Here is a 56,827-nt window from a genome sequence, read left to right as displayed (position 1 = left end):
CTCCCGGTTTCGAGCGAAGCGAGACCGAGCATGTTCCGTTCGCGGCCCGGCTCGCGTCCGAGTGGCCGCCGCGTCCGCGACGAAGTCGCCAGCGGCGGTCACTCGGACGCGAGCCATAAAGGGGCCGTGAACACGCAGCGCCGCAGGCGCTGCAAATCAGATAGAGCCGGGCAGATCCAGGACCAAGCGGATTCCGCCGAGCGTGCCTTCATCGAAATACGCTCGGCCACCGTGCAATTGGGCCTGCTGGGCCACCAGCGCCAAGCCCAGGCCCGAGCCGCCCTTGCTCGCCTGGCTGCCGCGGAAGAAACGGTCGAAGACGGCTTCGCGCTCCTCCGGTGGGATGCCGCGGCCGTTGTCGTCGATCGAGATCACGATGTGACCGCCCCGCCCGCGGTGCGCGGAGACCAGGGCCTCGGTGGCTCCGCCGTGTTTGACCGAGTTGGCCAGGGCGTTGTCCACCGCCAGCCGCAGCCCGGCGGGCAGGCCGCGGGTGACCAGTTCGGCGTCGGAATCGATGCGCACGGTGAGGCCGGGGAAGTGTCGCATGGCGTCGTGTGCGGCTTGGTCGCACAGGTCGCCGACGTCGGTGGCGACGTGGTCGCGCTCGTTGGTCAGGTCGCCGGTGGCCAGCCGCTCCAGCGCCGCGAGCGTGGTCTCCACGCGGCCCTGGCTGCGTTGCAGGTCGTCGAGGATCTCGGCCCGCTGCGCCTCGTCCAGGTCGAGGGTGCGCAGCACCTCGAGGTCGGTGCGCATCGCGGTGAGCGGGGTGCGCAGCTCGTGGGCCGACACGGCGGCGAAATCGCGGGCGGTCTCCAGTGCAGCGGCGGTCTGGGCATGCGCCTGATCCACCCGCTGCAACATGGTGTTCACCGCGTCGGCCAGTTGCTCGGCCTCGTGCACGCCCGCGCCCTCCACCCGCGCCTGTGGATCGCGGGGATCGGGATACGCGCTGCGCGCGCCCACCTGCCGGGTGAGCCGCACGATCGGACGCACCGCCGCGCCCGCGAGCAACCAGCCCAGTCCCGCGGCGGCGGCGATGGCCAGCAGAGCGCCGCCGAGCACCCACCGTTGCTGCTCGGCGGTGGCCTCGGCGGCGCCCGCTGCGGGGATGCCGAGCGAGACCACGCGGCCCGCGGGTTGATTCTCGGTGGTGGTCATGATCCGGTACGGGGTGCCGCTCACCGCTACGGTGCGGGAACCGGTCGGCTGCGAGGGCAGTTCGGTGGGTGTGCTCGCGACGACATCGCCGTTGTCCCGGACGGTCACGGCCATGTCGTTGTTCAACCCGGTCAGACTGATGAACCGGACCGCGAGCTGCGGCTCGATCAGCACGATCCGCGCCGCGACGGCGAGCTGCTGGTCGGACTGCTGCACGTTGTTGCGCTCGATGGCGCGAATGCTGATCAGGCTGATCAGGGTCACGATGATGATCGCGCCCGCGGCCGCCGCGCCCGCGACCCGGGTGCGCAGCGAAAACGACCGGCTCCGACGGGTTTCCGGCGATGCGGCGGCGGGCACGGTCATTTCGGTGCTCGGAGCACGAATCCGACGCCGCGGATCGTGTGCAGCAGCCTGGGCGTGCCGTCCACCTCGAGTTTGCGGCGCAGGTAGCCGACGAAGACGTCCACCACGTTCGTGTCGGCGGCGAAGTCGTACCCCCACACCAGTTCCAGCAGACGCTCCCGGCTCAGCACCACGCCGACGTTCCTGGCCAGCGTGGACAACAGCTCGAATTCCCGCTTGGTGAGCTCGATCTCGCGGCCGCGCAGCAGCGCGCGATATCCCGCGACGTCCACCTCGAGCGGGCCGACGGTGACCGCGCCCGGTGTGGTGGGGGCGGGTGCGTCGGACCGTCTGCGCAGCAGCGCCCGGATCCGTACCACCAGCTCCCTCAGCACGAACGGTTTGACCAGGTAATCGTCGGCGCCGGACTCCAGTCCGGAGATGCGGTCGTCCACCGACGCACGGGCGCTCAGTACACAGATCGGCACCTCGTTGCCCATCGCGCGCAAGGCGGTGACCACCCCGGCGCCGTCGAGCACGGGCATGTTCATGTCCAGCACGATGGCGTCGGGCGCGTTCTCGTTCACGCTGCGCAGCGCTTGCGCGCCGTCCCTGGCCACGAGGACTTGGAAGCCGGACAACCGCAGCCCGCGCTCGACCGAGGCGAGCACGTCCTCGTCGTCGTCGACAACGAGGACCGTCGGATTCGGGGTCGAGGTCACGTCATCCATTCTGCTCCCCGCCTCCGGTGAAACTCCGCGTTGTGCGAGTCGGGCACGCGGGATACGGGTTCACGTCCCGCGCGACGACCCGCCGGGGTGCCGGAGCAAACCCGGCGAGTCGTCCATGTCCGCGCGGAATCAGTAGTTGTGGCAGGTCTCGGCCACGACCCGGATCGTGTCGCGCAACTGCGCGGTCCGCGGGTCGTTCTCCGCCTGGCGCACCGCGTCCGGGTTCTCGTCGATGGCCCGCCGCAACTCGGCCCGGCGCTGCTCGACCGGCTGGTCGAACCTGCGCTGCAACTCGGCCTTCTGGCGCGGGTTCGCGTCGAGCACCGCGGCCAGCTGCGGCGCCTTGTCGTGCAGCGCCGCGTCGACCTGGGCGAACGAGCAGTCCGAGGTCAGCAGGGGCTCGGCGTATTCCATCGGGCCCGCGCCTGCGATGGCGGGGCTCAGGAACAACGTGACCGTGGCGAATCCACCTGCGGCGAGAGCGGCGACGGCGGGGCGGCCTACGGAACGTTTCATGATGTGTTGCCTCCAGATCATCGATTCGGTTTCGGGGCGGTCTCGAGGCTATTTCGAGCTGTTGGCACCGATCTGAACATCCTCTGAGGAAACTCTGAGGACGTTGCACCGGCGATATGGAACCTAGGACGGCACAACCGGATCGACGTCGGGCGCCACCACGTCATCGGTGTTCTCGCTGTTGTCGTCGGCCGGGTCCCGCCACTCGGGACGCGCCGCGCGGATCTGCTGCTCCAGCGCCGCGAGCACGCTCGGGTCCTCGATGGTGGAGGGCACTTCGAACGTCTCACCGGAGGTGATCTGCCGGATGGTCTTACGCAGGATCTTGCCCGACCTGGTCTTGGGCAGCGCCGTCACGACGACGGCGTCGTGCAGCGTGGCGATGGCGCCGACCTGGGTGCGTACCCGCTCGATCAGCTCGTCGCGCAGGCGGTCCGGATCGATGTCGACACCGGACTTGAGCACCACGTAGGCCAGCGGCCGGTGCCCTTTGAGTTCGTCGGGCAGCCCGATCACGGCGCATTCGGCGACCGCCTCGTGCCCCGCGATGGCCACCTCGATGCTGCCCGCCGAGAGCCGGTGCCCGGCCATGTTGATCACGTCGTCGCTGCGGCCGAGGACGTAAAGGTAGCCGTCCTCGTCGAAGTAGCCGGAGTCGCCGGTGAGGTAATGACCGGGGTAGGCGGAGAGATAGGAGCGCTCGTAGCGGGCGTCGTCGCGCCAGAGTCCGGTGAGCGTGCCGGGCGGCAGCGGCAGGCCGATGACGATGTTGCCCTCGGTATTCGGCGCCACCGCGTTGCCGGAGGAGTCGAGCACGCGTAGTCGGTAGCCGGGTATCGGTACCGAGGCCGAGCCCGGTTTGATCGGCAGGCGTTGCAGGCCGAGCGGGTTCGCGCAGATCGGCCAGCCGGTCTCGGTCTGCCACCAGTGATCCACGACGGGGCAGTCCGAGCGACCGGCGAGCAGGGTTTCCTCGGCCCAGGTGTAGGTGGCCGGATCCAGGCGTTCGCCCGCGCAGAACAGGGCGCGCAGTGAGGACAGGTCGTGGTGGTGGGCCAGCTCGGCGCGGGGGTCCGCCTTGCGGATGGCGCGCAGCGCCGTCGGGGCGGTGAACAACACCTCGACTTTGTGCTTGTCGACCACCTCCCAGTACGCGCCGGCGTCCGGCGTTCCGACCGGCTTGCCTTCGTACAGCAGCGTGGTGGCTCCGACCAGCAGCGGCGCGTAGACGATGTAGGAGTGACCGACCACCCAGCCCACGTCGGAGGCGGCCCACATCACCTGGCCCGCGTGGATGTCGTAGATGTTGCGCATCGACCAGGCGAGGGCGACCGCGTGCCCGCCGTTGTCCCGGACCACGCCCTTCGGCTTACCGGTGGTGCCGGAGGTGTAGAGGATGTAGAGCGGATCGGTGGCGGCGACCGATACCGGATCGGCCGCGGGCGCGTCGCGCACCGCGTCGTCCCAGTCCAGCCACTGCGCGGCCACGGTCTGCGCCGAACTCGGCAGGTACTCGGTGGCGGGCTGCGGCGCGGGGAAAGGGATCGTGTCGAATTGCGGCCGCTGCTTGACGATCACCGTGCGCGGCGCGGTCGTCTCGGCCAGATCCAGCGCCTGCAACACGATGGGCGGGTATTCGATCTTCTTGCCCGGTTCCAGGCCGCCGGACGCTGTGATGATCAGCACCGGCTCCGCGTCATCGATGCGGGCGGCCAGTTCCGGCGCCGCGAAGCCGCCGAACACCACCGAGTGGACCGCGCCGATGCGAGCGCAGGCCAGCATCGCGATCACCGCCTCGGGGATCATCGGCAGGTAGATCACCACCCGATCGCCCGCCGAGACGCCCAGCCGGGCCATCGCACCGGCGAACCGCGACACCTCGTCGAGCAGCTCGGCGTAGGTGTAGACGACGGTGGCGCCGATCATGGCCGAGTCGTAGATCAGGGCGGGCTGATCGGCGAGATCGGGGGCGCCGGGAGTGGTGGGGTGCACGTGCCGGTCGAGCGCGTTGAAGGAGGTGTTCAGGCGAGCGCCGGAGAACCACCTGGCCACCGGGCGGGCACCGGTATCGACGATCTGCGTCGGAGGCACGTCCCAGTCGATCGCTTCGGCCGCGCCGGCCCAGAACTCGGCGGGATCCACCAAGCTGGTCTGATAGGCCGGTCGATACTCGTGCCGCACGTTCAACCCCGTGACTCCCTAGCCTCGCCTCGATGCCCGCCTCGATAGATCTGGTTGATTGTGGCAGACTTCACGCGACGCCCGGGTGGGTGCCGCTACCTTTGGTTTTGCCTGGAACTGGCAGGTCAATGATCGCGACATCACGCCCAGTCACCCAAGAAGTTATTGATCCGTTAGAATCTGATGTCACTTATTTGGGCCGTCGTAGACGCAATTTCTCGGCCAGCCGCAGCTCTCGGCCAGCTCCACCTGTCGAGCCAAGCACGCGAATGTGGAGGTTCGGTTGATGGCGCGTGGTAGAGGCCAGTTTGGAAAGTGAGTGGGAGATGCGTGACGCCGCTAGGTCCGGCAGCAGCCGCTGGGCTCTGGGCAACTGGGACCTGCGCTGGAAGGTGACGGCGGTGCTCGCCGTGCCTCTGGCGGTCGCGGTCGGGCTCGGCGTGTCCAGGATCTCATCCGAGTTCGCGCAATCGAACCGGCTCGCCGACATCTCGGAGAACGTCGCGGCCATCCCGATGGTGACCGGGCTCAGCGCGCAGACGGCGACCACTGCGAGTTCGCAGATGGTCACGCTGGCGCCCAACGTGTCCATTGTGACCGATCAGAACCTGGCGGATCTGGACAAGGCGATCGCCAACGCGGAGAAGGCGGCCGACCGGCTGAGCACCGTTCCTGGTGCGCGTGCGTCGTTGGAGAGCATGCTCAACCAGGCAAAAGCCGTTCGGGCCCAGGGTAAGAACGCCACCACCGGTCCGGCCTCGGATACCGTCGCGTTGATCGACCGCGTCCGCAACGACAGCGTGCACATCGTCGAAACCACGGTCGGCCAGGTCAGCGACGGCGGGGTCGACGCGGCCAAACTACGGCTGGTCGACTCGCTCAACACCCGTGCCGCGCTGGTCAACGTGGTCGCGTCCTTCCCGGAGGTGCTGCGCAACCAGCAGACCGGCGTGCAAAGCTTCCTCATCGCCTCCAGCACGGAGCGTGCGCTGCTCAACGTGGTCGCGCACCGCTTCCCGGACGGCGATACCTCGATTGCCGATCTGCGGGCAGGCATCGACACCAGGGTCGCGCTGTTGAGCAGCCCGCAGGCGCAGGCGGGCCAGCTCCCGATCGGTGATCTGAAGAAGTCGCTGACCGACAGCCTCGCGGTCTACGAACACGTCGTCGGCAAGTCGACCAAGGACATCGACTCCGCGATGAACTCGCTGGTGACCACCGCCCAACGCGACGCGTGGACCTACACTGCCGTCGTCATCGCGACCATCCTCGCCGCCCTCCTGCTCGCGGTCTTCGTGGCCCGCTCGATGATCGTCCCGCTGCACCGGCTGCGGTTGGCCGCGCTGCGCGTGGCCGAGAGCGACCTGCCGCACGAGGTCGCCCAGCTCCGCAACGGCGCCTCGCCGGAAGAGGTGCCGCTGGAGCCGATGCCGGTGCGCAGCACCGAGGAGATCGGCCAGCTGGCCCGCGCGGTCGACGACATCCACGGCCAGGCGCTGCGCCTGGCGAGTGACCAGGCGAAGATGCGTTCGCAGGTCAACGACATGTTCGAGACCCTGGCGCGGCGCTCGAAGTCGCTCGTCGACCATCAGCTCACCCTCATCGAGGCGATGGAGTACGACGAGAAGGATCCGCGCCTGCTGGAAAACCTCTTCCGGCTCGACCACCTCGCCGCCCGCATGCGCCGCAACGGCGACAACCTGCTGATTCTGGCCGGCACCAGGCAGCGCCGCGCCAAGTCCGCCCCGGTCGAGATCGCGGACGTGCTGCGTGCCGCGATCTCCGAGGTCGAGGACTACGAGCGCGTGAAGCTCGGCGCCACGCCGCGCGGTTCGCTGAAGGAACCCGCCGCCTCCGACCTCGCGCACCTCTTCGCCGAGCTGCTGGACAACGCGCTGCGCGCCTCGCCGCCGGAGACCGACGTCAAGTTCACCTTCGCGCAGGCGCACGATCAGGGCCTGCTCATCGAGGTGGCCGACCGCGGCATCGGTATGCCGCCCGCCGAGATGGCCGACATCAACCACCGCTTGGAGCAGACCGCCGAGCCGGGGCCGGACACGGCCCGCCACATGGGTCTGTTCGTGGTCGGCAGGCTCGCCGAGCGGCACGGTGTCACCGTGCGGCTGCGCCCGACCTTCGACACCGCGCGCGATCCCGGCGTGACGGTGACGGTGCACGTGCCGGTCGGACTGATCGTCGCGGGCAAGCCGAGCGCGGCGCAGGCCGTCACTCCGCAGCCTCAGCCCGTCATCCCGCAGCCCTCGCCGCAGGCCGCCGCGCCGCAGCGTCCGTCGTCCATGCAGATGCGGGCCGTCACCCGGACTCCTGGGGGCAACGTCATGGTCACTGTCGATCCCGGGGTGAGCGGCCCGATTCCGGTCGCCGGCGCCAAGCCAACCGGCACGCCCAGCGGTCCGATCCCCACCGGCCCCGGCGGACTACCGCAGCGGCAGCCGGGTTCGGCGATGTCGTCGAGCGGTATGCGCTCGGAGGCGCAGCAGTCGGCGACCAGCCTGCGGCCCGCGCCCGGACAGCAGGCGCCGAGCGGTCCGCAGCGTGGCAAGCTCGCCGCGGCCAACCTGCCCAAGCGCACTCTCGCCCCTGGCGGTCCGCCGCCGCGCCAGCCCGGTGGTCCCGCGGAGCAGTCCGGTTCGGGCCTGCCGCCGCGTGACCCGAACTCGGGCGAACTGCCCCTGCGTCAGCCGGGTGCCAATGGTGTGCCGCAGCCGGGCACCGGTCTGCCGCAGCGGCAGCCGGGTACCAACGGCGTGCCGCAGCGGGACGCGTCCAGCGGCCTGCCGCAGCGCGAAGCCGCTTCCGGCGGTCTGCCGCAGCGCGACCCGGCGAGCGGTCTGCCGCCGCGCGAGACCGGTTTGGGTGGTCTGCCGCCGCGGGAAAGCGGTTTGGGTGGTCTTCCGCAGCGTGAGCCGGGTTCCGCCGGTCTGCCGTCGCGTGAGCCGGGTCCGACCGGCCTACCTCAGCGGCAGCCGGGTTCGAACGGTGCGCCGCAGCGTGACTCCATTTCCGGTGGCTTGCCGCAGCGTGAGTCGGCTTTGGGTGGCTTGCCGCAGCGTGAGCCAGGTTCCGCCGGTCTGCCGTCGCGTGAGCCGGGTCCGACCGGTTTGCCGTCGCGTGAGCCGGGTTCCACCGGTTTGCCGTCGCGTGAGTCGGCCTTGGGTGGTTTGCCGCAGCGTGAGCCGGGTTCGACTGGTCTGCCGTCGCGTGAGCCGGGTCCGACCGGTTTGCCGTCGCGTGAGCCGGGTTCGACAGGTCTGCCGCAGCGTGGCTCCGCCTCCGGTGGGTTGCCGCAACGTGAGTCGGCCTTAGGCGGCTTGCCGCAGCGTGAGCCGGGTTCGACCGGTCTGCCGTCGCGTGAGCCAGGATCGACCGGTCTGCCGTCGCGTGAGCCGGGTTCGACTGGTCTGCCGTCGCGTGAGTCGGCTTTGGGTGGTCTGCCGCAGCGCGAGCCCGGCTCGACCGGCCTGCCGCCGCGGCATCCGGCGCCCGACCTCCCGCAGCGCGACGCCGCGCCCGGTGGTCTGCCGCAGCGCGAACCCACCGGCGGTCTTCCGCAGCGGGATTCCGGCGCCCATCGCCTTCCGCAACGCGATTCCGTCAACGGCTTGCCGCAGCGTGAGCCGGGCTCCGGCGCGCTGCCCGCTGTCAACGGTCTTCCGCAACGGGATTCGGCTTCGAACGGTCTGCCGCAGCGTGACGCGACGGGTGGTCTGCCGCAGCGCGAGGCGGGTGCGGTGAACGGTCTGCCGCAGCGTCCGCCCGCACCGTCGGGCCCGCCGCAGCGCGAGAGTGGGTTGACCGGTCTGCCGCAACGGCAGCCGGGCGCGCAAGCGCCGCAGCGCCAGCCGGTGCCGCCGGGTATCGCGCTGCCGCAACGTGGCCAGCACGCCGCGAGCGAAGAGCAGCCCGCCACCGCGCCGGGGCGCGATCCAGGCAAGCACAGTTTCCGGTCCAACCCGGCCAAGACGGCCTCGTTCTTCCAGACCAGGTTGCAGCCCGCGGACGAGTCGGGGGCGTCGATGGGCGGAACGCCGATCTTCGCCGAGATGATGTCGGCGTGGCTGTCTGATCCCAACGCGGATCGGTCCCAGGTGGCCGCCTCCTTCGAATCGCCGGGTGACGAAGGTTGGCAAGCGGCTCGGCGCGCCAGTGAGGCGCGGCCCGAGACGAAAACGGCTGCCGGCTTGCCGCAACGCAATCCGGGCGGAAGGCTTGTCCCCGGCGGCGTAAGCGGTGCGGCGGATCGGGCGCCGCGCCGTGACCCAGAAACGATCAGGTCCAGCTTGAGTCGTCACCAGCAGGGCGTCCGGGATGGCCGCGCAATGAGAGCAATGAACCTAACCGGAGATAAAGGAGACCGATGAACCCCGATCTAGGTGGTACGAATCGTCAGCTGGATTGGCTGGTTTCGAACTTTGCCAACGAGGTTCCTGGCGTAGCCCATGCCGTCCTGGTCTCGGCGGACGGCCTACTCATGGCCGCGAGTGCGCAGCTGCCCGTCGACCGCGCCGAACAGCTCTCGGCCGTCACGGCCGGTCTGGCCAGCCTGTCGGTCGGCGTCTCGAATCTGTTCGAGGGCGGCACCGTGCTCCAGTCCGTCGTGGAGATGGAGCACGGCTACCTGCTACTCATGGCTGTCGGCGACGGTTCCTATCTCGCGGTGCTGACCAACACTTCGTGTGACATCGGTCAGGTCGGTTACGAGATGGCTCTGTTGGTCGAGCGTGTTGGCCAGACTGTTCAGGCCACGCCACGCGTCACGATGGGTTCCTGATGGTGGGATGGACATAGAAGATCACCGCGTGGGGAGCGCCGAGCCGAGCCTCGTACGCCCGTACTCGCTGACCGCAGGCCGTACCAGGCCCGCGGTCGAGTTGGCGTTGGAGGCTCTCGTCGCATCGCATCCGGTCGCCCTCGAGCGGCAGTTCGAACTGACCAACATCGAGACGTCAATCGTGGAGTTGTGCAGAGAATCGCCGTCCGTTGCCGAGGTAGCAGCCCGATTGGGCATCCCTATCGGGGTGGCCCGTGTGCTCGTGGCCGATTTGATCGAGGCCGGGCACGTACGCGTATCGGCGACTTTGAAAGACGATTCCAGCGACGATGAGCGTCGCGAGCTGATCGAAAGGGTTCTCAGTGGACTCCGGCGTATTTGATTCGACGGCGCAGGTCGACACCCGTACCAGCAAGCCGACATCGGCGAAGATCGTGGTCGCCGGTGGCTTCGGCGTCGGGAAGACCACGTTGGTCGGTGCTGTGTCGGAGATCGTTCCGCTGCGCACAGAGGCGTTGGTGACCAATGCCAGCGCCGGGATCGACAACCTGACCGGTATTCCGATGAAGTCGACCACCACGGTGGCGATGGACTTCGGCCGGATCAGTCTCGCCGACGATCTGGTGTTGTACCTGTTCGGCACGCCTGGCCAGTATCGGTTCTGGTTCATGTGGGACGACCTGATCCGTGGCGCCATCGGCGCCGTCGTGCTGGTCGACACCCGCAGGTTGGAAGACAGCTTCGCGGCCGTCGACTACTTCGAAGCGCGCGGCCTGCCTTTCCTGGTGGCGCTCAACGAATTCGACGACGCGCCGCGGTACCCGATCGAGGACATCCGGCAGGCACTCGCCGTGCCCGCCGATGTGCCGATCCTGTCCATCGACGCGCGTCGTCGTGAGCCGGCCAAGCAGGCGCTGGTCGCGCTCACCGAGTACGCGCTGCGCAAGGTGATGCAGGGCTACTGAGTGCTCGCGCGGCTCGCCGGAGCACCGGGTAGGGCCGGATAGGCTCGCCCGGTGCGTACTTCGGCGCGAGAGTTACTCGAGCAGCTGCTCGACACGGACTCGTTCGTCAGCTGGGATCGGCCGCCGGTGACGGTGGCCGCTTCCCCGCAGTACCGCGATGCCTTGCGAAAGGCGGTGGTCGCGGCGGGTACCGACGAATCGGTGCTCACCGGTGAAGGGCTGCTGCGCGGTCGCCGCGTGGCCGTGATCGCCTGCGAGTTCGGGTTCCTGGCCGGCTCGATCGGCGTGGCCGCTGCGGAGCGGATCGTCTCGGCGGTCGAGCTTGCCACCGAACTGGGCCTGCCGCTGGTCGCTTCGCCGACCTCCGGTGGGACCAGGATGCAGGAGGGCACCGTCGCCTTCGTGCAGATGGTGAAGATCGCCGGTGCGGTGGCGGCACACAAGTCGGCGGGTCATCCCTACGTGGTCTACCTCCGCAACCCGACGATGGGCGGCGTCTTCGCTTCCTGGGGCTCGTTGGGACACATCACGTTCGCCGAGCCCGGGGCGCTCATCGGGTTTCTCGGTCCTCGGGTCTATAAAGCCTTGTACGGCAGACCTTTTCCGGAAGGCGTGCAGACCGCGGAGAACTTGTATCGCCGCGGCGTCATCGACGGCGTGCTGACGATCCCGGTTTTCCGCCGCATCGCCCATCGCGCATTGAGCGTGTTCAGCGGCATCGAGCTGCCCGATTCAGCTGCGGTACAGTTGAATTCCGAGCGGATCGGCCCGCGGCCGCTGGGCTCGGTCGCGCCGGATCATGCTCAGGATTCTGAAAGCGTTGAAGCAGAACGACTTCGGCTGGAGGATGGGCGGGGTCGCGCCGCGGACGATCGGGTGTGGCAGTCGGTCCTCATCTCCCGCCGTCCAGAGCGTCCCGGCATCCGGGAGCTCTTACGTCATGTGACGCAACGAGTTCCGCTCAGTGGCACCGGTCAGGGCGAGTCCGATCGCACCGCCCTGCTCGCCCTCGGTCGTTTCCGGGGCAGGCCGTGCGTGGTGTTCGGGCACGACCGGCGCGGCCAGCAGGGCGAGAACACCATGGGCCCGGCGGCGCTGCGTGAGGCGCGGCGCAGCATGGCGCTTGCTCGGGAGTTGCGGCTGCCGCTGGTGCTGGTCATCGACACGGTGGGCGCCGCACTGTCGAAGGAGGCGGAGGAGCGCGGACTGGCACCCGAGATCGCCCGCTGCATCGCCGATCTGGTGACGCTGGACACCCCGACCGTCTCGGTGCTGCTCGGCCAGGGCACCGGCGGCGGCGCGCTGGCGCTGCTGCCCGCCGACCGGGTGCTCGCCGCCACGCACGCGTGGCTCGCCCCGCTGCCGCCGGAAGGAGCGAGCGCCATCGTCTTCCGCGACACCGACCATGCCGCGGAATTGGCCGCGACACAACGGATCGGTGCCGCCGACCTGCTGGACGACGGCGTGGTGGACCGGATCGTGCCGGAGTTTCCCGACGCGGCGGACGAACCGGTGGACTTCGCCCGGCGGATGGTCGCCGCGATCGCGCACGAACTGGCGACCTTGCGCGCACGGCCGGAACCGGAGTTGCTCGCGGCCCGCCGAGCGCGGTACCGGCGGCTCGGTCTGCCCGGTATGACGGGCTGAGCGCAGGTTTACCAGCAAATTGCAGGCCAACACACCAGAGCGCGTGATTGACGGTTCGCCGCCACACTTCTACCGTCGGAATGTGACCTTCAAAAGCGAGACCAGCACCGTTCCCTCGATCGTGCTGAACGACGGGAACGTGATCCCGCAGCTCGGCTTCGGCGTGTTCCAGGTACCCGCCGAGGACGTCTTCTCGGTCGTCACCACCGCGCTCGAGGTCGGCTACCGCAGCATCGACACCGCCGCGATCTACGGAAACGAGGAGGGCACCGGCCGGGCGATCCGGGAATACGGCCTGCCCCGCGACGAGATCTACGTCACCACCAAGCTGTGGAACTCCGACCAGGGCTACGACTCGACGCTGCGCGCGTTCGACGCCAGCATGCAGCGGCTCGGCCTCGACTACCTCGACCTCTACCTCATCCACTGGCCGGTGGCCGTGGCCGACCGCTTCGTGGACACCTTCCGCGCCTTCCAGGCGCTGAAGTCACAGGGCCGGGTGCGGTCGATCGGCGTCTCGAACTTCACGGTCGCGCACATCCAGCGGCTCATCGCCGAGACCGGTGAGATCCCGGTGGTGAACCAGATCGAGCTGCACCCCAGCTTGGCGCAGCGTGAACTGCGTGAGTTCCACGCCGCCAACGCGATCGCGACCGAGGCGTGGAGTCCGCTCGGACAGGGCACACTGCTCGACGACGCCACCATCGCCCAGGTGGCCGCCGAGGTCGGTCGCACGCCTGCGCAGGTGATCATCCGCTGGCATCTGCAACTGGGCAACGTCGTCATCCCGAAGTCGGTGACGCCGTCGCGGATCGCGGAGAACTTCGACGTGTTCGGCTTCGAGCTGACCGCGGAGCAGATGGACGCGATCAACGGCCTGGACAGCGGTTCGCGCATCGGCGGGGACCCGGATACGCTCACGCTCGGACTGATCGACTGACGACTCGGGCCGCGCGCACCGTCAGCGCAGTCCGAGATGCCGGGTGAGTTCCAGCGCCGCCGCGCGCCCCGCGCGATTGGCGCCCACGGTGCTGGCCGACGGCCCGTAGCCGATCAGATGGATGCGCGGATCGGCGGCTACCCGGGTGGCCAGCCGTCCCGACATGGTGATGCCGCCGCCGGGCCCGCGCAGCCGCAGCGGCGCGAGGTGGTCGAGGGCGCTGCGGAAGCCGGTGGCCCACAGGATCACGTCCGCCTGCCGAAAGGTTCCGTCGGCCCACCGCACGCCGCCGGGCTCGATGCGCTCGAACATCGGCAGTCGGGTGAGCGCGCCGCGAGCTCGTGCCGCGCGTAACCGGTCGTCGAGCGGCAGCCCGGTGACCGAGACCACCGATCCCGGCGGCAGCCCGCGTCGGACCCGGTCCTCGACCAGCGCGACCGCGGCTCGCCCCGCCGCTTCGGTGAACGGCCCCTCGCGGAAGCGCGGCGGTGTTCTCGTGACCCAGGTCGTCGAGGTGACCTGGGAGATCTCGTCGAGCAGCTGAACGGCCGATATGCCGCCGCCGACCACCACGACGTGCTTGCCCGCGAACTCCACGGCACTGTGGTAGTCGTGGGTGTGCAGCTGGCGACCGGTGAACGTCTGCGCGCCGGGATAGTGCGGAACGAACGGATTCTCCCAGGTGCCGGTGCAGTTGATCAGGCCGCGAACCCGGATGAGGCCGGCCGCGTCGGTCTCCGCGCGGAGCACCGCGCCGCGATCGGCCGGGTCGCCTTCCTCGGTGCGATCACAGACCACGGTGACCGATACCCGGCGGTGAACGCGCAGGTCGAACCGCTTCTCATACAGCTCGTAGTAGTGCGGCACAGCGGATGCCGCGGGCGCGGACGACGAACCCGGCGGCAAGGTCTCGGCGAACGACATGCCGGGCAGGTCGTGCACCCGGTTGACCGTGTCCAAGGTGAGGGAGGGCCAGCGGAACTGCCACGCGCCGCCGGGCCCGGGGGAGCGATCGACGAGCAGGAAGTGCCGTTCGGGCCGCAGCCCGAGGCGCTGGAGGTGGTAACCGGCCGACAGTCCCGCCTGACCAGCGCCGATCACCAATATGTCGAAGTCGGTCGGCACAGCCGGTGATCGTATCGCCCGGCGCGGAATGGGTAGTCCCCTGTGGCAGAGTGAAGAGATCAGACGGACCGTTCAGTCGGGGAGGTCGCATGCTCGGGGTCAGCCGGGACGGTGACGTGGTCACCATCGAACTTCAGCGGGAAGAGCGCCGCAACGCGCTCAACCACGAACTCGTGACGCTGCTGCGCGAGGCCGTGCTCGCCGCTGTCGCCGACCAGGCGCGAGTCATCGTGTTGACCGGGCGAGGTCCGGTCTTCAGTGCCGGCGCCGATCTGTCCGGGGTGTATTCCGGCGATTTCCTGTCCGGGTGGCTGGAAACGCTGCACACCATCGAATCCGTGCCCATCCCGGTGATTTCGGCGATCAACGGCGCCGCGATCGGGGCGGGCGTGCAACTGGCGCTCGCTTCGGACCTGCGGGTGGTCTCGCCGGAGGCGTACATCGCCATTCCCGCGGCGAAACTGGGCATCAGCGTGGATCGGTGGACCGTGCGCAGATTGGTCGCCTTGATCGGCGGCGGTCCGGCGCGCACGGTGCTGCTGGGCGCCGAACAGATATCGGCCGCGGACGCCTATGCCTTCGGATTCGCCAACCGGATCGGTACGGCGTCCGACGCGCAGGCTTGGGGCAAGCAGATCGCGGCATTGGCTCCGTTGTCCCTGCGGCACATGAAGCTGGTGCTCAATGATGACGGAACGCGTGATCCGGAAACCGCGCAGCAGCGCGCCGCGCTGGAGGCCGCGTGGACGAGCGAGGATGCCAAGGAGGGTCGTTTGGCCAGGCAGGAAAAGCGCGCCGCGAAATTCGTGGGGCGATGATGGACATCAGACGCATCGCGGGCGCCGCGGCGGGCACGCTCGGCATCACCTGGGTGGTCCGGGCGATATGGGACATCCCTTCGGCGATGGGCGCTTCGATCTCGGCGATCCAGCCGTACGCGGTGGGCGCGGCGACCTATCGCGACCGCCAGTTCCACAACACCGAGCCCAGTAGCCAGGTGGTCGCGGGTTCGGCTCCCTCGCTGCTGGTCTCGGCATTGACCCAGCGCAACGCGGGCAGGCCGCGGGGTCCCATCCCGCTGCGGACGCCGCAGCAGCCGACCGCGGCGTCCGCGCTCGCCGTCACCTGGTACGGCCACGCCACGACGCTGGTCGAGGTCGACGGGTACCGCATTCTCACCGATCCGGTGTGGAGCGAGCGGGTTTCGCCGTCGGCGCTGGTCGGGCCCGCGCGGCTGCATCCGGTGCCGCAGCCGCTGGCCGACCTGCCCCCGATCGACGCGGTGCTCATCTCGCACGATCATTACGACCACCTGGACAAGTGGACCGTGCGGGAGCTGGTGGCACGCCAGAGCGCGCCGTTCCTTGTTCCGATCGGTATCGGCGCCCACTTGCGGCACTGGGGTGTGCCGGAGGATCGCATCGTCGAATTGGACTGGGGCGGTTCGGTGTCGCTCACCGAACTCGGCCGAGACCGCGACGGCGTGGATCTCGTGCTCACCTGCACGGAGGCACGGCATTTCTCGGGGCGTGGCCTGCTGCGCAACACCACGTTGTGGGCCTCGTGGTCGATCGTCGGGCCGACGCGGCGCGCCTACTTCGGGGGCGACACCGGCTACACCAAGGCGTTCGCCGAGGCGGGCGCGGCGCTCGGTCCGTTCGACCTGACGCTGCTGCCGATCGGCGCCTACGACGAACGCTGGCCGGATGTGCACATGAATCCCGAGGAGGCGGTCCGGGCACACGCCGACCTGTGCGGCGGGAATGCCGGTTACGGATTGCTGGTGCCCATTCACTGGGCCACCTTCAATCTCGCCTTCCACGGCTGGTCCGAGCCGGTCCGGCGCATGGTGGCAGCGGCGCGGGCGGCGGGCACCGAGGTCGCGGTGCCCGTGCCCGGGCAGCGTGTGGACCCGTCGAGTGCCCCACCTGCGGATTCTTGGTGGGAGAATGTGGAGTGAACGACTTCTGCTAGTTGGCGACAGGAAGGATCACGGCGATGAGTTTCGCGGATACGGTCAAGGGCCTGGTCGACAAGGGTAAGGACGCGGCGGCCAAGAACGCCGACAAGATCAATACAGCGGTGGACAAGGCCGGTGACTTCATCGACCAGAAGACGCACGGCAAGTACACCGACAAGATCGCCAAGGGCAAGGAGGCCGCCAAGAAGGTGGTCCCGCCGGACCAGTCCGGACCGCACGCCTGAGCGAGCGGCGGAGGCCACGACCGGGTCTCCGCCGCTACACTTCGGATATGGTGGCCCGCCGCGAGTTCGGTGGTATCGAGGTTGACCTGAGCAACCTCGACAAGGTGTTGTACCCGGCCACCGGAACCACCAAAGGCGAAGTCATCGCCTACTATTCGGCGATCGCGCCTGCCATGCTGCCGCATGTCGCCGGGCGGGCGGTCACCCGCAAGCGCTGGCCCAACGGCGTCGACGAACCGTCCTTCTTCGAGAAGAATCTTCCGTCGCACGCCCCCTCCTGGATGCAGCGGCGCACCCTGCGGCATTCCGATCGCAAGGTCGTCTACCCCCTGATCGATTCCGAAGCCGGGCTGGCCTGGCTCGCGCAGCAGGCCGCGCTGGAAGTGCATGTGCCGCAGTGGTGTTTCGACGGCGACGACATGGGCCCGGCCACCAGGCTGGTCTTCGATCTGGACCCGGGCGAGGGAGTCGGGCTCGCCGAATGCGCCGAGGTGGCGCTCGCGGTGCGCGAGATGGTCGAGGGCATCGGTCTGCGCACGTTCCCGGTGACCAGCGGCAGCAAGGGAATCCACCTCTACGTGCCGCTGGATCGCGAACTGAGTTCGGACGGCGCCTCCACCGTGGCGAAACAGGTGGCCACCAATCTGCAACGGCTGCGCCCGAACCTGGTCACGGCGACGATGGCGAAGGCGGCTCGCGGCGGCAAGGTCTTCCTCGACTGGAGCCAGAACAACGCTGCCAAGACCACCATCGCGCCCTACTCGATGCGTGGGCGGCCGGAGCCGAACGTCGCCGCACCACGCACCTGGAAAGAGATCGAGAACCGGAAGAAGCTGCGGCATCTGCGGTTCGACGAAGTACTCGCCAGATACCGATCGGACGGCGATCTGCTCGCCGACCTGGATGCGCCACCCGCGGGAAACGGCTCGTCCGCAGCGGGAGCGGGCCCGGACGCGTTGACGAAGTACCGATCGATGCGGGATCCGTCCCGCACGCCCGAGCCCGTTCCCGTGCGGCCACCCGCGCCGGGGACGGACAACCGCTACGTCGTGCAGGAGCACCACGCGCGGCGCCTGCACTGGGATGTGCGGCTGGAGCGCGATGGGGTCCTGGTGTCCTGGGCGGTGCCGAAGGGCCCGCCGACCTCTCCCGAGCAGAACCGCCTCGCCGTGCACACCGAGGACCATCCGATGGAGTATCTCGACTTCCACGGAGCCATCCCGAAGGGCGAGTACGGCGCGGGCGAGATGACGATCTGGGACTCCGGCACCTACGAGACCGAGAAGTGGCGCGACGACGAGGTCATCGTGCGGTTCCACGGTAAGCGGCTCACCGGCCGGTACGCGCTGATCCAAACCAACGGCAACCAATGGCTGATGCATCTGATGCGGGAGGGGAACGGAGCCGAACCGCAGGCGCCGCCGCAGCAGTCGTCGGGCCGGATCATTCGTCCCACCGACGGGCCCTCGCCGCTTCCGCGCGGCCTGTCGCCGATGCTCGCGACGCGCGGTGACGTAGCCGATCTCGGCGCGGACGAGTGGTGCTTCGAGACGAAGTGGGACGGCTTCCGGCTGATCGCCGAGATCGACTCCGGCGCGATCACGTTGCACAGCCGGGCGGGCAACGTCGTGACCGACCGCTATCCGCGCATCGCGGCGCTGCGGCGGGAATTGGCCGGGCATCGGGTGGTGCTGGACGGCGAGGCCGTCGTCTTCGATGATCACGGCGTCGCGAACCTCGGCCTGCTGCAAGCCGACGCGGCGCGGGCGGTGTTCGTCGCGTTCGACGTGCTGTACCTGGACGGAACGTCGCTGCTGCGCAAAAGATATTCCGATCGCCGCAGGGTGCTGGAGGCGCTCGCCGCGAACGCGCCGTCGATGGTGGTGCCGCCACGACTGGACGGCTCGGGCGCCGAGGCCTTGCGCTACAGCCAGGAGCACGGGCTGGAGGGCATTGTCGCGAAACGCAAGGATTCGGTGTATCTGCCGGGTAAGCGCGGGCATGCCTGGGTGAAGGAGCGCAACTGGCGCACTCAGCAGGTGCTGATCGGCGGGTGGCGGCGCAGCACGGCGCGAGAGTTCAAATCGCTGCTGGTCGGTATTCCGCACGACGGCAGGCTGGTCTACGTCGGACGGGTCGGCACCGGGTTCGACGACTCGGCCATGCGGGAGCTGGCCGCGCGGCTGCGCAAGCTGGAGCGCAAGACCTCGCCGTTCGACAACGACCTCACCGCCGAGGAACGCAAGGAGGCGGTGTGGGTGACGCCGAAACTCGGTGGCACCGTGCGGTTCATGAACTGGACCGAGACGGGCCGGTTGTGGCATCCGGCTTGGCTGGGCGCTGGGTAGGGTTGTCTCGCGGTTGTTCCCAGCGCGAAACGAGGAGTGCACGGTGGACTTCAAGAACCTGGCGGGTAAGGCGATGGACCTGGCCCAGAAGAACGCGGACAAGCTGGACGCGGTCATCGACAAGGCGGGCGACCTCGTCGACGAGAAGACGGGCGACAAGTTCACGAGCCAGGTCGACGCCGCCCAGGACGCGGCCAAGAAAGCCCTGCGGGAGAAGTGAGCGTCGAACGGGACCCGGTCGTGGCCCGGGTCCCGTTCCGGGTCAGTTGCCGCCCGCGAGCAGCGGGGTGATGGTGGCGATGTCGGTCACCAGCGCGTGGCCCTGGAATTCGAAATCCGCGTAGGCCCGAGCCATGGCCTCCTTGTCCCGGCCGCCGACCGCGTCGCTGATCACCACAGGGACGAATCCGAGATCGGTGGAATGCGCGACCGTGGGCGCGATGCCGATCTCCAGGGCGACGCCCGCGATCGCGTAGGCGCCGATGCGCAGATCGCGCAGGGTAGCGGCCAGCGGAGTCCCTTCGAAGGCCGACATCGACGTCTTGTCGAACACCACCTCGTCCGCGCGCGGCCGCAGCTCGGGAACCAGCTCGAAGGCCGGGGTGTCGCGCTGCAGGATGAAGCGCACCTCGTCCACCGAATCCACCTGCTGCCAGCTCATGGCCATGCGCAGCGCGAATGCTCCGCTCAGCCGCTCCGGCAGGAAGAAATGGCGCAGGAAGATCACGGGGTAGCCACCCGAGCGCGCCGCGTCGACCACCCGAACCACCCGCTCGATGATCTCCGGGCCGTCCGGCAACTGGCTGAGCACGCCGACCTGCATGTCGTAGACGATCACCGCCATCCGGTCGGGCGCGCACACGTCGGCGAGTCCCTCGGGGATGTCCAGTCCGTTGCCATGCCGCATGCTCGGCTACTCCTCTTCGTTGCGCTCGCGCTGTGGGCGGGGTGACGCCGGACAGCTATTCGATTGCGCCAGGGACGTTTTGGCCAACACTGTAACCAGCCCCGCGGACAGCGGCGGCGGTGGGTGTGACCTGCGATCGTCCGTTGCCGAGTCCGCCCGCCCAGCAGTACCGTTGAGGTCTGGAGGCCAGGTGAACCGGCGCCGACCGCACCGGGACACTCACCGCCTCGCCGGGACTGGGGAGGCCCTGATGAAGGATGTGCACGCAGCGCCTGTCACCGCGCAGGCGAGCAACCGCCCGGTGCGCACCGCGATCCTGGGGATCGCGCTGTCCGCGCTGATCGCTCTCGCCGCCGTCCCGGCGGCACACGCCGAGCTACCCCCGCCGGACCACGACCCGTTCTACGCGGCCCCCGCGGACCTCGAGCGCTACCCCAACGGCGCCGTGCTGGAATCCCGCCCGATCGCCTTGTTCGGCCTCTCCCTGCCTGTTTCGGCATGGCAGGTGAAGTATCGCAGCACCGACGCGAGCGACGATCCCGTGGCCGACGTGGCGACCGTGATGGTCCCCATGCTGCCGTGGTTCGGCCCGGGCGCCCGGCCCCTGCTGTCGTATCAGGTGCCCGAGGACAGTCTCGGCACGCGGTGCGCGCCGTCGTTCGCGCTGCGCGGCGGCTGGGACAGCGGCGCGGTGAACACCCTCATCGACACGCCGTTCATGGCGGAGGCACTGCGGCGCGGGTGGGCGGTGGTGGCAGGCGACTACGAGGGTCCGCGTTCGCGGTTCCTGGACGGGGTGAACTCCGGACGCGGCGTGCTGGATGGCATCCGGGCGGCCCGTGATCTTCCGCAGGCCGGGCTCGGGCCCGCGACGCCCATCGGCGCCTGGGGCTATTCGGGCGGCGCGTTCGCAACGCTGTGGGCGGCGCAGATGCAGCCGTGGTACGCGCCGGACGTCCGGTTCGCGGGCATCACCTCGGGTGGCGTTCCGGCGGACTGGCCCGCCATAGCGCGCGAGGCGGACGGCACCATGCAGGCCGGGCTGGCGTTGCTGATCCTGTTCGCCATCGCGCGCAACGATCCTGGCAACGGTGTGCTGGCGTTGCTCAACGATCGGGGGCGCGCGGCGCTGGCCGAGAATGCCACCATGTGCGGGTCCGACCTGGTGCCGAAGTACGTCGGTGCTCGGGTCGACGACTTCGCCGTCGTTCCGGATCTGCTGTCGCATCCGGCTTTCCGCGCCGCGACCGACGCCCAGGAACTCGGCGGCAGTGCGCCGGAGACGCCGATGTACCTGTACCACAGCCGCACCGACGACGTGATCCCCGTGGCGGGCTTCACGGACCTGGTCGGCCGGTACTGCGCGCAGGGAGCGGCGATCACCTCGGTGCACTCGATGCTGCCCACTCACAACCCGGCGGCGATCGGTGAGGCGCCGGGCGCGATGAACTTTCTGGGCGATCGGTTCGCGGGTCTGCCGGTGGCCGCCGGATGCCGGGAGCGGTGAGTGGACGACCGGCAGAAGCGCACCGAATCGCGGTCGATTCGGTGCGCGTAGTGCCCGGGGCACCGGTCAGTTCTGCGAACGCCCGGTGGCGTCCATCCACTTGGTGCTGCCGGGCGCGGCGGCCAGCGTGCTGATCAGATCGATACCGGCGATGATCAGGGCCGGTCCGCCGACGACGATGGTGCCGATGACGCCGCCGATACCCGCGCCGGCGAGCACAGTGGCGATACCGACGGGTCCGCCGATGAGGCCCGTCAGACCGACGAGCGCTCCGATCACCGTGCCGATGAATCCTCCGACCGCGGTGGCGATGCCGAACTGCGACAGGAAGGCGTCCATCGCGCGCTGGTTCTCGAACGGCGACGCGACCGGCGTGGCGGCGCGGCGCGCCTGCGCCGCGTCCTTGACGACGGTCAGTTCCAGCACCCGGCCCGCGTCCCGCACCACGTGGGACATGGGGTATTCGAGCCCGTCCTGCCGGAACGCGAGCGGCAGCGTGACCGCGACCTCACCCGCCGCGTCCTTGATGTCGACGGCGTCGCCGCGCACCTCGAACGTGCCCGCGGTGAGCGTCGTGACGACCTTGTTCCCGATCAGCTCGGCTTGGTAGCCGATGTCCGGAACCGCTGTCGCGCCCGGTTCCGCGTGCGCGACACCGGATCCCACCGTGAGCGCGGCGACCAGTGGCACGACAGCGGCAGTGACTTTCCGCAGAATCATTTCTCGGTTTCCAATCTTCATCAGGCTTCGAGCAATAGAGAACGCGGCGCACGCCGAATTTCCTTCCCCCATCGGCGTGTACATCCGTGATGTGATCCAAAAGACAGTTACTTCCGAGTGATAACTGTACTGTGGCCGAAGGGGTTTGGGACACGAATTCAGAGGGTAATCTTCCGTCTTTGTCCAGTGGCTATGTTATAGCTTTCCGCTATTTATTGATCGAGCAATGCGGGCGTTCGAATGGGGCCGGTCGGGTTTCATCCGGGCGGTGGGGTGCGATCTTCGAATCGAAGCACTGCATCTGAAGCATGCGTACGCGGTTGTACGCCAGGTGTAATCTCCAGTACGGCAGTGTCTTTCGCGAGACTCGGGACGCGTGCGAGGGGAGGGGCGCGGCGTGGCCATGATCCGGGCGGCCGAGTCGTGGCGTGGGCAGGCGGGCGGGCGGCGCTGGACCGGGTCGACGGCTACCGTTCCCGCCGAGGGCGGTACGTGAACTGCCGACAGCGCTTTCCGTGACATCGCCCGGGGTCTATCTCGAGTGAAACCAGTCGGTTTGCAAATGTTCAGCGAATCCGCACCCGGAATTCCGCCCCGCGAACCATTAGGGGCCGCGACCGACCGAGACCCGGTTTCTTCACCCGCTCCCGCTCGGCCCCGTCACTTCTCTCGCGCGTATCAGAGCAGCAAGTGCAGTGCGACGGAGCCGAGACAGACGCCGAAGACGAGCACGAGAGCGAGAGCGTCGCGCAGGCCGGGAGCGTTGGGATGGGCGGTGAGTTGCCCGGTGCCACCGCGTGCGGTGATCGCCTCACCCAGTTCACCGGCCCGCCGGGTGGCCACCGCCATGGCCGCGGTGAGGATGTCGATGAGCGGGTTGTCGACCGCGCGGGCGAGCATGCGGTCCTTGGGGCGGAGGCGACGGGCGGCGCGCAGCACCCGGATCTCCTCCATGAGCAACGGCAGACCGCGGAGGGTGAGCGCGACGACGACAGCCAATTCGTCCACCGGCATCCTGAGCCTGCGCAACGGCGCGCCCAGTTTGGCGAGGGCGGGCGCGACGTCACCCATCGGTGTGGTCCACGCGATGAGGAACGAAGCGGTGACCAGGATCAGGGTGAAGATCGCGATCTGCGCGTAGCGCAGCACCGCCGCACCGCCGACGGGGACCGTGAGCAGGCCGCCGACGACGAACAGCGCCCAGAACCACCAGGGCGGGCGCGGCAGCGTGCCGAGCGGCAGCCGGGCGACGACGCCGACGATCACCAGGAACCCCGTCATCACGGCGAGCACCGGCCAGGACGGCAGGAACATCAGCACCAGGCTGATCAGGAAAACGCCGATGATCTTGGTGCCCGCCCACAGCCGGTGCACCGGACTGGCGACCGGCACTTGACGCAGCAGAACGGTGCTCATCCTCGACCTCCGTGCTCGAACCGCCAGGCCGATTCACCGGGCGCGTGCAGCGCTCCGGAGTCGGCGCGCGCGGCCACGTTGCTCGGCACCGGTGTAGCCACCCACGCGGATTCCGCGCTCAGGATGCGTCCCGATCGCAGGTGCACCGTGCGGTCACACACCGCCGCCATGTCGGCCACGTCGTGCGAGATGACGATCAGCGTCAAACCGGCATCCCGGAGCCGGGCCAGCAGTTCCACGATGTCGGCTCGGCCCTCGGGGTCGAGTCCGGCCAGCGGTTCGTCGAGCACGACCACTTGTGGATGGCTGGCCACGATCGCGGCGAGCACCACCCGTTTGGCCTGGCCGCCGCTGAGTTCCTCGATCGAGCGTGCGGCCAGCGACCGGTCCAGCCCGACCGCGTCCAGCGCGCGCCCGACCGCGCCTGAGCCGGTGGCGCGTCCGCCCCAGTCCGCGATCTCCGCGCCGACGGTCTGCTTCTGCAATTGCAGGCGGGAATGCTGGAACGCGAGCCCGACCCCGCCGATCTGCTTGCCGACCGGCTTCCCGCGCAGTTCGCACCGGCCGGAACTCGGTTCGATCAGGCCGGCCATGATCCAGGCCAGGGTGGACTTGCCCGAGCCGTTCCCGCCGACGACGAGCAGCGCTTCGCCCTGCCGGACGGACAGGTCGACGCCGTGCAGGGCGGGCGCCTCCCACGGCGTCGCGCGGTTGTAGGTGTGCCGGACATCGCGCAGTTCGAGAACCGGTTCACCCATCGGCCTGCGGCGCGCGGCGCGTGCCGGACGGGGCCACGCGGGCAGGTGCGCGACCGTCCGTCCACCGGACAGGTGCACGACCCGGTCCGCCGCCGCGGCATCGGCTTCGTGGTGGGTCACCAGGACCACCGCCATCGGGTGGCGTTTCGGCAGGCCCGCGAGCAGTTCCACCAGTTCCCCGCGTCCGTCCGGATCGATCATGGAGGTCGCCTCGTCGGCGATCAGCAGTGCGGGCCGCCGGGCCAGTGCCGCCGCGACCGCCAGCCGCTGCTGCTGACCACCGGAGAGCGTCGCGGTCTCCTTGCCGCCCATCCCGGCGAGACCGACCTCGCTCAGCAGTCCTTCCACGTCGACCTCGGCGGCCAGGTCCGCGGACAATCCCCACACCACGTCGTCGGCGACGAGCACGCCGAGGGTCTGGCTCTCCGGTCGCTGCAACACCAGCGCCGTGCCGCCCAACCGTCCCAGTCCGGCCGAGCCGGGCCGCCGCACCGACCCCGAGGTGGGCGGCAGACCGGCCAGCAACCGGGTCAGCGTGGACTTGCCCGAGCCGTTGTGCCCCACCACGGCGACGAATTCCCCGACCTCGACGGTGAGGTCGACGTCGTTGAGCGCGTCGCGACGGGCGCCGGGGTAGCGGAACCCGGCGTTTTGCAGCGTGACCGGCAGCGGTGCGACGGGCCGGTCGTCGAGCGGTGCGTCGAGCCGGTCCCGCCCGGGCAGCCAGTCGAGCCGGTCCAGCACCGAGCCCAGGACATACCAGGAGCACACCCCGGTGGCCATCATGCCGAGCGCGACGCCGCCGCCCAGCCACACCCACCACGAGCGCAGCACGGCGTCGGCCAGATCCGCCACGACCCGCCCGAGCGGAGTCACGCCCACCTGGGCGGCGAGATCCTGCAGGCCGCGCGCGCCGTTGCGGATGTTGTCGAAGACCAGCTCGCGCGCGCTCGACAGCACGAGCAGCGAACCGACCGCGAGCGCGGCCCACACCAGCCCGGTGAGCAGCGAGAGTCCCAGCACCGCGACGAGCCCGCCGCCGCGCCGCTTCACGGTGCCGATGATGCCGCCCATGGTGGCCGAGGCGACCAGCACCGTCGCCGACGCCATACCGGCCGCCACGAAGGTGACCAGCGTGGCGGCGATGGTCGCGGTGATCAGGGCGCGCGGCCGGAAGCGATGCGCGATCAGCCCGATCGGGACCGCCGCGACCAACTGCAGCGCGCCGGCGAACGGAATAACCGATCCGATGGTCACCAGCCCGACGGTGGCTCCACCGAGCACGGCGCCGGTGGCCAGCTCGATCGGACGCAGCGGCCCGCGCTGCTCCGATGCGCCCGGACGGGCCAGTTCATTCACAGCACAAGTCTGCCAGCCCGGCGGGCGGTGCCGGGTCGAGTCTCATCCGAGCGGGACCGGCAGCCGTGCGATTCGTCACGAGACCGGGTCGAGGGTGTAGTGGCGGGGATCGAAGCGCCGGGTGCGGCGGCGGTAGCTGTTCTGCGAGCCGGGCCAGTTGTTGGTGATGCGGCCCGCGGAATTGCGGTACCAGCTCGCGCAGAAGTTCCACGGGGTGCGGGCCAGGCGTTGCTGGAGCGCGGCGTTGTAGTCCTCCTCCAGGTCCGCCCGGACGTCGACACAGTGGCCGGGGTGGTCGGCGAGCCACCGCACCGCCTGACGGATGTAGCGGGTCTGCGACTCGATCATGTAGATGATCGAGCCGACGCCGAGGTTGGTGTTCGGCCCGTAGACCAGGAAGAGGTTCGGGAAGTCGGGCACCGCGATGCCGTAGTACGCGTGCGCGCCGTCGGCCCAGGCGTCGGCCAGCCTGCGGCCCCCGCGACCGTAGACCTCCATCGGCCACAGGAACTCCGTGCCCTTGAAGCCGGTGCCGTAGATGATCACGTCCACCTCGTGGGTCGCACCGTCGGCGGTGCGTACGCCCCGCGGGGTGATCTCGCTGATAGCGGTGGTCTCCACCCGCGCGTTCGGCTGGGTGAGCGCGGGATAGTAGTCGTTGGAGAACAGCGCGCGTTTGCACCCGATCGGGTAGTCCGGGGTGAGTTTCGCGCGCAGCTGTGGATCCTCGACCTGCTCGGCCAGGTGCCGGGAGGCGATGCGGGCCACCCACCGGGCGATGGCGGGGACCTCGACCAGTCCTAGCGAGACGAACTCCGCGATCGACCACCACCCGAATCGTTCGGCCAGCAGCGCGCCGGGCATCCGCGCGAACAGGTTGTGCTGGATCGGCGAGTAGTCGGTGTCGAACTTGGGGATCACCCAGGCCGGTGTGCGCTGGAAAAGCGTGAGATGGGCGACCTCGGGCTGGATCTCGGGGATGTACTGGACAGCGCTCGCTCCGGTGCCGACGCAGGCGACGCGTTTGCCGCGGAGGTCGACGTCGTGGTCCCACTCGGCCGAATGGAACGACGGGCCCGCGAAGGTGTCGATGCCGGGTATGGCGGGCAGGGACGGACGCGACAGCTGACCCACCGCCGAGATCAGCACGTCCACGACGTGACTGTCCCCGTCGGCGGTGCGGACGGTCCACCGGCCGGTGGCGTCGTCGAATTCGGCGTCGGTGACGCCGGCGCCGAAGCGGATCGCCGACAGCACACCGTGCCGCTCGGCGACGCCGCGTAGGTAGGCGTGGATGGCGGCACGCCCCGAGTACCGCTGCGGCCAGTCCGGCTTGGGTTCGAACGAATACGAGTACAGCGGTGAGGGGACGTCGCACGCCGCACCAGGATAGGTGTTCTCCCGCCACACCCCGCCGAGGTCGGCGGCCCGTTCCAGCACGGTGATGTCGTCGAAGCCGTTGCGGCGCAACTCGATCGCCATGCCGATGCCGCCGAATCCCGCGCCGATGATGAGGATCGACGGCCGACCGCGCGTTGTCATGTGACACTCCTCACTCCGACCGTAGCTTTCTCCACTGTAGGAGCCGCCGTGACGTCGCATAGAGAAATTCGGCCATAATGTCCGCGTGGAGCGGGTACAGGATCCGGATATCCGCGATTGGAATTTTCCGCGCGGCGTGGCCAGCGTGGCGCTGATGGTCGGCTACGCGGCCGAACACGGCGTGCCCGCGGCGCGCATGCTGCACGGCACCGCGCTGACCGAGCAGCAACTGCGCGATCCGGACGCGCAGATCGATGCGCACACCGAACTGGCGGTCATCCGCAACCTCGTTCGCGAACTCGCAGGCCGTCCCGCGCTGGGCGTCGAGGTGGGCCGCCGCTACCGGATCACCACCTTCGGCATCTTCGGCTTCGCCTGCGTCAGCAGCCCGACGCTGGGGGAGGCGATCAGCTTCGCGCTGCGCTACCTGGACCTCAGCTTCACCTTCTGCCTACCGGTGGCCGAGTGGGGCCAGAACGAGTTCGTCGCGGTGGTGCACGACGAGTCGGTGCCGACGGATGTGCGCCAGTTCCTCGTCGAACGCGACGTCACCGCGATGCATCAGGTGATGAGCGATCTGCTCGGCACGCGCCTGCCGCTGACCAGGGCCGAATTCCGTTTTCCCGCACCGGGCTACGCCGATCGGATCGCGGACGTCACCCTGGTGGCCCCGCGGTTCGACATGCCGCGCAACCTGTTCGCCATCGAACCCATGTTGCTGGAGCAGCCGTTGCCGCAGGCCAACGAGCACACCTGGGCGATGTGCCTGGCGCAGTGCCGGGAGTTGGTGCACCGCCGCAGGGCCCGCACCGGCATCGCGGCCGAGGTGCGCGAGCGCTTGGTCCCGCGCGGCGGCGCGGACGGGTTCGCCGCGCCGCCCGGCATCGACGCGGTGGCGAACGATCTCAACATGAGCACGCGCACGCTGCGCAGGCATCTGGACGCGGCGGGCACCAGCTATCGCGCGTTGCTGGACGAGGTGCGGCGTGCTCTGGCCGAGGAAATGCTCACCGCCACACCGCTGTCGGTGAGCGATGTCGCGATCCGCCTCGGTTACGCCGAAGCCTCGACATTCATCTTCGCCTTCAAGCGGTGGACCGGTAACACCCCGGCCGCCTATCGCCGCGAACGCGTCGTCCGGCGCTAAGCCCCTTCGCCGCGGCCGCTGCGGCTGCCCGTGTAGGCCAGTTCGCGGATCTTGCCGATGGCTTTGGGGAACAACTCCACCTCGGCCGGGTGGTTGAGCATCGGATCGAAGTAATCCGTGCGGTGCTCGGCGGATTCGGCGGGCCGCAGCGTGATTTCGGCGACCCGCCAGGTGGGTCCGCCGAGACGGCCCGCGCTGAGGGTGAAGCTCACCAGATCCTCGTTCAGATGGGCTTGCATCGCCTCGAGCGACGCCGAAGCGGGCTGCACACCGTCCGGCTCGGCGAAGAACCAGGTCGGCGCGGAGTTGCTGATCCGGTAGGGCATCAGGCAGCCGTAGCGCGCGCTGGCCCAGCCGCGCGCCGGGGTGATCACCAGCCGGCCCAGCGATCCCTGCCCCGTGGTGGCCAGCGCGAAGTCCCAGGGCTCGTCGTCCCGGTCGAGTACTCGGAACGCGAGGCCGAGCACGTCGGGCAGGCCGTTCGGTAGTCCGACGCCCTTGGACAGCCGCGCGATCACCGCGCGTTCGCCGCTGCCGAACAGCGGCTCGAACTCTGGTTCGGCGTGCAGACGACCGGCCAGGTGCAACCCGTTCGGGTGGAACACCCGCGCATGCCGGATCCGCGCTCCGGTCGCGAACGCGCTCTTCACCACTGCGGCTGGCAGGTCGACCATGGTGCATCCTCCCGGGTAGGCGTCTCGTGCCCTCCGATTGCCCCGGTTGGTGCCGGGTAAACAGCGCTCAAGCCGGTTGCACGCCGATCCGGCCGCCCATCGGAACGGTCCGGAAATGGGTGGTGAGCCGGTGATCGTCGCCGATGACGTGCAGCGAGATCGTCGGGTCCGGCGCGTAGTCCATGACGTGGTCGGGCAGGTCGAGTTCCCATTCGCCGCTGAGCACCGACGCGGTGCTCGGGCCGACCAGCAGCGGGCGTCCCCCGAACGTGGTCGTCGCGGCGGAATGCGCGTGCCCGGTGAGTACGGCGACGATCCGGTCGTCACCGGCCACCAGGTCGGCGAGCCGCTGGGGATCGGCGAGGGAGATCCCGTCGACGATCGGGCTGTACAGGTGCGCGGGCGGGTGGTGCAGGGCGAGCAGGATCGGTTTGGCAGGGGGCGCGGCGTCGAGTACGCCGCTCAGCCAACGGTAGGTCTCCTCGGCGAGTCGTCCGCCGGGCTCCCCGGGAATGCTCGAATCCAAGAGCGCGAGGGTGAGATCACCGATTCGGTGCGAGCGGTTGATGGGAGCGTCGGAGGCGGGCTCGCCGAGTAAGGCGATACGGAAGCCCGCGCGGTCGTCGTGGTTGCCGGGGATGGCGTACACCGGGATCTCGGTGTCGAACGCGAGTTTGGCCTCCGCGTACTGCTCGGCTTTGCCGGAATCGGTGATGTCGCCGGTCACGAGGATGGCGTCGGGCTTGTGGCGCAACCCGGCGAAGAACTCCATCACCCGCTGGACACGCTGGGCGTTGCGGGCGCCGAGATCGAAATGGGTGTCGCTGACCTGAGCCACCAGGATCATCGGCATTCGCTTTCGCTAGGGGTTCGCTGCATTGCGTCAGAGAGTGCGCGCGCTGCGGCTGCCGCACGTCATCAGGCTAGTTGACCTGCGCATTACGAGTCGTCATGACGCTCGCCACCATGCGAATGGTGCTCGTAGATGTGTGTCCCAGGACACAATATGTGCGGTTCGCGGTCAGGATTTGGACTGCTCGGATACCGCTGCGGAGAGGGTGCGCAGGGCGCGCACGAACGCTCGGCGGTCCTGGGCGGGGAGTTGCTCCAGCAGTTTCTCCTCGCCGGTTTGGATGTCGCGCTGAACGCGGTCGCGGAGGGCGCGGCCCTCGTCGGTCAGCGACACCAGGTTGACCCGCCGGTCGGACGGGTCCGGTTCACGCGTGATCAGGCCTCGGCGCTGCAACTCGTCCAGTACGCCGATGATGCGGGTCTTGTCCGCGCCGATCGCCTTGGCCAGCGCCGCCTGGGTGTAGACCGGTTCCGCATCCAGGCCGAGCAGGACGGAGTAGCCCCACATGGATAGTTCGTGGCGCTCCAGGATGGGCGTTTCCGCGGCGATGAGCGCCCGCACGAGCGGCACGATCATCGCGGCCAGATCGGGACGAGCGTTGGGCATGGACCGACGATACTGCTTGGAAAATCGTAAGCTTAAGCATACGATATGCACATGCTTACTGACTCCATGAAAGAATTGCGCGACCAGCACGCTCGGTCGGTTCGAGCGAGCGTGCAGGCCGTGGCCCGCGTGCGTCCCGATCAACTGGATTCCGGAACACCCTGCGCCGGTTGGCGCCTCCGTGACCTGCTGGAACACATGATCGCGCAGAATCACGGCTTCGCCGCCGCCGCGCGGGGCAGCGGCGATCCCGATGTCTGGGCCGTTCGCGCCTCCGACGATCCGGTCGCCGACTATCGCGCCTCGGCCGACGACGTGCTCGCGGGCTTCGCCGCAGAGGACGTCTTCGAGCGCGCACTGCTGCTGCCGGAAGTCCTGCCCGATCGCGGCATCCCGGCCCACTTGGCGATCGGTTTCCACCTCGTGGACAGCGTCGTCCACGCCTGGGATGTAGCGCGTTCGATCGGCGAAACCATCACCCTCGATCCCGACGTGGCCGAAGCGGCGTTGCGCATCGCTCTCGCAGTCCCCGACGGGCCCGAACGCACCGCCCCCGGCGCAGCCTTCGCCCCGGCACTGTCCGTTCCGGAGGAAACCCCGACCCTCGACCAGATCCTTTTGCTCCTCGGCCGCTCGCCGAACTGGCCGAACTGACCTGCTGACGCGGATTTCCACTCGCGGCCGCGCGCCGACTCGACCGAATTGACCTGCTGATGCGGATCTTCGCTCATCGGCCCCGCGCCGAACTGACCTACTGACGTGGACCTCCGCGCGGCTGCCCTTACCGGCCGCGTGCATCCGGGCGTTGCCTGGGGATGACTGTGGACCAATCGCCAGCCGCCGTTCATCGCTCTGGGGTGAGCGGTGGGAACGTTGGTTTGCCCGAACGACCCCTCCCTGGGGGGCAGCCGCCGGCCAGGTCGCGGCCGTACCAGCCGGAGACCAGGCACGGAGGCAGGCACAAGGAAGCGGTTCGGCGCTAGACGCTCAGGCGAGGAGGCCGCGACCGGTACGGAGGGAAGGTGGCGCTAGCCGAGCGTCCGCAGCGCGTGGGCAGCGCGTCCGAGGGCGGCCGGTTCGGCGGGTTCGTCCAGCGGGCGCCAGAAATCGGGGTCCGGCTCGGCGGTCAACGCCAGTTCCGGCGGGGTGCGCCACGAGGCGGCGAGGCCGAGATGCCAAGAGTGCAGGTAGGTCCGGGCAGGGGCGCCGGAGCGGTCGAACAACGGGTCGCCGACTATCGGGTGTCCGGTCCAGGCCAGGTGGACGCGGATCTGGTGGCGGCGGCCGGTCACCGGGCGCAGCGCGAGAACGGTGTGCGCCGGGCCGCGTAGCACCGTCGCGAACCGGGTGAGCGAGGGGTAGTTCTTGGCGGGCAGCAGGTCGGCGTCGTCGACGAACCAGCGGCCCGCCTCGTGGCGGATGCTTTCGCGGGGCGCCGCGATCCGCACCCGGTTCTTGCGGCCCACACTCAGCGGCAGATCGAATACGCCGGTATCGGGCAGGCCGGTGCCGGCCACGACGGCCAGGTACGCCTTCTCGGCGGTCTGCTTGTTGAACTGCCTGGTCAGCTCGCCGTGCGCGCGCAGTTCCTTCGCGAACAGGATCAGGCCGGAGGTCACCTTGTCGATCCGGTGCACCGGATACAGCGTTTCCCCCGCTTCGGCGGCCAGTTCGACGAGGTCGGTGTCGTGGCGCTCGCCGGTGACGGAGATCCCGGCAGGTTTGTGCAGGGCCAGGATCGCCGCGTCCTCTTCGACGAGACAACGGGCGCGTAGCTGTGACCAGTCCTTGTCCACCGGACGAGCCTAGGGCGGCCGTCCGCGGCGGGCGGCACGCGGTCTCGGCTACCTGCCGTTCTTGCCGTTGCGGCGCAGCAGGTGCGGGCGCAGCCGGTTGAAGCCGCGCACCCGGACGCTGCGCAGGTGCCTGATGGCGAATGCCGGGTCGCCCTCCAGCGCGGCGGCGGCGTGGTCATCGATCAGGACGGTGCCCGGCCGGGCGACGCCGGTAAGCCTGGAGGCGATGTTCACGACCGAGCCGTACAGGTCCCCGAAGCGTTGCAGGACCGGGCCGTAGGCGACAGCGACCCGCAGGTCCGGGGTGCCGCCGACCATCATGGTCGACTCCTGGATGGCCAGGGCGATGCGGGCGGCCTCGGTGGCGGTTTCCGTGGCGAACATGACTTCGTCGCCCACGTTCTTGATCACCCATCCGCCGTTCTCGGTGATGGCGGCGGTGGTGGTGGATTCGAACGCCTCGAGCAGCATGGACAGCTCGTCGGGATGCAGATGCCTGGTCAGCCTGGTGTAGCCGACCATGTCGGCGAAACCGACGGCCAGTTCCCGCACCGTCTCACCGGCGCTGGTCCCCGGGTCGAGCGAGCGCGACAGGGCCGCGGCGAGATGGCGCCGCCAGGCGTAGATGTTCAACTGCTCCAGCGTGGCGATGGCGCCCTCGGTGGCGGTGCGCACCGCCTGCTCGGGGTCGGTACCGGGCTCGGCTCGGGCGATTCGCTCCTCGATCTCCGCCAGCACCAGGTCGACCTGCCATTCCGCCAGGCGTGCCATGCCCTGGCCGAGCGTGCGCACGGTCGCCGACTGTTGCTTGGTGTCGGCCGAGGACAACACGTTCAGCTGCTCGAAGTCGCGCACCGCCGCGACGTCGGCGTCGGCGTAGTCGACCGCTTCGTCGCCGATGCTCGACGGAAAACCGAGCGCGATCCACAATCGCTTGGTGAGCGCCGTCGTCGTCCCCGACTGCTCGGCGACCTCGGTGCGGTTGTACCGGCGCGCTCCGTCGAGCAGGTAGGACTCGACGACCGATCGCACCAACTCGGACCTCTCGGTGGGCACCATGATCGGTACCTTACGGGGCGAATCCGGTGAGCCGGCTTTCCTTGGGGCAGTTCACATACTCACCGCGCCGTCTTCGGTCCCGTGCTGCCGGCAGGCACATCTCGGTGAAACCCGGAACTGCCGCCCGGGCGCGGTGCGGCCGGTCCGCGTGTGCGCGCATGCAGGCCGCGTCGGGTTGCGAACGACTTCGATCAGCGCCTGATTCCGGACGTGGATGGCGTGCGCCCACGGAAGGTACGGCGCAGATCCTCGACCCATCGGTCCGGTATCTCCCAGGGGATGAAGTGACCACCTCGATCGTGAACGGTGAGGTTGACGTGGTTGTACCAATCGCCCCGGTCGCTGTCGACGAAGGCCTGCACACGACGGTCGGTGGTGACGCCGGGCGGGTTCTCGTAGCCGACGAAGGTGATGCCGGTTGGGGCCTCGATCGGGGGCTGCCGGTCGTGCGATGGCGTCCACGGATAGCGATTGTTGTTGGCGTAGGTGCGGATCGACGTGCCGATCGAATTGGTGACCCAGAAGATCATCGCGTGGGTGAGCAGGTCGTCCTTGTCGAAGACGGACTCGATGTCGCCGCCGTTGTCACTCCAGCTCACCCAGCGTTGCAGGATCCAAGCGAGCAGCCCGGCGGGTGAATCGGACAACCCGTAGGCGAGGGTGCTCGGTTCGAGCACATGTGCGGCCAGATGGACGGCGAAACGTCGTTCCAGTTCGATGATCCGGTCGTGCACAACTGCGGGTAAGCCCTCCGGGATGGGTCTGCCGCCACTGATGTCCCAACCCCGGTCGCCGTCGAACAAGGTGAGTTTCTGGCCGGAGCCGATGTGGATGCCGTACAGCTCGTCGGCGTACTTGTGCCCTAGCTGCCCGGTGACCAGGGCGCCGACGTCGCAGCCCGCCGCGGCGTATTTCGTATGGCCGAGCGTCTCGGTCATGAGGACGTGCCAGAGGTCGGCGACCTTCCAGAAGTTCATGTCCGGGTTGTGTGGCAGCGGTGCGGAGAAGCCGAATCCGGGAAACGACGGGACGATCACATCGAAGGCGTCGGCCGGGTCGCCGCCGAATGCCGCGGGGTCGGCCAGCGGATCGACCACCTTCGCCCAATGCCAGAAGGTCCAGGGCCACCCATGGGTGAGGATCAGCGGCGTCGGGTCGGGCCCCACGCCCGGCTTCCGCATGAAATGCACCGGTACCCCGTCGACCTCGACGAAGTAGTGCGCATAGGCATTGATCGCGGCCTCGGCGGCACGCCAGTCGTAACCGGTGCGCCAGTACTCGACCAGCTCCTGCAGATAGCCTCGCGACACACCGTAGGACCAGTCCTCGTTGCCCGCGTCGACCGGCCAGCGCGTCAGTTCCAGCCGTTGCCGAAGGTCGGCGAGCACGTCGTCGGATACCTGAATGGGCGTGGGGAGCAGCGGGAACGGCCGCGTCTCGACTCCGCGCGCGGAAGGCTTTTGACTCACCGGACCAGTATGCTCCGGGCGTTTTCCGCGTTCGGTGCGTGTTTCGAGGGGGCGGTACGCCGCCGGTTCCCGCAGCGGCCCGAGCTCTGGCCGGGCGATGGCTTCCGGACGTTCGGTCGGCACCGTCGGTTCGGTGGGCGGGCTGCTCATGGCTTGGGGGTCGGGGTCCAGTAGCCGGTGCGACGCTTGTCGGCGGCTGCGCGGATGGCCGCGCGGAAGCGTTCGGCCAGGCGGGTGGGAGCCGAAAGGTCGTCCCAGCGCCAGCGGACCACCACCCAGCCGAGGGCACGGAGCCTGGCTTCGCGCTCCTGCTCCGCTGTGATGATCTGTGCGGCGGGCACCGGGCCGCGGGGTGTGGCTCGACGGTCGATCGTTCCGTCGAACTCGCCGATCACGCCGAGGTCGGGGAACAGGAAATCCACGCGGCCGACGCAGATCTCGTCGTCGGAGAAGACCCGGGCCTGCACCTGGGGAGCGGGGAGACCGGCCTGGTGCAGCAGGATCCGGCCGCGGGATTCGCCGACGCCCTCGCTGCGGCCGTCCAGGAAATCGAGGACGAGGGAGGCTCGGCGGCAGCCGGGCCGGTGCCGGGCGCGGCGAAGGTGTTCGCGCAATTCCGTCGTGGTCGTCAGCCCCTGGCGCAGCGCGGAATCCCCGACCGCGACCGACTGTTCGAACCCTTCCGAGCGAGCGATATCGAGGACCGTCCGCGCCGGGGTGGTCACTCGTATGTCGTCGACCAGGGTGATCTCATCGGGTTCGACCTGCGCCGAATGGACCACGACCCGTCTGCTCAGCCGACCGCCGTTGATCCGGTTCCTGGTGAGGTGGACGCGGTCGAGCGAAATGCCCCAGATCGCCATGCCGTGCAGAACCGCCGCCGAACAGTGGCTCGTGATGGCGGAGTCGGACGTGGACTCCGCGGTCGCCAGCGTCATCAGCAGATGCCTGCCGGTCTCGCCCAGACCGGAGCCCGGCGAGCTCAGATAGTGCCCGGCGCGCAGGCGCTGCCATTGCCCGGTTCTGCACAGCCGGTGCAGCGCCTTGTCGGACAGCCCGGAGGCCAGTGCTTGCCGACGTGAGATCAGTTGCGGTGCTTCCATACCGACGATCGTGATCGTCCGGCGACCCCGGAGTACCCGCCGCGGCGGTGAATGTGGATAACACACCGGCTGTGGACAACTCCGGGGTCACCCCATCTGGGTCATCCCGGCGGCGACCACCTGCGCGACGTTCAGCACCTCCTCGGCGGTGGGCAGTGGCAGGCCGTCGAGCGCGTGCAGCCGGTCGGTGCTGGCTATCGCGAACATCGCCGAGACCCAGGCCGCCGCGCACGCGCGCAGGGTGCCCGGCCGCACCGGGGCGGGGGCGCTCGCCTGCAGCACCTTGGTGGTGACCTCCAGCAGTTGATCGCGCAGGCGGCGCAGTTGCCGTCGCACGTCGGGGTGGGTGTCGGCTTCCCGCCACAGGATCACCCGCAGCACCGACGAGTGGTGGTCGCGCAGGTTCAGGGCGGCATCCAGGTTGACCAGGCTGGTCGCCGGATCTCCCGGGGCCACCACCGTGCCGATGTCGTCGATCGGCTGGGCGGGCACCCGTTCGGACATCAAGGCGGACAGGATCGAGTCCTTGGTCGGGAAGTAGTAGAAGACGAGTCCTTTGGGGACGCCCGCCGCGGCGGCGATGGCCGCCGTCGCGGTGGCGTCGTATCCCTGTGCCGCGAAGAGTTTCTCCGCGGCGTCGAGGATGAGTTGCCGCGCGTCGCCGTCGGCTTTCGCGCTGCGGCGCCGCCCGGCCCGCCGGGTTCCTGGCATCTGCGTCAGTGATGCGGAGCCATGTCGTGCAGACGTCCCGACACCGTCGGCAGCGCCGCTATCGCGACCACCGCCGTCACCACGCCGACTACCCATGCGGTCCAGGATGCGCTGCGGTACTCCGTGAAGTCCATGACCCACGGGGAGAGGAACAGCAGCGCGCCGCACAGGCCCATCACGTAGTCCGCCGCCGCCATGTCGGGGCGGGCCATCTGTGCCAGGCCGGTGAGAGCGATGAGCACGCCGAGCACGATCAGCGACCACATGGCGTTGTCGTTGGTGTCCACCCAGAGGGGGGACAGCGCGGCGAAGGCTCCGAGCACGACAGCCAGGAAATCTTGCGCGCGGCTCTCGGTGAACATGGGTACCTCCTGAGGCTGTGAGTGTGTGCTTTCCTCGGTATAGCTCTGATTGACCGCCCGATCAATATCGGAACGAATACGATTGCGCGGCTGTTGCCCGACCATTGATGCGTGATGGTCGTCACAGGGCAATGCACCAAGCAGAGGTTAGGGTGGGCTTCGTCGCACCGCCGGTTCCGTGGGATCGGCTGCCGGGTTCCAAGGAAGGGATGGCCGCATGACCGCGCCGATCGTGATCGTCGGAGCAGGCCTCGCCGGCCTGCGCACCGCGGAGGAACTGCGCCGCGCGGACTACGCCGGTGAACTCGTGCTCATCGGTGACGAGCCGCGGTTGCCCTACGACCGGCCGCCGCTGTCCAAGCAGTTCGTGCGCGGCGAGACCGACGACACCACATTGCGGCCGAGCGAGTTCTTCGCCGAGAAGCAGATCGATCTGCGTGCGGGCACCGAAGCCGTCGGCGTCGACACCGGCGCGCGGCGCGTCCGCCTCGCCGACGGAACGACGCTGGACTACGACCAGCTGATCATCGCCACCGGCCTGCGCCCGCGCCGCCTTCCCGGCCTGCCCGAACTCGCCGGCGTGCACGTGCTGCGCGGTCATTCCGACGCCGTCGCCCTGCGCGCCGACCTCAGCGGCGCCCGGACGGCGCTCGTCGTCGGCGCCGGATTCATCGGCTGCGAACTCGCGGCGAGTTTCCGGGCCCAAGGGGTGGATGTCGTGCTGGTCGAACCGCAGCCGACGCCGCTGGCCTCGGTGCTCGGCAGCGAAGTGGGCGAACTGGTGGCGCGGATGCACCGCGCGGAAGGGGTCGATCTGCGCTGCGGCATCGGCGTGGACACGCTGCTCGGCGACGACGCGGGGCGGGTGCGCGGCGCCCGGTTGTCCGACGGTGGTGAGATCGCCGCCGACCTCGTCGTGATCGGGGTCGGCTCGCGGCCGGCGACCGAGTGGCTGAACGATTCGGCGATCGCGCTGGCGGAGCCGTCGGCCGGTGGCGGCGTGCTGGCCGACGAAGTGGGGCGCACCTCGGCCGAAGGCGTGTGGGCGGTGGGCGATGTGGCGGCCTGGCTGCACGACACCGGCTCCCGCAAACGCGTCGAACACTGGACCAACGCGGGCGAGCAGGCCAAATTGGTCGCCTGCGCGCTGCTGGGGGCGCAACCGCCCACGGCCGCCCGCGTCCCGTATTTCTGGAGCGACCAGTACGACGTCAAGATCCAGGCCCTCGGCACCCCCGGCGCGGGCGACGAGGTGCACATCGCTTCCGACGACGGCCGCAAGTTCCTCGCCTACTACTCCCAGGGCGGCAACCTCACCGGCGTCGTCGGCGCGGGTATGACCGCCCAGGTGATGAAGGCGCGCGCAAAGATCGCCGCGGGCGCTCCGGTGACCGAACTGCTCGCGCCCAGCTGATCTCGCGTCGGCTGCCGGGTGAGACCGGGCTTTCCGGCGAACGCGGCTGCCACCTTCGACTCCACCGGGCGGGGATGGTGCGGCCCCGCACGACTCGAGTGGCGGTCGGTGGCAGATGGCGGACGCAGCCTTCAGGTCCCACCATGCGTATCCCGCTAGGCGGCGCGGCGCCGGAGGCGAACGTAACGTGCGGCGGTCACGTGCGGGACTGTCGTACGCGCTCCGCTTTCGGTTCGGGGTGGTGGGCCGGGGCATTGTGGTCCGCCGAGGGGCCATTGCGTGGTGGCGTGCCCGGGCAGCATCCGGCACTGCGGCGTCGGTGGTGGGTCCGCCGCTGTCTGTGAGGATGTTCGCCGGGCCACGAACGGCATGCGGCGCTGTCATGAGGCTGTAATACGGTGGTGCGGTGATCGTCGCGCTCATCGACTCCGGCCTGGGGTTGCTGCCCACCTCCGCTTGGTTGCGCAAATTGCGGCCGGATGTGGATCTGCTGCTGCAACTGGACCCGGACGGCGCGCCGTGGGGGCCGAAACCGGAGGACTGGGTGGTCGAGCGGGTGGTGAACGCCGCGCGGACCTCGCTTCGTTCCGGGGCCGAGGTGATCGTCCTGCCGTGCAACACCGCCAGCGTCACGGCGCTGGAGCACGTGCGTGCCGACGTCGGGCCCGACGTGCCGGTGATCGGCACCGTGCCCGCGATCAAGCCCGCGGCGGCCGTGTGCCGATCGGTGGCGGTCTGGGCCACCGCGGCGACCACGGCGAGCCGGTATCAGGCCGATCTGATCGCGAAATTCGGCGGGGAGGCCGATGTGGTGGGCGTGGCATGCCACGGGTTGGCGGACGCGATCGACCGAGGTGATCTGGCCGCCGCGCACGACGCGATCGCGGGCGCCGCCGCGCGGACTCCGCCGGACGTGGAAGGCGTGGTGCTCGGTTGCACGCACTACCCCCTGGTGACCGATGCGATCGTCGCCGCGCTGCCGAACGGGGTCCGTCTGTTCGACAGTGCGCAAGCCGTTGCGGCGCAGACCATCCGGCGTATCGAGGCGCTGGGCCGCCCGAGCACCGGCAACGGCGAGGTCCGGGTGCTGAACAGCGGACGCCCCGGTGCGCTGCCCGCCAGCGCGGCCGCCTTCGAGTCGGGGCGTGTGCTGGGCGCGCAGGGATGAACCGCGGTCCGGCATCGCGCTCGCCGCGTTGACGACTGGCGCCGCGTTGACGACTGGGGCGGCGTTGGCGACCGGACCCGCGCCGACGGCGGGGGCCGCGCTGGGCACACAGAGCATTCGGAACAGGAGCGTGGTTCGATGAGCGACTCGGTGACCGCGGCCGACGTGCGGACGGCTTTGCGGGAACTGGCGAATCCGGCCGACGCGACGCACTTGCGGCGGTTCTTCAAATCCGGGCCCGGTGAGTACGGCGAGGGTGACGTGTTCCTCGGTGTGCGGGTCCCGGTGAGCCGTGGTGTCGCGAAACGCTTCGCGGGGCTTCCATTGGACGAGATCGACAAGCTGCTCGACAGCGACGTGCACGAGGACCGGTTCGTCGCGCTGGTCATCCTGAACGCGCGCTTCGCCGCGGCGTCCCGGCCGCGCTCCTTCGACGACGCCGCGCGCGCGGCCATGGTGGAGCTGTATCTGGCGGTCGTGCGGCGCGGCCGGGTGAACAACTGGGATCTCGTGGACGTGTCCGCGGAGAACATCGTCGGCCCGTGGCTGCTGGACAAACCGCGTGACCTGCTGTTCGGGCTGGCGCGGTCCGAGTCGCTCTGGGAGCGGCGGGTGGCGCTGCTGTCCACCTTCGCCTTCATCAAGGCGGGTGACGCCTCGACCACCTTCGCGCTGAGCGAGCTGCTGCTCGGCGACCGGCGCGATCTGATCCAGAAGGCGGTGGGCTGGATGCTGCGCGAAGTCGGCAAGCGCGTCGACCGGAGCCTGCTGACCGGATTCCTCGACCGGCACGCCCCGGCCATGGGACGTACCGCGTTGAGCTACGCGACCGAACATCTACCGCCCGAAGTGCGCGCCGAATACCGCGCGCGATAGGCGGCGCAATCGATCGGCTAATGGCATTTCGGGCGAACGCAAAATTGCGTTCGAAAGGGCGGATCGTTCAGAACTGGATCTTCAGGTGGTCGGTCACCGGATGCGCCTGGCAGCCGAGAATGTAGCCGTTCTCGATATCCTCCGGGTCGAGGATTTCGGCGTTGTCCATTTCGACCTTGCCCTCCAGCACCGTGCACGCGCACGAACCGCATTCGCCTTCCTGGCAGGAATAGGGCACGTCCAATCCCTTGGCCAGCATGATGTCCACCAGCGTCTGCTTGCGCGGCCATTTCAGCTCGTGGACTTCGCCGTCCAATTCGACCTCGACCGTCGCCGCGTCGGCCGCCTCCTCGTCGGAGACCTCGACCGGCGCCTGGTCGGCGAACGGGTCGCCGGCCAGCGAGTTGAACACCTCTGCGTGCGTGCGGGCGCGCGGCACGCCCAGTTGCGCGAGCGCGTCGTGTACCCGGTCCATGAACGGCTTCGGGCCGCACATGAACGCGTCGTAGCCGCGATAGGGGGCGACCAGGGTGGCCAGCGCGTCGGCCGTCGGCAAGCCCTGTAGATACTCCAGCCAGTGGATCACGGTGAGCCGCTGTGGGTGCTTGTCCGCCAGATCGCGCAGCTCACCGGCGAAGATCACCGACTCGTGGTCGCGGTTGGCGTAGACCAGCACGATTCGGCCGGTGCCGCGGGCCAGTGCCGACTTCAGGATGGACATCACCGGCGTGATGCCGCTGCCCGCGCCGAACAGCAGCAGATCGTCGTCCAGGTCCTTGGGGGTGAAGACGCCCGAGGGCGGCAGCACCTCGATCCGGTCGCCCTCTTTCACGTTGTCGCACACCCAGTTCGACCCGTAGCCGCCCTCGGTCCGCTTGACGGTCACCTTCGGGCGGTCGTCGGTGTGCGGCGAGCTGGCCAGCGAGTAGCACCGCGCCACCGAGCCGGTCCGGTCGCTGGGGATGCGCAGGGTGAGGAACTGCCCCGGCTGGTAGCGGAACTTCTCGGCCAGCTCGTCGGGAACGTCGAAGACCAGCGAGCGGGTGTCGGCCGTCTCGGTGATGACCGCGGACACCCGCAGCACGACCGAGCGCGAGCCGTGTGGAACCTCGACAGTCGTCATGTCGTCCTCTCGAACCTGGCACGGGCTACCCGCGACGCAAAAACTAGAACGTGTTTCAGTTTCATCGTACGTCGGGCGTCGCCTGGCGGACAAGCTGGGCCTCCAGCCCGGCGATCAGCACCTCCATGCCGAAGTCGTAGGAGTAGCGTCCGCGCAGGTCGCCGATGTACCGCGTGGCCCGCTCGACCACGGGAGGCAGGGTGACGTCGGCGGGGGCGGAGCGGTCGCGCGGGTTCACCCGGCTGCGGCCGAACAAGTAGGTGTGGATGGTCGCGTAGGCGGCCAGGATGTTGCGGTCGCCGAAGCCCGCGTCGTCCAGGATGTCCATGATCGCGGCGATCAGGTCCAGCTGTTTGCCGAGCATCTGCTCGATGAGGATGTCGCCGAGACCGGGATGTTTGCGCAGCTTTTCGTCTATCTGGTCGACCAGGTCGCGCAGCCGATGCTGCCACGACCCGGATTCGGCCGGTGGCGTGCGCAGTCCGGTCAGCGCCGCGCTGGCCACGAGGTCCAGCAGCTCGCGTTTGTCGGCGACGTAGTAGTAGGGCGCCATCGGGGAGACGCCGAGTTCGCGGGATAGTCGCCGCATCGACAATTTCTCCACGCCGTCTTCGCGCACCACCCGCAGCGCGGCCTCGACGATCTCGGACTCCGACAGCGTTCGACTCGTGGTGCCGCCGCCCCCGTTCGCCTGCATTCGTCCGACTCCCATGCCACCTCTACCGCCGCGGGCTTGTGCTGCCCGTCACATTCTGTTCCGCTGCTTGCCATCCGCAGTCTAGAGCGCCGGGTAACGCTCCCGTCGCCGCCTGTTGCGCTGGGCGGGCGGCGAACGGGCCGGTCGCGCGGGTCGAGCGGTGGCCGGAATCTCGGGCTTCGCGGATTCGGTGACTGAAACCTGTTGTTTTGTCAGTTGATGACGTTATTGTGTGAGCACGAACTGCACCGAGCAGTTCGCACACGGATCGTCCTCGCGGAGGTAGCCATGCCGGAATACGGGTCCAACGGACACACCGACACCGACAACACCGGACGGATGGAGACCGCCGCCGCGCGGTCGGCCGAAGAGGCGCCGCTGGTCGAGGAGAGCCTCATCGAAGAGGTATCCATCGACGGCATGTGCGGCGTCTACTGACGGGCGGCGGACCACGATGCTCGATCTCGATACCCGCTGGCAGCTGCACCCGCGTGTGGCGCTGCGCCCCGAGCCGTTCGGCGCGCTGCTCTACCACTTCGGCACGCGCAAGCTGTCCTTCCTGAAGAGTCCGCGGATCGTCGAGATCGTCCGCTCGCTGCCGGAGCACGCGTCGGCCCGCACCGCCTTGCACGCGGCGGGCGTGCCGGAGGCGGGCGCGGGCGTCTATGTCGACGCGCTGACCCAGCTCGCCGATTCGGACATGATCATCGGTGCGCCGGAAGACGCGCCGATGCCGGCGGCGATCACGAACGCTGCTCCGGTGGCGGGGGCTGTCGTGTCCGGCGGGGCGGTGCGCCTTGTCGATCGCTTCGAGTCCGGCTTGGCCGCGCCGATCTGCCTGACCTGGGAGCTCACCTACGCCTGCAACCTCTCCTGCGTGCACTGCCTGTCCTCCTCGGGCCGCCGGGACCCGCGCGAGCTGAGCACCGAGCAGTGCAAGGCGCTGATCGACGAGTTCGAGCGCATGCAGGTGTTCTACGTGAACATCGGCGGCGGCGAGCCCACGGTGCGCCCGGACTTCTGGGAGCTGGTCGACTACGCGACCGCGCACCACGTGGGCGTGAAGTTCTCCACCAACGGGGTGCGGATCACGCCCGAGGTCGCGGCCCGGCTGGCGGCCAGCGACTACGTCGACGTGCAGGTGTCGCTGGACGGCGCCGACGCCGCGGTCAACGACGCCGTGCGCGGGCCCGGCTCCTACGCCATGGCGATTCGCGCGCTGGAGAACCTCGCCGCGGCGGGTTTCCGGGACGCGAAACTGTCGGTGGTGGCGACCAGGCACAACATCGGGCAGCTCGACGAGTTCCGCGCCATCGCCGAAAGGTACGGCGCCACCCTGCGACTGACCAGGCTGCGGCCGTCGGGGCGGGGTGCGGACGTATGGGACGAGCTGCACCCGACGCCCGATCAGCAGCGGGTGCTCTACGACTGGCTGCTGCGCAACGGGGAGGGTGTGCTCACCGGCGACTCGTTCTTCCATCTCTCGGCGTTCGGTCAGACGCTGCCGGGCTTGAACATGTGCGGCGCGGGCCGGGTGGTCTGCCTGGTCGATCCGGTCGGTGACGTCTATGCCTGCCCGTTCGCCATCCACGACCGATTCCGTGCCGGAAACGTCGTGGCCGACGGCGGTTTCGGCGCCGTGTGGCGGTCCTCGGACCTGTTCGGGGAGCTGCGCGAGCCCAGCGGCGGCGGCGCGTGCGCGTCGTGCAGCCACTACGACGCCTGCCGGGGCGGCTGCATGGCGGCGAAGTTCTTCACCGGGTTGCCCGCCGACGGTCCGGATCCGGAGTGCGTCCAGGGCTACGGTGAGGCGGCGCTGGCCGACACCGCGCGGATGATCCCGCGTTCGTCGGTCGACCATTCCCGCCGGGTCGCCCCCCGCGCGGGCGGGCGCAAGAGTACACCGGTCCCGTTGACGTTGAGCGCGACGCGCCCGACTGGATTCACGCCGGAACGCCGCCCGTCGCGGGCTTGCGACGAGAGTCCGCTGGCCTGAGGCAATGAGGTTTGCCAAAAGTGTGCCAGCAGTGCGGTCATGGCTATCGTCCGGTCCGCGACCGGGCGATAGCCGTCGCGTTGCCGGATGCTGGGAAACGGCTGTCGGCGAACTCTCGGCATCGGGTGCCGCGCGGGCCGCTTCCGGTGGCGGGCCGGTTTCGCCCGGAAATCTGCCGTTTTTTCCGGACTGTTGATGTCTGGCCGCGAAACTCCGCCTAGCATGCCAGGAATGCGCCATGATCGCCTGCCCGATGGATTCGGGGTGCGGATCGATCCCCGGGTACGCGCATACTCCGGCGGGCGGGTTCTGATCGGCGGTTCGCCGGCCAGGTTGCTGCGACTTGCCCCGGAGGCCGCCGAGATGATCGGCGACGGGTACCTCGAGGTGACCGGCCCGAAGTCCGCCGTCGTTGCCAGACGGCTGCTCGACTCCGGAGTGGCCAATCCCCGCCCCCGGCTGTTGCCGTCGCCGGAGGACGTCACCGTCATCGTGCCGCTGCACAACAACGCCGAGGGTCTGGCCCGCCTGCTCGCCGCGTTGCGCGGGCACAACGTCGTCGTGGTCGACGACGGGTCCGACCAGCCGGTCCGGATCCCGCGCAACCGAGGTACCCGCTGCCGGGTGACCGTGCTGCGGCACGACCGCAAGCAGGGGCCCGCGGCCGCGCGCAACGCCGGCTTGCGCGCGGCGACAACCGACTTCGTCGCGTTCCTGGACTCCGACGTGGTGCCGCGCAGCGGATGGCTGGAGGTGATGCTCGGCCACTTCAGCGACCCGGGGGTGGCGCTGGTCGCCCCGCGGATCGTCGCGCTGGACCCGGAGTCCAACGCGCTGGCGCGCTACGAGCACACCCGCTCCTCGCTCGACCTGGGCAGGCGCGAGGCGGCCGTGCACTCGGGCGGACTGGTGTCCTACGTGCCGAGCGCGGCGCTGCTGGCGCGGCGCAGGGCGCTGCTGGAACAGGGCGGTTTCGACGAGTCCATGCACGTCGCCGAGGACGTCGACCTGTGCTGGCGGCTGGAGCGGGCGGGCTGGCGGCTGCGCTACGAGCCCGCGGCGCACGTGGCGCACGACCACCGGGTCCGCTTCCGCGCCTGGTTCGGCCGGAAGCTGTTCTACGGCACCGGCGCGGCACCGCTGGGCGATCGGCACGCGGGCACGGTGTCACCGCTGTCGGTGCCGTCCTGGACGTTGCTGGCCGCGTTCCTGTTCGCCACGCTGACCAAGTGGGGGCTGCTCGGCGGCATCGGCACCCTGATCACCGCGCTGGCCCGATTGCGGCGCGTCTTCGCCGAACTGGACAACCCCACCCGGATCGCCGCGATCTATCTGGCGCGCGGCTTCTTCGCCGGGCTCTGGCGTATGGCCTCGGCGATGTGCAGGCACTACTGGCCGATCACTTTGGTGGCGATGGTCCTGTCGCGGCGCGTCCGGCGCATCGCGATCACCATGGCCATCGCCGACGGCCTGGCCGACTGGTTCACCCACCGGGACGCGGGCGGCCTCGATCCCGTGCGCTACGTGGCCTACAAGCGTCTCGACGACATCGCCTACGGCACCGGCCTGTGGCTCGGCGCGTTCCGCGCGCGCAGCGTGGAAGCGCTGAAACCCACCACGCCCTCGCGCTGATCGACTCGTACGACCCGCGACGACCCTGGATCTTGGCTACTGAACGGGAGTCCGAATGGCCGACACACTCATCGTGGGGGGCGGTACCGCCGGGTGTGTCCTCGCGGAGCGGTTGAGCGCCGATCCGGCGCACGCGGTGCGGCTGCTCGAGGCCGGTCCGCTGTGGACGGGCCTCGACGCGATGCCCGCCGAGTTGCTGGACGCGGCGGCGTTGCCGGTCGGTCCGGAAGTCGGGTGGCTGTGGCGCTACGAGGTCGTTCTCGCCGAGGACCCGCCCGTGCCGGGAACCATCGTGCGCGGCAAGGTGATCGGCGGGTCGGGCGCGGTCAACGGCGGCTACTTCGTCCGCGCCACGGCGGCGGACTTCGAGGACTGGAGCCGGGTGCTCGGCGGCTCGGAGACCTGGTCGTTGGACGCGGTGCTGCCATTCTACTGCCGGACCGAGCATGACCTGGACTTCGGCGATCGGCCTTGGCACGGTGATCAGGGCCCGATTCCGGTGCTGCGCACCGCGGAGCCCGCCCCGGTCAGTGCGGTGTTCACGGACGCCTGCCTCGCCGCCGGGTTCGACGAGGTGCCCGATCTCAATGCCCCCGACAGCGGCGAGGGTGTCGGCGTCGTGCCGTGCAATTGCGATCACGGCAGGCGGATCGGCCCCGCCATCGGCTATCTGCTGCCCGCTCTGGACCGCCCGAACTTGACGGTGCGCGGAGAAACGTTGGTCACGCGCATCCGTTTCGACGGGACGCGGGCGGTCGGCGTCGAGTGGCTCCGCGACGGCGAGAGCGGAGTCGAATGGGCCGACCGCATCGTGCTCTGCGCGGGGGCGATCGAGTCGGCCGCGCTGCTGCTGCGTTCGGGCATCGGCGACCCGCGGCAGCTTCGACCGCTCGGCATCCCGGTCGTGCACGCCGCCCCGGTCGGCGCCTGGCTCGGCGACCATCCGGAAGTGGGGATCTCCTACCTGCTCGACCTGGCCGAACCGCCGACCGTCCCGCTGGAGACCGTGCTCGAGGTCGGCGATGTCGAAATCCGCCCGTACGCCGTGTCCTTCACCCCCGGGGTGCGCAGGCTCGGCGTCACGCTGATGCGCCCGCGGTCCTCCGGGACGCTCCGCTTGCGATCGGCTGAACCGGGCGTCGCGCCGCTCATCGATTACCGATACCTCGCCGCGGAGACGGATCGTGCCCGGCTGCGCGAAGCGGTGGCGACCGCGGGCGAGCTGCTGCGCCGGATGAACGCGCGGCCGGTCGACCCGATTCCGCGGACCGGTGATCTCGACGCTTGGTTACGGGCGAATCTCGCCACTTCGCAACATTTATCCGGCACCTGCCGAATGGGCCGGGAAAACGACGCGGCGGCCGTGGTGGACGAGCTGTGCCGGGTGCACGGAGTAACCGGGTTGTCGATAGTGGATCTGTCCGTCGTGCCGGTGCCACTGGGCCGTGGGCCGCAGGCCACAACCATGATGATCGCGGAAAAGGCGGCCGCGCATCTGCTCTCATAAGTGAAAGACGGTTAGGTCACAATTTTCCGGGTCGGCCTCGGGTGTGACCTGGCGGACAAACCCGAACATCGGTCGGTGCCGCCCTGTATGCGCCGGTACAGTTTGGGGCGGAAAGAAAGGCAAATGGTCAGCAACATCGCAGGTGGGCGACCCCCACGGCCGGGCGTCGAGCCGGGCGCCCAACTCGGTGCGCTCGAAGTCTACGCCGCGCAGGCGCACGGATATCTCAGCGCGGGCGGCGATCAACTTGCCCGGCTCGCCGGTTTGTTGCGCCCTGCCGTGCTGGAGTCCTGGCTGCGCAGCGTGCGCGGCGGGATCGATCCGATGGACGCGGTCGACGGTCGCGGCTTGCGCGGGGCCGATTTGCAGCGCTATCTCCAGGCCCATCCGATTGCCGCCCTGATGCCGTTGATCGACAAATTGCTCGTACAGGACACGGCCAGAACGGGTTTGATCGTCGTGGTCGCCGATCAGTTCGGCCGGGTGCTCTCGGTGCACGGCGGCGCCGAGCAGGTCGCGGCCGCCGCGGAGATCGGCCTGCGCGCAGGCGACGATCTGAGCGAGCGCCGGATCGGCACGAATGCGGTCGGCCTGGTGGTGCGCACCGGGCGCGCCGCCTGGATCCACGGTCCGGAACATTTCCTGCACCGGATGCACCAGCTCACCGGCGCGGCGGCGCCGGTGCACGATCCGGACGGCAGGCTGGTCGGCGTGCTGATGATCGCGGGCGGCGTCCGCGTGGCCAAACCGGAGATCCTCGCGCTGGTCAAGGCCACCGCCACCGCCGCGGAAATGGACTTGCTGCTCACCGCGATGCGGTCCGGGGAGCGCGGAACGGGTCGCGGCCGCCGCGATCCGGCGCCGCCGCACCCGGCGGGCCGGCTCGCGCTCGACGTGCTCGGCCTCGGGCAGCCGCAATTGAGCGTCGCCGATGATCGGGTGCCCTTGTCGCAGCGGCATGCCGAGATCCTGTTGCTGCTGGCCGAACATCCGGAGGGGCTCGGCGCCGATCATCTCGCGCTGCTGCTCGACGACACCGATCTGGACAACGGCACCATTCGCGCCGCCGTGTCCCGGTTGCGGGCGGTGGTCGGCCCGACCGTTTTCGGCTCCCGTCCCTACCGTCTCTGCGTTCCCGTCGCAACCGATGTGGAGGCGCTGCGCGCCGCGCTCGACTCCGGTGATGTCGATTCGGCATTACGGCTCTATGCCGGGCCGGTGCTGCCCCGTTCGACCGCGCCGGGAATCATCGACATTCGCGACGAACTGCGGGTGCGATTGCGCACCGCGGTGCTGGGATCGGGAGACGCCGCGGCGCTGCGCCGGTGGACCGCTTGCCCGGAGGGGCGTGACGACGCTGCGGCATGGGCGGCCTACCGGGCCACGGTGGATCGTGACTCGCCGCTGTATGCGCAGATCGAGGCCAAGATCCGGGTGCTGGATCGCCGCCTCGGCGCCGATGCAACGCGAATGCAACGTTTCGGCTCATAATCTGCACAGCCATCGGTGTGTGAACGCTTCGCCGTGATCGAACGCGGTCGCGCGCCCAGGTCTGTCCTGGACTTCCGCCGCTGGTAGCCGCATTGGACGTCTGTCCAGAAGTTTTTAGTGCAAATAGTTCCTTTTTATTACAGAAGCGCCTAATGTTCGCACTGCACGGATGACGACCGTGTGACGTAGCTGACATAACCGTGGCGTCCGCTCCACGGCGATGACGTTGGAGGATCGATCGAACGCTAGGCGAGAACGTCGGCGGACGCGACGCTCGCCGCGGCGGTGACCACCCGGTCGCCGGTCTCGCGTAAATCTGCCGAATTCCGCGCGATGCCCTTCGCATCGCTCGCGCTTCTCATCGAATCGCACGTGGTGTTCACGCCATGCGCCCGGACTGGGCAGCCGGGTGTAGCGGCTTGTTCGTGCTGCCCAAAAGCGTTCGGACAGCGGTTCTTTCGCCGAGTAGGAGGCTCTGGTGCACGATACGGAGTTGGGTGGGTACAGCGCGTTGCCGCAGCGTTCCGTCGAGCCGAAGCCGTCCCAGGCCGCACCCGAGCCGTTCGCCCTGGCGCCCGCCCAGCTCGGCGTCTGGTACGCGCAGCTGCTCGAACCGGACGTGCCGATCAACATCGCCCAGTACGTGGACGTGCGCGGCGAGCTGGATACCGCTCTGTTGCAGGAGGTCTCGGGCGAGGCGGCGCGCGAGTACGAGTCGGTGCTGGTGCGGCTCGGCGAATCCGGCGGCGTCCCGCACCAGTACGTCGACTTCGGGCTCTCGGTCGACATTCCGTTGATCGACCTGCGCGACCAGGCCGACCCGGTGGCCGCGGCGCACGACTGGATGCGCGCGGACGCGAGCGCGCCGGTCGACCTGCGCGCCGACCGGCTGTTCGCCGGCGCCGTGCTGCGCGTCGCCGAGCGCCGGTACTTCTGGTACCTGCGGGTCCATCACATCGTGCTGGACGGCTACGGCGCGCTGACCAACACCATGCGGGTGGCCGAGCTGTACACCGCCCGGGTGCTCGGCGCCGAACCCGAGGCCGTGCGGCCCGGGACGCTCGCCTCGCTGACCCAGGCCGAACTCGCCTACCGGGAAAGCCCCCGTTTCGAGTCCGATCGCGCGCACTGGGCGGGGCGGGTGGCCGGGCTGGACGGCGCGACCAACCTCGCCGGTCGCTGCGCGCCGCGCTGCGCGACCAACCGGATCGCCGGGCGAGCGCTCGCCCCCGAGCTGGTCGAGCGGATCGGCTCCCTTGCCGCGAGCGAGGATTCGACGATCGCGGTGGTGTTGCTCGCGGCGTTCGCCGCCTACCTCGGACGGCTGACCGACCGGGACGAGGCGGTGCTGAGCCTGCCGGTGACCGCGCGCACCACCGCGGCGCTGCGGCGCTCGGCGGGCATGCTGTCGAACATCGTGCCGCTGCGGTTGCCCGTCGGCGGGAGCTGGGGCGAATTGCTGCGCGCCACCCGCGTCGAGGTCGCGGGCGCGCTGCGCCACCAGCGCTACCGGCACGAGGACATCCAGCGCGACGCCGAGCACGTCGCCGGTCTCGCGCACCGGGGTTTGTTCGGGCCGCTGGCCAACATCATGCTGTTCCGCACCGATCTCACCCTCGGCGCGACCGTGGGGCGCTACCACGTGCTGTCCACCGGCCCGGTGGAAGACCTCGGCCTCAACGTCTACTACGGCGACCGGGACCGGGTGCATGTCGACTTCGAGGCCAACCCGCATCTCTACACCGCCGACGACACCGCGCGGCAGCACGCCCGGTTCCTCCGCTACCTGGAGCGCCTGGTCGCCACCGAGCCGGATACCGCGCTCGCCGCCGTCGACGTCGCGACCGAGCTGGAACTCGAGGTCAGCACCCGGATCTGGAACGAGACGGGTTTCGACGTGGAAGCGCGACTGCCGGACCGCTCGGCGGGCTCGGCTCCCATGGCGACGCTGGTGTCGATGTTCGAGGCGCAGGCGGCCCGCACGCCGAGCGCGGTGGCGTTGCGGGCCGCCGGTGCGCCGGACCTGACCTACCGTGAACTCGCGGAGCGCAGCCACCGGCTCGCGCGCGCGCTGATCGCGCTGGGTGTGGGACCCGAAACGGTCGTTGCGCTGCACCTGCCGCGCTCGCCGGAACTGGTGATCGCGATGTACGCGGTGCTCGCGGCGGGCGGCGCCTACCTGCCGCTGGACCCGGATCACCCGCCGGAGCGCACCGCGCACATCCTGGCCACGGCCCGTCCGGCCTGCGTGCTGACCGCGGGGGACGCTCATCCGCCCGTACCGACCGGCCTGCCGGTGCTGCGGGTGGACCGGGGCGATGAAGCCGTCGCCGCCGCGCCGGTGTGGGACCGGGAACGCGTCGCTGCCCTGCGACCCGAGCATCCGGCGTATGTGATCTTCACCTCGGGATCGACCGGTCTGCCCAAGGGCGTCGCGATCACCCACCGGGCGATCGTGAACCGGTTGGTGTGGATGCAGCAGACCTATCGACTATCCGCGAAAGACGTTGTACTGCAGAAGACTCCGGCGACGTTCGACGTGTCGGTGTGGGAATTCTTCTGGCCGCTGCAGATCGGCGCGACGCTGGTGCTCGCCCAGCCGGACGGGCACCGCGATCCCGCTTATCTGCGCCGGGTGATCGACGAATTCGGTATCACCACAGCACATTTCGTGCCGTCGATGTTAGCGGCCTTCCTCGCGGACCGGCATGACGCGTACCGTACGTCGCTGCGCACGGTGTTCGCCTCCGGGGAGGCGCTGCCCGCCGCGCTCGCCCAGCGGCTGCGCGCCCTGACCGGCGCGCGCCTGCACAATCTGTATGGTCCCACGGAAGCGGCGGTAGACGTCACCTTCCATGAAGTCACCGACACCGATACCCTCTCGGTGCCGATCGGCGCGCCGGTGTTCAACACCAGGCTCTACGTCCTCGATTCGCGGCTGCGGCCGGTACCGGTCGGGGCGCCGGGTGAGCTGTATCTGTCGGGGGTACAGCTCGCCCGGGGCTACGTCGGGCGACCGGAGCTGACCGCGGCGCGGTTCGTGGCCGACCCGTTCGGCGGCAGGCCCGCGCGGACGGGCGGCCGGATGTATCGCACCGGTGACCTGGTGCGGTGGACTCCCCACGGCGAACTGGAGTACCTCGGACGCACCGACTTCCAGGTGAAGCTGCGCGGCCTGCGCATCGAGCTCGGCGAGATCGAGGCCGTGCTCGGCCGGGTGGACGCGGTGGACCGCGCGGTGGTCGTACTGCGCGACGACGCGGGCGTCGGCGAGCAGCTGGTGGCCTACGTCGTGGAAGCGGAGCCGGGTGCGGTGCGCGTGGACCGGCTGCGCGCCGCGGCGGCCGAGGCGCTGCCCGGATATATGGTGCCCGCCGCCTACGTGGTTCTCGGCACACTGCCGGTGAACGCCTCGGGGAAGCTGGATCGCCGCGCGCTACCCGCTCCGAGCAGGGCTTCGACCGGCTACACCGCGCCCGCCACCGCCGTGGAGCTCGCGGTCGCGCGGGTGTTCGCGGAAGTGCTCGGTAACAAGCTGGTCGGTCGCGACGACGACTTCTTCGCACTCGGCGGAAACAGTCTGGTGGCCACGCAGGTCGCCGCCCGGCTGTCCGCCGACCTGAACTGCCCGCTCGGAGTCCGCGACGTGTTCGCCGCCTGCACGGTGGCCGAACTCGCCGCACTCGTCGAGCGGGCCGGTGGATCCGGCGGCGCGTCCTTGGTCGCGCAGCTGCGGGCACGGCCACGGCCGCCGCTGGTTCCGCTTTCTCCGGCGCAGCAGCGCATCTGGTTCCTCAACCGGTTCGAGCGATCCGGCGCGAGCTACAACATGCCGTTCGTGGTGCGCTTGCGCGGCGCGGTGGACCTCACCGCCCTGCGGCAGGCGCTCGAGGACGTGGTCATCCGGCACGAGGTGCTGCGCACGATCTTCCCCGCGCTGCTGCCCGGCGACAGCGGCGGCCCGGCCGCACGGCAGATCGTGTTGTCGGTGGCGGAGGTGGTGGGCGCGCCGGAGGCGATCGGCGCCGCCGAGCTCGACGGGCGCCTGAGCGCGTTCGCCGCGCGGGGCTTCGACCTGGAACGCGAGATTCCGCTGCGCGCCGCGATCTTCGCGGTGGACGACGGTGGTTACGCCCTCGCGCTGGTCCTGCACCACATCGCCGCCGACGGTCTGTCGCTGCGCGTGCTGGCTCGCGACGTGATGAGCGCGTACGCGGCGCGCCGCGGCGGCCTCGCCCCCGCCTGGGCCCCGCTACCGGTCCAATACGCCGACTACAGCCTCTGGCAGCACGAACTGCTCGGCTCCCCGGACGATCCGTTCGCGGCCACCCAGCTGTCGTTCTGGACCGGGACGTTGACGGGCGCACCCGACCAGCTCGACCTGCCCGCCGACCGCCCCCGCCCGGCGGTCGCCTCCGGCCGGGGCGCGGTGTTCGGCTTCGAGCTACCCGGCGAACTGGTCGCTCGGATGAGCGAACTCGCTCGCGCACAAGGCATCTCGACCTTCATGCTGACGCACGCCGCGCTGGCCGCGCTGCTGTCGCGACTGTCCGGCAGCGGCGACATCGTGATCGGCACCCCGGTCGCCGGTCGGGGCGAGCGCGCCCTCGACGATCTGATCGGCATGTTCGTCAACACCCTGGCACTGCGCACCCGGGTCGACGCCGCCGAGCCGTTCTCCGCTCTGCTGGCACGGGTCGGGGAACAGGACCTCGCCGCCTTCGGGAATGCCGAGCTGCCGTTCGAGCAGGTGGTCGCCGCGCTGGATCCGCCGCGCTCGCAGGCGCGTCACCCGCTGTTCCAAGTCCTGCTCGCCTTCGACAATGCCGAGCCAATCGCCTTCGAACTGCCCGAACTGTCGGTCGCCACCAGTACCCTGGACACCGGAGTGACCAAGCTGGATCTCCAGCTCACGGTCACCGAGAACTCCGCCGGCGCCGGACTCGGGGAAGGTTCGGCACCGGCGGGGGTTCCCGCGGAGTTCGGTTACGCCACCGATCTGTTCGATGAAGCCACCATCGCCGGCTACGCCCGCACGCTGATCCGCTTCCTGTGGGCGGCCACCGCGGATCCCGGGATCGCGGTAGGTGATCTGCCCCTTCTCGACCACGCGGAGCAAGCGCGCGCGCTCGCGGCGGGGCAGGCCGAGGCGGGCGCCCGAGATCCGGCGGCGACCTTGCTCACCGCCTTCGAGGCGCAGGTGCGGCGCACCCCGGACGCGGTCGCGGTACTGGACGATGAACGGCGGCTGACCTACGCGGAGTTCGCGGGCGCGGTCAACCGATTGGCGCGCAGGCTGATCGTCGCGGGCGTCGGCCCGGAGCGGACGGTCGTACTGGGCATGCGGCGTTCGGCCGACCTCGTGGTGGCCGCGTACGCGGTGCTGACCGCGGGCGGCGGGTATGTGCCGGTGGACCCCGACCAGCCCGCGGCCCGGATCGCGCAGGTGATCGCGGAGGCTCGCCCGGTTTGCGTGCTTGCCCGTTCCGGTGACGACCTGGGAGCGGAACTCGCCGATCGGTGCGCGCTCGCGGAGCGCCCGGCGACACCGATCATCACCGCCGACTCCCCGGATCTCGCGGACTACTCCGACGCCCCGGTCACCGACGCGCACCGCCTGGCCCCCCTGCACGCGTCCGGCGTCGCGTACGTCATCTTCACCTCGGGGTCCACCGGCCGTCCCAAAGGCGTCGCGGTGCAACATGACTCGGCGGTCGACCAGATCAGGTGGATCACGGGTGAATACCGGATCGATGCCGACGACGTGGTGCTGTTCAAGACCCCGGCCACCTTCGACGTCTCGGTGTGGGAGCTCTTCGCCCCGCTCACCTGTGGCGCGCGGATGGTCGTCGCCGCCCACGACGGGCACCGCGACCCCCGGTACCTCGCCGCGACCATCGCCGCGCACCGGGTCACGATGACCTCGTTCGTTCCGTCCATGCTCACGGTGTTCGCCGCCGCCGCGGCGCCGGAGGCGATCGCGTCCCTGCGCACCGTGCTGGTCGCGGGCGAGGCGATGACCGGTGAGGCCGCCGCCGCGTTCGCGGCGGTGAGCCCCGCGCGGCTGCACAACCTCTACGGGCCCACCGAATTCACCGTGCACGCCACGCACGCCCCCGTCGACCCGGCCGCGAGCGGTCCCGCGCCGATCGGGCGTCCGGTGCCGGGCAGCCGGGCCATGGTCCTCGACGCGCGGCTGCGACCGGTTCCGGACGCAGTGGTCGGCGAGCTGTACCTGTCCGGCGCGCAGCTGGCGCGCGGCTATCACGGCCGCGCCGATCTGAGCGCGGAGCGTTTCGTCGCCGACCCGTACGGGCCGGCGGGCAGCCGGATGTACCGGACCGGCGATCTGGTGCGTCGCCGCCGCGACGGCGCGCTGGAGTATCTGGGCCGCGACGACTTCCAGGTGAAGCTGCGCGGCCAGCGGATCGAACTCGGCGAGATCGAGGCCGCCCTGCTCGCCATGGACGACGTGCGCGCCGCGGCGGTGCGGGTCGTCGCGCAGCCGTCCGGCGAGACGCTGGCCGCCTACGTGGTCGGCGCCGTCGCGCCCGAACGGCTCGCCGCGGAGTTGACGCAACGGCTGCGCCGGGTGCTGCCCTCGTACATGGTGCCCACCGCGTACGTCCCGCTGGAGGCCATGCCACTGACCGCCTCCGGCAAGCTCGATCGCCGGGCGCTGCCGGATCCCACGCCGGTCACCGAGACCTTCCGCGCGCCCGGCACGCCGCAGGAGCGGACCGTCGCCGCGGTGTTCGGGCAGGTGCTGAGCGTCGATCCGGTCGGCGCGGACGACGACTTCTTCGCACTGGGCGGGAATTCGCTGGTCGCAACGCAGATCGCGGCCCGCCTCGCGGACGCGCTGGACACCGAGGTTCCGGTGCGGGCGCTGTTCGAGTATCCGACCGTCGCGGCGCTGGCCGCGCACCTGTCCGGCGGCCGCCGGGCGCGTAACCGGGGGCAGCTGGTCGCCGGGCCGCGCCCCACGCTGGTCCCACTGTCCTACGCGCAGCAGCGCATGTGGTTCCTGAACCAGTTCGACGCGGCGTCGGTGGCCGACAATCTGGTCGCCGCCATCCGGCTGCGCGGCGAGCTCGAGCAGACGGCGCTGGCCGAAGCGGTCGCCGACGTGCTCGCCAGGCACGAGTCGCTGCGCACCATTTTCCCCGCGGCGGAGGGTGTCCCGTATCAACTGGTGCTGCCGGTCGGCGAGGCGCGGGTCGAGCTGGTCGTGGAAACGATCGGCGCGCAGGCACTGATGCGGCGGGTTCGCGAAGTGGTGGTCACGCCCTTCCGGGTGGATCGCGAGCCGCCGGTGCGCCTGGTACTGCTGCGCCTCGGCCACAACGAACACGTGCTCGTCGTCGCGCTGCACCACATCGGCTCCGACGGCTGGTCGCTCGCGCCGCTCACCCGTGATCTCATGCGCGCCTACCATGCGCGCCGCGCGGGCGTCGCACCCGACTGGACGCCACTGCCCGTCCATTACGCCGACTACGCGCTGTGGCAGCGGGCGAGCCTCGGCTCCGAGGACGACCCGGATTCGGTACTGGCCGAACAGATCCGGTTCTGGCGGGGGGAACTGGCCGGTCTGCCGGACGTGTCGGCGCTGCCGACCGATCGACCGCGCCCGGCCGCCGCGTCGGGTCGCGGCGCGCGCCACGCCTTCACCATCGATGCCGCGACCCTGCGCCGGTTGCGCGAGATCGCGGACGGGGCGAACGCCTCGCTGTTCATGGTGCTGCACGCCGCGTTCGCCACGCTGCTGGCCACACTGTCCGGGCAGCGGGACATCGTGATCGGCACCCCGGTGGCCGGTCGCGGCGACCGCGCGCTCGACGACCTGGTCGGCATGTTCGTCAACACGGTCGTGCTGCGCGCCGACGTCCGGGCCGATCTGACGTTCACCGACTTGGTCGCGGCGGTGCGCGATCGCGACCTGGCCGCCTTCGCCCACGCCGACGCGCCGTTCGAGCGC

Annotated in this window: 44 protein-coding genes (1 of these 44 only partly in view); 23 read left to right on the top strand and 21 right to left on the bottom strand. The window is 69.7% G+C overall.

The features are described 5' to 3' along the window. Positions 1–156 precede the first annotated feature (156 nt). From ABZ420_RS15480 to ABZ420_RS15465, 4 genes are all read right to left on the bottom strand, one after another. Positions 157–1,527 carry a HAMP domain-containing sensor histidine kinase gene (locus tag ABZ420_RS15480; RefSeq protein WP_357122427.1) on the bottom strand — a complete coding sequence of 457 codons (1,371 nt, stop codon included), beginning with the start codon at positions 1,525–1,527 and terminating at the stop codon, positions 157–159. Further along, positions 1,524–2,237, bottom strand: coding sequence for a response regulator transcription factor (locus ABZ420_RS15475; protein ID WP_357122424.1), 714 nt, complete (start codon positions 2,235–2,237; stop codon positions 1,524–1,526). Before ABZ420_RS15475 ends, ABZ420_RS15480 begins: the two co-directional genes overlap by 4 nt. A 129-nt stretch (positions 2,238–2,366) precedes the next feature. Then, a complete protein-coding gene (locus ABZ420_RS15470; RefSeq protein WP_062968882.1) occupies positions 2,367–2,753 on the bottom strand; it encodes a hemophore-related protein in 387 nt (128 codons plus the stop codon). Positions 2,754–2,876: 123 nt separating this feature from the next. Then, positions 2,877–4,940: an AMP-binding protein gene (locus ABZ420_RS15465; RefSeq protein WP_357122421.1), complete on the bottom strand. Its 2,064-nt coding sequence runs from the start codon at positions 4,938–4,940 to the stop codon at positions 2,877–2,879. A 320-nt stretch (positions 4,941–5,260) separates the two neighbouring features. On the opposite strand from ABZ420_RS15465, the gene ABZ420_RS15460 reads away from it, so the two are divergent. From ABZ420_RS15460 to ABZ420_RS15435, 6 genes are all read left to right on the top strand, one after another. Further along, positions 5,261–9,316 carry an ATP-binding protein gene (locus ABZ420_RS15460; RefSeq protein WP_357122418.1) on the top strand — a complete coding sequence of 1,352 codons (4,056 nt, stop codon included), beginning with the start codon at positions 5,261–5,263 and terminating at the stop codon, positions 9,314–9,316. Continuing rightward, on the top strand, positions 9,313–9,726 hold the full coding sequence (locus ABZ420_RS15455) for a roadblock/LC7 domain-containing protein (RefSeq protein WP_011207200.1): 414 nt from the start codon (positions 9,313–9,315) through the stop codon (positions 9,724–9,726). Before ABZ420_RS15460 ends, ABZ420_RS15455 begins: the two co-directional genes overlap by 4 nt. Before the next feature lie 7 nt (positions 9,727–9,733). Next, positions 9,734–10,108: a DUF742 domain-containing protein gene (locus tag ABZ420_RS15450; RefSeq protein ID WP_014981573.1), complete on the top strand. Its 375-nt coding sequence runs from the start codon at positions 9,734–9,736 to the stop codon at positions 10,106–10,108. After that, a complete protein-coding gene (locus ABZ420_RS15445) occupies positions 10,089–10,691 on the top strand; it encodes an ATP/GTP-binding protein (RefSeq protein ID WP_174186021.1) in 603 nt (200 codons plus the stop codon). The genes ABZ420_RS15450 and ABZ420_RS15445 overlap by 20 nt, the downstream gene beginning before the upstream one ends. Positions 10,692–10,742: 51 nt before the next feature. Beyond that, a complete protein-coding gene (locus ABZ420_RS15440) occupies positions 10,743–12,338 on the top strand; it encodes a carboxyl transferase domain-containing protein (RefSeq protein WP_357122415.1) in 1,596 nt (531 codons plus the stop codon). An 82-nt stretch (positions 12,339–12,420) separates the two neighbouring features. Further along, positions 12,421–13,278: an aldo/keto reductase gene (locus ABZ420_RS15435; RefSeq protein WP_062968475.1), complete on the top strand. Its 858-nt coding sequence runs from the start codon at positions 12,421–12,423 to the stop codon at positions 13,276–13,278. Positions 13,279–13,299: 21 nt separating this feature from the next. Here ABZ420_RS15435 and ABZ420_RS15430 read toward each other — a convergent pair whose 3' ends face one another. Beyond that, a complete protein-coding gene (locus tag ABZ420_RS15430) occupies positions 13,300–14,403 on the bottom strand; it encodes an NAD(P)-binding domain-containing protein (RefSeq protein WP_357122411.1) in 1,104 nt (367 codons plus the stop codon). Between the two features lie 89 nt (positions 14,404–14,492). Here ABZ420_RS15430 and ABZ420_RS15425 point away from each other — a divergent pair, with 89 nt between their 5' ends. Genes ABZ420_RS15425 through ABZ420_RS15405 form a run of 5 tightly spaced genes read left to right on the top strand, consistent with a single transcriptional unit; the run spans position 14,493 to position 19,176 of the window. Beyond that, entirely contained in the window at positions 14,493–15,221 is a 729-nt protein-coding gene (locus tag ABZ420_RS15425; protein WP_357122408.1) for an enoyl-CoA hydratase, read from the top strand. Next, complete coding sequence (locus ABZ420_RS15420; protein WP_357122442.1) at positions 15,221–16,363, top strand: MBL fold metallo-hydrolase; 1,143 nt, start codon at positions 15,221–15,223, stop codon at positions 16,361–16,363. The genes ABZ420_RS15425 and ABZ420_RS15420 overlap by 1 nt, the downstream gene beginning before the upstream one ends. A gap of 38 nt (positions 16,364–16,401) precedes the next feature. After that, a complete protein-coding gene (locus tag ABZ420_RS15415; RefSeq protein WP_357122405.1) occupies positions 16,402–16,608 on the top strand; it encodes an antitoxin in 207 nt (68 codons plus the stop codon). Between the two features lie 47 nt (positions 16,609–16,655). After that, on the top strand, positions 16,656–18,956 hold the full coding sequence (locus ABZ420_RS15410; protein ID WP_357122402.1) for an ATP-dependent DNA ligase: 2,301 nt from the start codon (positions 16,656–16,658) through the stop codon (positions 18,954–18,956). Between the two features lie 43 nt (positions 18,957–18,999). Continuing rightward, entirely contained in the window at positions 19,000–19,176 is a 177-nt protein-coding gene (locus ABZ420_RS15405) for an antitoxin (protein ID WP_245549109.1), read from the top strand. A 42-nt stretch (positions 19,177–19,218) separates the two neighbouring features. Here ABZ420_RS15405 and ABZ420_RS15400 read toward each other — a convergent pair whose 3' ends face one another. Then, complete coding sequence (locus tag ABZ420_RS15400) at positions 19,219–19,863, bottom strand: isochorismatase family cysteine hydrolase (protein WP_357122399.1); 645 nt, start codon at positions 19,861–19,863, stop codon at positions 19,219–19,221. A gap of 250 nt (positions 19,864–20,113) precedes the next feature. Here ABZ420_RS15400 and ABZ420_RS15395 point away from each other — a divergent pair, with 250 nt between their 5' ends. Next, entirely contained in the window at positions 20,114–21,370 is a 1,257-nt protein-coding gene (locus tag ABZ420_RS15395; RefSeq protein WP_357122396.1) for a lipase family protein, read from the top strand. A gap of 66 nt (positions 21,371–21,436) precedes the next feature. Here ABZ420_RS15395 and ABZ420_RS15390 read toward each other — a convergent pair whose 3' ends face one another. The 4 genes from ABZ420_RS15390 to ABZ420_RS15375 form a co-directional block, all read right to left on the bottom strand. Next, positions 21,437–22,090 (bottom strand): ammonium transporter, encoded by a 654-nt coding sequence (locus ABZ420_RS15390; protein ID WP_357122393.1) that lies wholly within the window; start codon positions 22,088–22,090, stop codon positions 21,437–21,439. Between the two features lie 678 nt (positions 22,091–22,768). Beyond that, the gene (locus tag ABZ420_RS15385) at positions 22,769–23,506 is read right to left on the bottom strand and encodes an energy-coupling factor transporter transmembrane protein EcfT (RefSeq protein WP_357122390.1); all 738 of its coding nucleotides are present in this window, start codon (positions 23,504–23,506) and stop codon (positions 22,769–22,771) included. Next, positions 23,503–25,623 carry an ATP-binding cassette domain-containing protein gene (locus ABZ420_RS15380; protein ID WP_357122387.1) on the bottom strand — a complete coding sequence of 707 codons (2,121 nt, stop codon included), beginning with the start codon at positions 25,621–25,623 and terminating at the stop codon, positions 23,503–23,505. The genes ABZ420_RS15385 and ABZ420_RS15380 overlap by 4 nt, the downstream gene beginning before the upstream one ends. 75 nt (positions 25,624–25,698) lie before the next feature. Next, the gene (locus ABZ420_RS15375; RefSeq protein ID WP_357122384.1) at positions 25,699–27,165 is read right to left on the bottom strand and encodes an NAD(P)/FAD-dependent oxidoreductase; all 1,467 of its coding nucleotides are present in this window, start codon (positions 27,163–27,165) and stop codon (positions 25,699–25,701) included. Positions 27,166–27,250: 85 nt separating this feature from the next. On the opposite strand from ABZ420_RS15375, the gene ABZ420_RS15370 reads away from it, so the two are divergent. Continuing rightward, positions 27,251–28,312 (top strand): AraC family transcriptional regulator, encoded by a 1,062-nt coding sequence (locus ABZ420_RS15370; protein WP_357122381.1) that lies wholly within the window; start codon positions 27,251–27,253, stop codon positions 28,310–28,312. On the opposite strand, the gene ABZ420_RS15365 is transcribed toward ABZ420_RS15370, so the two are convergent. The 3 genes from ABZ420_RS15365 to ABZ420_RS15355 all read right to left on the bottom strand — a co-directional run bounded on the left by ABZ420_RS15365 (position 28,309) and on the right by ABZ420_RS15355 (position 30,445). After that, a complete protein-coding gene (locus ABZ420_RS15365) occupies positions 28,309–28,986 on the bottom strand; it encodes a phosphodiesterase (RefSeq protein ID WP_357122378.1) in 678 nt (225 codons plus the stop codon). The genes ABZ420_RS15370 and ABZ420_RS15365 overlap by 4 nt on opposite strands. A 67-nt stretch (positions 28,987–29,053) precedes the next feature. Next, positions 29,054–29,839 carry a metallophosphoesterase gene (locus tag ABZ420_RS15360; RefSeq protein WP_357122376.1) on the bottom strand — a complete coding sequence of 262 codons (786 nt, stop codon included), beginning with the start codon at positions 29,837–29,839 and terminating at the stop codon, positions 29,054–29,056. A 168-nt stretch (positions 29,840–30,007) separates the two neighbouring features. Further along, positions 30,008–30,445: a MarR family transcriptional regulator gene (locus tag ABZ420_RS15355; RefSeq protein ID WP_357122373.1), complete on the bottom strand. Its 438-nt coding sequence runs from the start codon at positions 30,443–30,445 to the stop codon at positions 30,008–30,010. Between the two features lie 51 nt (positions 30,446–30,496). On the opposite strand from ABZ420_RS15355, the gene ABZ420_RS15350 reads away from it, so the two are divergent. After that, positions 30,497–31,099 (top strand): TIGR03086 family metal-binding protein, encoded by a 603-nt coding sequence (locus tag ABZ420_RS15350; RefSeq protein WP_357122370.1) that lies wholly within the window; start codon positions 30,497–30,499, stop codon positions 31,097–31,099. 374 nt (positions 31,100–31,473) lie between these two features. On the opposite strand, the gene ABZ420_RS15345 is transcribed toward ABZ420_RS15350, so the two are convergent. From ABZ420_RS15345 to ABZ420_RS15320, 6 genes are all read right to left on the bottom strand, one after another. Continuing rightward, complete coding sequence (locus tag ABZ420_RS15345; RefSeq protein WP_357122367.1) at positions 31,474–32,241, bottom strand: RNA pseudouridine synthase; 768 nt, start codon at positions 32,239–32,241, stop codon at positions 31,474–31,476. A gap of 48 nt (positions 32,242–32,289) precedes the next feature. Continuing rightward, positions 32,290–33,300: an adenylate/guanylate cyclase domain-containing protein gene (locus ABZ420_RS15340; protein WP_357122364.1), complete on the bottom strand. Its 1,011-nt coding sequence runs from the start codon at positions 33,298–33,300 to the stop codon at positions 32,290–32,292. Positions 33,301–33,491: 191 nt separating this feature from the next. Then, entirely contained in the window at positions 33,492–34,769 is a 1,278-nt protein-coding gene (locus tag ABZ420_RS15335) for an epoxide hydrolase family protein (protein WP_357122361.1), read from the bottom strand. Positions 34,770–34,915: 146 nt separating this feature from the next. Continuing rightward, positions 34,916–35,872 carry a type IV toxin-antitoxin system AbiEi family antitoxin domain-containing protein gene (locus tag ABZ420_RS15330; protein WP_357122358.1) on the bottom strand — a complete coding sequence of 319 codons (957 nt, stop codon included), beginning with the start codon at positions 35,870–35,872 and terminating at the stop codon, positions 34,916–34,918. An 87-nt stretch (positions 35,873–35,959) separates the two neighbouring features. Continuing rightward, entirely contained in the window at positions 35,960–36,583 is a 624-nt protein-coding gene (locus ABZ420_RS15325) for a TetR/AcrR family transcriptional regulator (protein WP_357122355.1), read from the bottom strand. Positions 36,584–36,588: 5 nt separating this feature from the next. Beyond that, entirely contained in the window at positions 36,589–36,945 is a 357-nt protein-coding gene (locus ABZ420_RS15320) for an SPW repeat protein (RefSeq protein ID WP_357122352.1), read from the bottom strand. A 217-nt stretch (positions 36,946–37,162) separates the two neighbouring features. Between ABZ420_RS15320 and ABZ420_RS15315 the strand changes: the two genes are divergently transcribed. The 3 genes from ABZ420_RS15315 (at position 37,163) to ABZ420_RS15305 (ending at position 40,403) form a co-directional block, all read left to right on the top strand. Beyond that, positions 37,163–38,359 carry an FAD/NAD(P)-binding oxidoreductase gene (locus tag ABZ420_RS15315; RefSeq protein ID WP_357122349.1) on the top strand — a complete coding sequence of 399 codons (1,197 nt, stop codon included), beginning with the start codon at positions 37,163–37,165 and terminating at the stop codon, positions 38,357–38,359. Between the two features lie 406 nt (positions 38,360–38,765). Beyond that, complete coding sequence (locus ABZ420_RS15310; protein ID WP_040870185.1) at positions 38,766–39,527, top strand: aspartate/glutamate racemase family protein; 762 nt, start codon at positions 38,766–38,768, stop codon at positions 39,525–39,527. A 138-nt stretch (positions 39,528–39,665) separates the two neighbouring features. After that, complete coding sequence (locus tag ABZ420_RS15305; RefSeq protein WP_357122346.1) at positions 39,666–40,403, top strand: DNA alkylation repair protein; 738 nt, start codon at positions 39,666–39,668, stop codon at positions 40,401–40,403. Positions 40,404–40,470: 67 nt separating this feature from the next. Here ABZ420_RS15305 and ABZ420_RS15300 read toward each other — a convergent pair whose 3' ends face one another. Together ABZ420_RS15300 and mftR2 are read right to left on the bottom strand one after the other, a co-directional pair. Then, complete coding sequence (locus ABZ420_RS15300; protein WP_357122343.1) at positions 40,471–41,526, bottom strand: ferredoxin--NADP reductase; 1,056 nt, start codon at positions 41,524–41,526, stop codon at positions 40,471–40,473. Positions 41,527–41,587: 61 nt separating this feature from the next. Continuing rightward, entirely contained in the window at positions 41,588–42,238 is a 651-nt protein-coding gene (mftR2, locus tag ABZ420_RS15295) for a mycofactocin system transcriptional regulator MftR2 (protein ID WP_357122340.1), read from the bottom strand. A 324-nt stretch (positions 42,239–42,562) separates the two neighbouring features. Between mftR2 and mftA the strand changes: the two genes are divergently transcribed. The 6 genes from mftA to ABZ420_RS15265 all read left to right on the top strand — a co-directional run. Next, positions 42,563–42,661, top strand: coding sequence for a mycofactocin precursor MftA (mftA, locus tag ABZ420_RS15290; RefSeq protein WP_157107015.1), 99 nt, complete (start codon positions 42,563–42,565; stop codon positions 42,659–42,661). A gap of 16 nt (positions 42,662–42,677) precedes the next feature. After that, positions 42,678–44,219 (top strand): mycofactocin radical SAM maturase, encoded by a 1,542-nt coding sequence (gene mftC / locus ABZ420_RS15285; RefSeq protein WP_357122337.1) that lies wholly within the window; start codon positions 42,678–42,680, stop codon positions 44,217–44,219. A gap of 231 nt (positions 44,220–44,450) precedes the next feature. Further along, a complete protein-coding gene (gene mftF / locus ABZ420_RS15280; protein WP_357122334.1) occupies positions 44,451–45,851 on the top strand; it encodes a mycofactocin biosynthesis glycosyltransferase MftF in 1,401 nt (466 codons plus the stop codon). A gap of 55 nt (positions 45,852–45,906) precedes the next feature. Then, on the top strand, positions 45,907–47,358 hold the full coding sequence (gene mftG, locus ABZ420_RS15275; RefSeq protein WP_357122331.1) for a mycofactocin system GMC family oxidoreductase MftG: 1,452 nt from the start codon (positions 45,907–45,909) through the stop codon (positions 47,356–47,358). A 123-nt stretch (positions 47,359–47,481) separates the two neighbouring features. Beyond that, the gene (locus ABZ420_RS15270; RefSeq protein WP_357122328.1) at positions 47,482–48,849 is read left to right on the top strand and encodes a GAF domain-containing protein; all 1,368 of its coding nucleotides are present in this window, start codon (positions 47,482–47,484) and stop codon (positions 48,847–48,849) included. Positions 48,850–49,327: 478 nt separating this feature from the next. After that, positions 49,328–56,827 carry the start of a non-ribosomal peptide synthase/polyketide synthase gene (locus ABZ420_RS15265; RefSeq protein ID WP_357122325.1) on the top strand. Its footprint extends 10,299 nt past the window's final position, so 7,500 of the gene's 17,799 nt are visible here — the first part of the coding sequence; it begins with the start codon at positions 49,328–49,330; the stop codon falls past the right edge of the window.

The sequence above is a fragment of the Nocardia sp. NPDC005745 genome (genome assembly GCF_040630775.1).
Taxonomy (GTDB): Bacteria; Actinomycetota; Actinomycetes; order Mycobacteriales; family Mycobacteriaceae; genus Nocardia.
Note: the sequence above shows the minus strand (reverse complement) of the source record. Positions and strands in the feature narration are given on the sequence as shown.

Coding starts and splice junctions, on each gene's coding strand:
- ABZ420_RS15480 (WP_357122427.1), bottom strand. CDS start 1,527: ATGACCGTGCCCGCCGCCGCATCGCCGGAAACCCGTCGGAGCCGGTCG.
- ABZ420_RS15475 (WP_357122424.1), bottom strand. CDS start 2,237: ATGGATGACGTGACCTCGACCCCGAATCCGACGGTCCTCGTTGTCGAC.
- ABZ420_RS15470 (WP_062968882.1), bottom strand. CDS start 2,753: ATGAAACGTTCCGTAGGCCGCCCCGCCGTCGCCGCTCTCGCCGCAGGT.
- ABZ420_RS15460 (WP_357122418.1), top strand. CDS start 5,261: ATGCGTGACGCCGCTAGGTCCGGCAGCAGCCGCTGGGCTCTGGGCAAC.
- ABZ420_RS15455 (WP_011207200.1), top strand. CDS start 9,313: ATGAACCCCGATCTAGGTGGTACGAATCGTCAGCTGGATTGGCTGGTT.
- ABZ420_RS15450 (WP_014981573.1), top strand. CDS start 9,734: ATGGACATAGAAGATCACCGCGTGGGGAGCGCCGAGCCGAGCCTCGTA.
- ABZ420_RS15425 (WP_357122408.1), top strand. CDS start 14,493: ATGCTCGGGGTCAGCCGGGACGGTGACGTGGTCACCATCGAACTTCAG.
- ABZ420_RS15420 (WP_357122442.1), top strand. CDS start 15,221: ATGGACATCAGACGCATCGCGGGCGCCGCGGCGGGCACGCTCGGCATC.
- ABZ420_RS15415 (WP_357122405.1), top strand. CDS start 16,402: ATGAGTTTCGCGGATACGGTCAAGGGCCTGGTCGACAAGGGTAAGGAC.
- ABZ420_RS15410 (WP_357122402.1), top strand. CDS start 16,656: ATGGTGGCCCGCCGCGAGTTCGGTGGTATCGAGGTTGACCTGAGCAAC.
- ABZ420_RS15400 (WP_357122399.1), bottom strand. CDS start 19,863: ATGCGGCATGGCAACGGACTGGACATCCCCGAGGGACTCGCCGACGTG.
- ABZ420_RS15395 (WP_357122396.1), top strand. CDS start 20,114: ATGAAGGATGTGCACGCAGCGCCTGTCACCGCGCAGGCGAGCAACCGC.
- ABZ420_RS15390 (WP_357122393.1), bottom strand. CDS start 22,090: ATGATTCTGCGGAAAGTCACTGCCGCTGTCGTGCCACTGGTCGCCGCG.
- ABZ420_RS15385 (WP_357122390.1), bottom strand. CDS start 23,506: ATGAGCACCGTTCTGCTGCGTCAAGTGCCGGTCGCCAGTCCGGTGCAC.
- ABZ420_RS15375 (WP_357122384.1), bottom strand. CDS start 27,165: ATGACAACGCGCGGTCGGCCGTCGATCCTCATCATCGGCGCGGGATTC.
- ABZ420_RS15365 (WP_357122378.1), bottom strand. CDS start 28,986: ATGGTCGACCTGCCAGCCGCAGTGGTGAAGAGCGCGTTCGCGACCGGA.
- ABZ420_RS15360 (WP_357122376.1), bottom strand. CDS start 29,839: ATGCCGATGATCCTGGTGGCTCAGGTCAGCGACACCCATTTCGATCTC.
- ABZ420_RS15355 (WP_357122373.1), bottom strand. CDS start 30,445: ATGCCCAACGCTCGTCCCGATCTGGCCGCGATGATCGTGCCGCTCGTG.
- ABZ420_RS15350 (WP_357122370.1), top strand. CDS start 30,497: ATGCTTACTGACTCCATGAAAGAATTGCGCGACCAGCACGCTCGGTCG.
- ABZ420_RS15340 (WP_357122364.1), bottom strand. CDS start 33,300: ATGGTGCCCACCGAGAGGTCCGAGTTGGTGCGATCGGTCGTCGAGTCC.
- ABZ420_RS15330 (WP_357122358.1), bottom strand. CDS start 35,872: ATGGAAGCACCGCAACTGATCTCACGTCGGCAAGCACTGGCCTCCGGG.
- ABZ420_RS15325 (WP_357122355.1), bottom strand. CDS start 36,583: ATGCCAGGAACCCGGCGGGCCGGGCGGCGCCGCAGCGCGAAAGCCGAC.
- ABZ420_RS15320 (WP_357122352.1), bottom strand. CDS start 36,945: ATGTTCACCGAGAGCCGCGCGCAAGATTTCCTGGCTGTCGTGCTCGGA.
- ABZ420_RS15315 (WP_357122349.1), top strand. CDS start 37,163: ATGACCGCGCCGATCGTGATCGTCGGAGCAGGCCTCGCCGGCCTGCGC.
- ABZ420_RS15305 (WP_357122346.1), top strand. CDS start 39,666: ATGAGCGACTCGGTGACCGCGGCCGACGTGCGGACGGCTTTGCGGGAA.
- ABZ420_RS15300 (WP_357122343.1), bottom strand. CDS start 41,526: ATGACGACTGTCGAGGTTCCACACGGCTCGCGCTCGGTCGTGCTGCGG.
- mftR2 (WP_357122340.1), bottom strand. CDS start 42,238: ATGGGAGTCGGACGAATGCAGGCGAACGGGGGCGGCGGCACCACGAGT.
- mftA (WP_157107015.1), top strand. CDS start 42,563: ATGGAGACCGCCGCCGCGCGGTCGGCCGAAGAGGCGCCGCTGGTCGAG.
- mftC (WP_357122337.1), top strand. CDS start 42,678: ATGCTCGATCTCGATACCCGCTGGCAGCTGCACCCGCGTGTGGCGCTG.
- mftF (WP_357122334.1), top strand. CDS start 44,451: ATGCGCCATGATCGCCTGCCCGATGGATTCGGGGTGCGGATCGATCCC.
- mftG (WP_357122331.1), top strand. CDS start 45,907: ATGGCCGACACACTCATCGTGGGGGGCGGTACCGCCGGGTGTGTCCTC.
- ABZ420_RS15270 (WP_357122328.1), top strand. CDS start 47,482: ATGGTCAGCAACATCGCAGGTGGGCGACCCCCACGGCCGGGCGTCGAG.